This is a genomic window from Mongoliibacter ruber (genome assembly GCF_003003005.1).
GTDB lineage: Bacteria > Bacteroidota > Bacteroidia > Cytophagales > Cyclobacteriaceae > Mongoliibacter > Mongoliibacter ruber.
The window spans coordinates 674,188-731,858 of record NZ_PVTR01000001.1; the positions used below are offsets into that span (position 1 = coordinate 674,188).

Sequence of the window (57,671 nt, forward strand, 5' to 3'; positions counted from 1 at the left end):
ATTAAAGAAGAAATAAATAATTGATGAATATGGCATTGAAAAGGCCTAAAAAAGTCAGCTTTTTCTATTTTTGTTCAATTGAAAAATTAAGATGAGCACAGCAATCAAAGAAACACAATTTAAGTTTCCCGGACAGCAAGGTTTTTACAAAGGCAAAGTTAGGGATGTATATATTTTTGATAAGAAAATCGCGGTGGTGGCCAGTGATCGTATATCGGCATTTGACGTGGTGCTTCCAAGGGCCATCCCCCAAAAGGGGCAGGTATTGAATCAAATTGCAGCTAAATTCTTGCAAGCAACCTCTGATATAGTTCCCAATTGGGTAGAATCCATTCCCCATCCTCAGGTGACGATAGGTAAAAAATGTGAGCCTTTCAAGGTAGAAATGGTCATTCGAGGATACCTTGCAGGTCATGCAGCTAGGGAATACAAGGCCGGCAAAAGAATGGTTTGTGGTGTTTCGCTTCCTGAAGGTCTTAGGGAAAATGACAAACTCCCATCCCCTATCATCACACCTACCACTAAAGCTTCAGAAGGTCATGACGAAGATATTTCAAAAGAACAGATTCTAGCTCAGGGCATCGTAAGCAAGGAAGATTATGAAGTCCTGGAAAAATACACGCATGCCTTGTTTGAGAGAGGTACGACTATAGCCAAACAAATGGGCTTGTTATTGGTAGATACTAAGTATGAATTCGGGAAGTACGGTGATCAGATTTTATTGATTGATGAAATTCACACTCCCGACTCTTCGAGGTATTTCTATGCCGATGGCTATGATGGCTTGCAAGAAGCTGGCCTACCTCAAAAGCAGCTATCCAAAGAATTTGTCAGACAATGGCTGATCAAAAACGGCTTCCAAGGTAAAGAAGGACAGCAAGTACCTGAAATGCCGGATAGTTTTGTAGAAGAAGTCTCAGAAAGATATATTGAGTTATTTGAAAAAATCACAGGAGAAAAATTTATAAAGGCAGCTACTAAAGCTCTGGAAAAAGATATCGAAACAGCTATATTAGAACATATTTAAATTAAGAAAATAAAAAACATGAAATATACAGTAGACAAAAAAGAACAATACGTCGTATTCACTCCAATGGAAGAAAAGCTGGATTCAGCGCTTTCTCCAGTACTGAAATCAGAGCTCTTAACTGTTCAGGCTGAGGGTTACAATAACCTAGTACTTGATATGAGTCAGGTAAAATATGCAGACAGTAGCGGATTGAGCGCACTCTTGGTTGGCAATAGGGAATTCACTAGAGCTGGTGGTATTTTTGTAATATCAGGCCCCCAGGATCACGTAATGAAGCTGATCAAAATATCCATGCTGGACAAAGTTTTCAATATTGTAGACACCCTTGAAGAGGCAGCTGAAGCCATCTTTATACATGAAATAAAAAGTGGTGAAGAAGAGGAGGAAGATTAATCTTGGAATTTGAAGTCACCATTTTAGGAAGTAACTCAGCGATTCCTGCCCACGGCAGGAATCAAACTTCCCAATTGCTAAAAGTTGGAAACAGCTACCTTCTGCTTGATTGTGGAGAAGGTACACAGATACAGCTTAGGAAATTTAAGCTGCGCTTTTCCAAAATAGACTTTATTTTTATTTCACACCTCCACGGAGATCATTATCTCGGTCTGATGGGATTGATATCGAGTTTCCAATTGCACAAACGAACTCGTTTGCTGACCGTTTTTGGCCCTGTTGGACTAGATGAAATTTTAACTGTTCAACTCAAGCACTCTAACACCAAACTCAATTTTCCTTTGCGTTTTGTGGCTACAGACCCGGATTCTCCACAACTTATACTAGAAGAAAGCAACTTCAAAGTTTTCACTTTCCCACTCAAACACAGAATACCCTGCACAGGATTTCGGATTGAAGAAAAAATCAGATTTAGAAACCTTATTAAGGGAAAACTACAAGAACGTAAGATACCGGTTGAAGCCATCAACTGTTTGAGAAATGGTAAAGACTTCACCAATGAAGAAGGTAAAGTGATTTACTCCTTAGCCGAATATACATATCCTCCCAAAAATCCCCGTGCTTATTCCTATTGCTCTGACACCTGTTATGATTTGGAGATAATTCCATATATCAAACAATCCAGTTTACTCTACCACGAAGCTACATTTGGCAGTGAACAGGAGGAAAGGGCAAGAGAAACATTCCATACTACAGCTGCTCAAGCTGGCAAAATTGCCAAGGCTGCATCTGTAGGAAGGTTATTGATTGGCCACTATTCCACTAGGTACGTCGATCTATCCTCTCTTTTAAAAGAAGCAAAAGAGGAATTTCCCAAAACATATCTCAGTGAAGAAGGTATTACCTATTCGATTGATTAAATCCCATTTCAGATAATTGAACCATATATATGGAGCAGTCCTTAGACAGGAGAGAGTTTGAATCCAAAAAAACCAACCTCTTTATCATACTCAGTGGTATATTCTTGACCAATGCAATTCTTGCTGAAATTATTGGCGTTAAAATATTTTCGGGAGAGCTCACCCTTGGAATAGAACCCGCAGGCTGGACTATTTTTGGAGAATACATACTTGATTTTAACCTCACTGCGGGTGCTGTCATTTGGCCAATTGTATTTATCACCACTGATATCATAAATGAGTATTATGGTAAAAAAGGCGTGCGTAAAATAAGCTTTATCACAGCTTTTTTCATCGCTTACATTTTCTTTGTCATCGTAGGTGTGACCAGGCTTCCACCCGCGCCTTTCTGGCTTGAAGTCAATACCCCGGATGTCGACGGTAATGCATTTAATATTGATTATGCTTTTAATGTCATATTCAGGCAAGGTCTTGGAATCATACTTGGTTCCCTTGTAGCTTTCCTGCTTGGTCAGTTGATAGATGTATTTGTTTTTCAAAAATTAAGAAAAATTACTGGCCCCAAAATGATCTGGCTGAGAGCAACTGGTTCAACTTTGGTCTCTCAGTTTATTGATTCATTTGTGGTGTTAGGTATAGCATTTTATATTTTTGGCAACTGGTCATGGGCGCAGGTAGTATCTGTAGGAATAATCAATTACATCTATAAATTTGGTGTTGCGGTACTTTTGACTCCTTTGTTATATTTGGGTCACTACCTGATTGATAATTACTTAGGAAAAGATATAGCTGATCAAATGACCAAAGAAGCCTCTGAGGATACTTCTTTCTTATAAACTTCCAAGTACGTTTAGTTTGTCATTTTCAGGCATGCTGTTTATCTTTCTTGGATAAGTATACCTCCTATGTTTGAAAACCTTGATCAAAGCAAACTGAATTTCAATCAGGATTCCCTTTTATTGCTCAATATATCCTTAGCTATAATCATGTTTGGGGTGGCTCTGGATCTAAAAATCAAAGATTTCAAGTACATAGGCCAAAATCCAAAAGCTTTTTACCTGGGAATCACCTCCCAGTTTTTTTTATTACCATTCCTTACATTGATTCTCGTCAGCGTTGTTAAACCTCCCCCATCCGTAGCTTTAGGAATGTTTTTGGTAGCAGCATGCCCAGGCGGCAATGTTTCCAATTTTATGACTCACTTATCAAAAGGAAATACTGCGCTTTCTGTGTCTCTAACCGCTTTTTCTACAGCTTTCTCGATATTATTGACACCATTTAATTTTGCGCTGTGGTCAAGCTTGTATGAACCTACTTCTATCTTATTGAGGGATATCTCACTTAGCTACTATGATGTGTTTCAAACAGTAGCTCTGATCCTCGGTATTCCATTGCTTCTGGGCATGTATATCAACCATAGGCTTCCAAACTGGTCATCAAAAGCGACAAAAGTTCTGAAACCGGTCAGCATTCTAATATTTGCCGGTTTTGTAGTAATCGCATTTATTGGTAATTATGACCTTTTTCTTAAGTTTATCAGCCTTATTTTCCTTTGGGTATTTGGGCATAATATTGTAGCTCTATTGTCCGGATACTCTTTGGCTAAAATCGGTAAGCTTTCATTGGAAGATACCAAAACACTTACCATAGAAACAGGCATTCAAAATTCAGGACTGGCTTTGGTTTTGATCTTTACTTATTTTGAAGGCTTGGGCGGGATGGCTATAATTGCGGCTTGGTGGGGCATCTGGCATATCATATCAGGCATGAGTATCGCATTTGCTTGGAAAAATTTCACATCAAGGAAGCTCTCCCCTGCCATAAATCCATAAAGAATTCAAATGAAAGACCTTTTCAATGCTTTTTTACGCTTGACAGTCAAGCTATCACTTCACTTGTATTTCCAGAAGATAAGGGTGTTTGGTAAAGAGAATTTACCCAAAGGAAAAGCGGTTTTAATCGTATGCAACCATCAAAATGCACTTATAGACCCACTTCTTATTGCAACCCACACACAGCTAAAACCACATTTTTTGACTAGGGCATCTGCTTTCAAAAACCCTATCGCGGCCAAAATCTTGAATTACATCCGCATGATTCCGGTATATCGGATACGAGATGGGAAAGATAAGATGGAAAAGAACAAAGAAACTTTTCAAAAAAGTGTAGACATTCTCCACCAGAAAGGTAGCATACTGATATTTGGTGAAGGTGGTCATGATATGAAAAGAACCCTTCGCCCCCTGAAAAAAGGTTTCGCGAGAATTGCTTTTCAAACCTTAGAGCAAAACCCTGAACTTGAGCTTTTGATCTTACCTGTAGGTATCAATTATTCGGCGCATACACGGTCCGGTTCTGAGGTAAGTATCCATTTTGGAAAGCCATTTCCAGCTGGTGATTTTTACCCAAAATATGATAATTTGATGAATACAACCCTTGAAGCCATGGACCCTCTTGTAGCTCAAATTCCAGAGGAAAATTATGCAGAAGAGGTAGAAAAAATCATAGAAAATCGAGTCAATATTACAGACCCTATAGCGGTAAAAGCTGCTTTAGCCGGAAATTTAGAAGAGGCCGACCATTCTCAATTACTCACTGAGACAGGGGGGATTTCCGGTGGAATTTTGAAAATTCTCATTGCACCTTTTTTTCTGTTTTGGAAAAAAGTAAAAATCGGTATCAAAGACCCTACTTTTTATGCCACATTTAAATTTGTGATTTGCTATGGAGGCATGCCAATTTTATTGCTATTTTCAATTATATTTTTAATTAAAAATTATAACTATTCCATTATTATTTTGACTTACTGGTTATTGGTTTTTATCACCATTTTAGCCAACAGAAACAAACCTACATACTAACGAAATGAGACAATATAATATTCCTTTTATGATAATTTAATCGATATAATACCGTTTATTATTAACTTTTTAAGTAAAATATTTTTTTCAAATTAAATACTTACATCATTTTCATTTAATGTAATTATCTCTAAATTAAGCTTTTCATACTTATCGGATTTTTAGATAAGCTGTTTCTTTATCTTTTAAGTTTATAATTATGCCTAGTAATAATTTTAAATTTCCCATTGAGGATTTGCTGAGTTCAAGTGGTGTTCAACAGCTCTTGGATAAGATTGAAAACAATGCATCCTCTGCCCAAGAAACGTATCATCTTGTCATTGATAAGTTTCAACAAGCAAACGACAATCTTCCTTTTGAAATCCCAGTTGAAATCTCTGAAATCCAGGAAGCCGGAGAAGAGAAAATCAGGATTGTTATCCAACAAGGGCAAGAAGGTCTTGAATTCAAAATGGCAGAGATATTGGCAGCCATAGAAGACATTGAAATCAAAATCAGAAAAGCCCAAAATCAGGTGGAAGATTTTTTAATTTCCGCAGAAGCATTCCTCCACAACCTTAAAAGTGAACTCGAAGAAGAAGCAAAAAAAATCCCTTTCCGTATTGAAAAAACCGCTGAGGGTGAGTTCAACATCGTTCAGACCAATCCAATCAGCGAATCAATCGTTGGCATCTCATTTACCCTACAAAATGCCAGTCTTACCTTTTCTACATCATCTGTAAGTGCATTCAATGTAGAGGTAATTGCAGAGATTCCGCAACTCGATCAAACAATACAAGCCACATTAAATAAATCTGCGGACACTTATACTATCTCCAGCACTTCATTACCCACAGCCAAACTGATGGCATTTGATGTGGAAGTCAAAGTCTTCAACCTCATCATTCAAAATGGTAGCCCCATGGCGGGCACAGCATTTAGTGGTGATTTGAGCTTCCCTTTTTTAACAAGTGAGGCGGATACACTGGAGTGGGCTGTTGAATTCAATATTGACGAAAGCATTTTATTCAAGGCAAACAATCAGGAAGACAAACCTTTCCACACAGGACCTATCCGGTTTTTGTTTGAAAAATTCGAAATCTTAATTCCAAAATCAGCAGTAGAGAGCCATAATCTCTTGGATTGTCAGGCTTGGATGGAAATTGATGGTTTGACAGCAGGTCCAGCCAACCGTACCGCTGTATCACTGACTTATAATGGCAGTATTTACACCTTTCAACAATTAGGAGCTCCCTCCCCGATCCCGAGTCCTATAGGCGAATTGACTATACAGCAGGTATACCTAGAGATTCAAGCCAATGGCACCATTGATCGAACTGACGTCAATGGAAATTTAATGCTTAGAGGCAATACAGGTGGAAATGGCATATTCTGGGAATTTAACCAACTAGGCGAAAATTATGACCTGGTAATCCCCGATGATTCAGAACAAACCTCCAATCAGCAGTTTGATGAGCTTTTTCTAACCGTCCTCGAGTTCAAAATGGAAATCCGAGACGGTGTACTAACCGGAATCGGCGGAATTGGAAAAATGGTAGTTCCTGGAATGAATACCGAACTAGACATAGGGTTTCTTTATCAAAATACAGCAAACCCAAAGTACCTGAGCATTGGTCTTCAAGGAAATGTAGGTCAAAACGATTTCTTTGATTTCCAGATTTCATTAGACAAACTTTTTATAAGGATATACGAAGACAGACCTTTCGATGGGGAAATAAAAGGGATGCTATGGCTCCCGGTCTTCGATCAAGGGAATGGGGTCGAATTTGAGGGGGAAATTGAAGAAAACGACTTCTCCATTTCTATCACCTCAGGTGGCGAATGGCAATTTGGAGATTTTGAACTACAACCAACTTCCATGTCGCTGGTAGTAGCTTCGCAAAAAATACAAAACTTCTCAGGGACCGTTCAATTTAAGTTGCCCGATACTTTACAGACATCCACACTCAATGTAAGCTACCTAATTCATTCTTCAGGACCGGATGAAGGCAAGTACCAAATCAGGGCAGTAGGATCAAACATTCCTGCCATAGACAATGAGGGTTTCAAAATCAATTTTGACCAGATAGAAGTAGAAATCAACGAGGGGCCAAAACCACCCAATCCAGAGGCAAGTGTACAAATTCCAAATTTGAATATCACAGGCAGTATTGAAATTCCCGCTATTGAAATGCAGGGAGTCATACGGTATAATTTCATTTTAGAAGACAATGGAAAAACCTATAAGCTACAAAAATCCCCAGAAGCTGCCATAATCAGCTATGGGCCTTTCTCGCTTAATGTAGGTAGCTTTTTGTATGAAGTAAAAGATGGTGATTTTCATCAAAGCAATGGTACTGGTACAATTACCCTTCCCGGCTTAGAAAATCCTTTTGATTTTGCTTTCAATGTAGATGATGTTGGCGACAATCGGACATTTACCTTAGCCGCGGCCAACCTCAACCCTCAAGATTTCAATGGCTTTCAAATTTCTTTCACCCAAATCCGCTTTTTTAGAGATTTGGGTACAGCCGACACGGAGTTTAGTGCCAATGGAACACTGGCTTTGCCAATTTTTGAAAATGCACTCAACTTTGACTTGGAAGTAACTGCAGCGGACAATTCAGATTTCAAGCTGAAAGTGGACAGTGGTGAAGCTGACTTGCTGAAATTGGGTGGGTTTGAGTTATCAGATTTCAAGTTTGATCTTCAAGTAACCAACGAAGAAGTCGAGAACAGTACAGGTTCTGCTAAGCTGAAATGGCCTGAATTGGGTGATGGTAACAATACAATTGCGGTTATTTTTGATTACGAAAAAACGGGTGCGGGTAAGAAAATTGAATTCACACTGAACAATGACCTGGCCCAGGGACAGTTTGATTTTAGTGTCTTCCAACTCGCTTTAGATGAACTTTCTATTGAAATTCTAAATGATGATTTTGAAAAAGGAGAATTGAAGGGTAAAACAACATTACCTGTGTTTACGGGAAATGAAGTCAACTTCCATGCTGAAATTGACCATTCTGAAAAGAATTACAGCGTGGCCATCAATTCTACAACTGAAGAACTTTTCACATTTGAACCGATAGTACTCAAAAATATAAATCTTTCCTGCAATGTAGATAAGGGCGCAGGAGATGCGTATGTTATCAGTGCTGCAGGTGATGCGGAGTTTATGATTTTGGGTGCTGAAAGTGATGCTTTTTCAAGTATTGAAATTTCATATGAAGGAGCTGATGAAAAATTCAAGTTTGAATATACTGGTGATCAGACAGTTGACTTTAATTTCTTAAAACTCAAACTCCAAGAAGTTGGATTTGGCTTGAAAAAAGACAAGTTAGAAGAATTGAAAATCAAAGGAGGTTTGGTTTTTGAGCAATTGGATGAGCCAAATAACGAGCTTAAAATTGATTTTGCTTTTTCAGATACCCAATCAGCTGGAACTAGCTATATCATCCAACTCAATAATGGCACTGAGGATAAAACAAAGTTGAAACTTGGTGAACTCAGCCTTTTTTTCGAAAGCTTTTCATTGTCCATTCTAAATGGGAATGTCCAAAGTGCTTCAGGAGAAGTAGCTTTTTCTCACCCAGCAATAAAGAACATTGACCAAGATTCACCAGCTGAAATTTCACTTGGAGTCAGCTATGAAAGTGATGACGAGAGATACAGCTTTTCACTCAGCACTGAATCTGAAGGAGATGCAGGCAGCTTCAGAATAGGTGACTTTAGTTTAAAATTCGAAAAGTTAGCATTCAGCATTGAAAACAGAGAATTCAGTTTTCCATTTGAGTTTGAGGGTGAACTAGGCTTACCTGGACTTGTGGACAATTCGGAAAATCCAAAGCCAATTCTCGTCAAAATCGAAATCGAAAAAGAAGGAAAGTTTGTCTTATCCCTCAAAAACCCGGGAGATGCAGGAGAAATCAACCTGGGTAACATCAAAATTGTAATTAAGGAATTAACGGTTAAAAATCAGGCAACTTTTGAAATAGAACTGAAAGGGGAACTCTCCATAGAGGGTTTGGTGGGTATTGAAGGAAATCCACCAAAAATCGAAGTAACTATAGGAGTGAGCGATTCCGGTGATTTTTTAGTAAAAGCAGAAGCCAGCAATGCTGTCAAATTACTTGATATTCCATCTGTGGTAGGTATTTACCTCAAAATGCTTCAGCTAAAAAGGAAAGGCGAAAAATGGGACTTTGCTTTAGGTGGCATCATCAAAAACCACATCGTAATTCCAGGACTTGACACTGTCATTCCTAGCGAGTTGGATATCAAAAAACTTGAAGTAGGGAGTAAGTTTGACCTAAATATGGATGTTCGCTGGCCTTCAGGTCTCAGTGTCAGCATAGGCAGTGAAAGCCCCGAGTTAAGAATCCCTATTGATATCAATGGCAAATTGGGTGAAGGGGTTTCTATTGATGCCATCAACCTTGCACTTTCATTAAAGGATGGCGAAAATTCTTTAATGAGCATGAGCTTTTCTGGTGCCACTGTCATGCTCGGGCCACTTTCCGCCACCGTTGAGGGATTGGGCTTGGAAGTGGAGTTTCACACCAAAGATCCCAATCAAAACCACTATGAAGTCAAAGGAATAGACTTTGGAGTAGTTGACATCGAAATCCGCTTCATGCCACCAACAGGACTTGGCGTATCCTTAGACACTCCTGTCTTTACAGGAGGGGGTTATTTGTTTTTTGACAAACCAAAAGGACAGTATGCCGGTGCATTAGAATTATCTTTCAAAGGCATGTTCACCTTAACTGCGATAGGTGTTATCGACAGCAAGATGCCTGATGGAAAACCAGGAACATCGGTTATTGTGATCATATCTGTCCAATTCTCTCCCGGGATAGCCTTAGGATTTGGCTTCTTCCTCAGTGGACTAGGTGGCATTTTGGGTATTCATCGTACTATGCAGGAAAACAAGTTGCGAGATGGTGTGAGGGATGGAAGTATTGACAATATACTTTTCCCAACCAATATCATCCCCAACATCGCCAAAATCATCAATGACATTACCGGCTTTTTCCCAATTAAGAGAGACCAGTTTTTGATTGGTCCTATGGCCAGAATTTCGTGGGGTGTACCTACCCTTCTGAGAATTGACCTTGGGCTTATCGTTGAATTCGCCAATCCTGTACGCTTTGCCATCCTAGGAGCCATCAGACTCAACCTTCCCGATGAAAAGATACCTTTGGTAAGGATTCAGGTATTGTTCTTGGGCATCATAGATTTTGAGAAAAAAATGCTCTCTTTCGATGCCAGTTTGTTTGACAGCAAGATCTTGACCTTTGGACTTGAAGGAGATATGGCCTTGAGACTAAGTTGGGGACCACAAAAAGACTTTGTGCTTTCTGTAGGAGGTTTTCACCCTGCATATGTGGTACCTGCATACTTGAACATCCCAAGTATGAAGCGTCTTACCATAAATATACTTACAGGCAATCCAAGGCTTACCTTATCTGCATACATGGCAGTGACCACCAATACGGTTCAATTTGGTGCTCAAATCGACTTTTTATTCAAAGTATCCAAATTCAAAGTAGTTGGGGAATTGGGAATTGATGCCCTATTCCAGTTCTCGCCATTCAGGTTTATGGCCTCAGCAAGGGCAAGACTTGCAGTAATGGCGGGTAGCACTACCCTGTTGAGCATCAGTCTATCCTTCGAGTTGGAAGGACCAAGTCCATGGAAAGCAAAAGGGACAGCAAGCTTCAAAATCCTCTTCATTACTGTCAAGGTCAAATTCAATGTAGAATGGGGAGAAAAGAAAAATACCACCCTTCCCGATATTGCGGTATTGCCAGAACTCAGAAAGGCACTCAACGAAAAGCAAAACTGGAGAGCCATTCCTATGGCTGTAAAAGGTGGAGGAGTCAGGCTCAAGGATCCTCATGATGCCGATAGCCTGATACTGACTCCAAATGGTGTTATTGAAGTAAATCAAAAAATAGTTCCGTTGGATGTTACCATTGAAAAATTTGGTCACTTCAACCCTGAGGATTTTGACCATTTCAAATTAGTCAAGCCTAGGGTTGGCAGTGGAAATACTGATGCCAATACCAGTCCTTTAATGGATGATTTCGCTCCTTCAAATTTCATCAATGCCTCTGATCAGGACAAGTTGTTGATGCCTTCATTTGAACAGCAGCAATCCGGAATTATCATTTCCTCTAAAGCCAGCACCTCAGCGGGCCAACATAGAAACAAATTGGTAGAATACGAAGAGATTGTGGATGAGGTACACACTGGGGTGAAAAGAAGATTTGAACAGTCTGAATCTAAATTTCATGCCATGCATGGTGCGGTGTCTCAAACCTTACAGTCTGTAAGAAGCAAAGGAATCTTCAATCCCGCTAAAGTCATACTTGAAAAACCATCTTTCTCAGTAGTCAATAAAGGAGATCTTCAGGCAACTGTTTCCGGTGTAGGTTACATGCAGGCTGTTCAGCTGACCAAGGGGAAAAAGCAACAATTACAGATTTTGAAAAAAGACCTAATAAATATTTAAGCTATGGGAGATATTAAAAAACCAGCGGAGTTTTCTTTTTTACCTTGGTTGAGGTATGGTCTGGGTAATGAAATCACAGAAGAAGATAAATTAGGTGCCAACCCAGGAGCTGCTGCTGTGTTGGACAGGCCAGAAGTTTCAGTTTCTTTTGAAGTAGAAGCATCTAAAGGAGGAACAAAGGCTACTGCTAACCCCCAAAACACTATCTCCAAAACCGTAAAAATACAAGGTCCCGGAGATGTCTTAGGGATAGACCCTAAGATGGTGATCAGAACACACCCCAAAAAAGGAGTTACCAATTTTGAGATAGAAAATCTCGCTTATGTGGAATTTTATGAAGAGGACCTTCCATGGAGGTATACTCCTGCCAAGCCCCGTCAAAATAAACTAAGACCATGGATGTCTTTGATACTCCTCAAAAAGGACGAATTTGAAATTATATCTCACGGAAACTCACAAATCCCATATTTAAAAATCAATACCAATATCAATCTAGGAGATATTTTCGGAAACCAAAAAGACACTTGGGCCTTTGCACATGTGCAAATCTTCGAGAAATTAAGTAGCGATAATCCGTCCTCAGCACAATTGCAGGCTGAAATCCAAAAATCACCTGATTCAGCAATCTCCAGAATTATTTGTCCCAGAAGACTAGATGAAGACACAGAGTATCAAGCTTTCTTGGTACCTACATTTGAGACAGGAAGATTGGCTGGATTGCAACAAAGTACAGCGGAAATCCCTGCACAAAAAAGCTCTTGGAACAGCTCAGCATTCAACGCTGCACATCCTCGAGAGTATCCGTTCTATTTCAATTGGAGTTTCAAAACCGGTAGTGAAGGGACTTTTGAAAGCCTGGCGAAAAAACTTAAAGTAATAGGTACTGATGACATCCAGCCAGTTCAAGAGGCTGACATAAGTGATTTAGGTTATGACATTAAGGTAGATGACAAATTTTCCACCATTCAAATTGAAGGAGCACTGAAAACCCCCGGCTTCGAAATTGACGATTGGCCCAGCGGAGGCAATACCACAGAAAGAACCGCTTTATTGGACAAAGTTCAGAGAATTATCAACCTCAATGAAGACCTGAGAGATAATGAAAATAAGGAATTATTGGAAGAAGAGGAAAAAAGTTTCTTCTACACCAAGGACTTCGTCGAAGACCCCATCATCACTCCCCCCCTTTACGGAAAATGGCATGCCCTGAAAAACAAAGCTGAAAAATCCATGAAAGACTGGGTAGACGAAGTCAACCTTCATCCCAGTTATAGGGCTGTTGCTGGTCTTGGTACCAGGACTGTCATGAAACATCAAGAGTATTTTATGGAGCTCGCCTGGGAACAGATTGGGCAGATCAATGAAGCAAATCAAAAAATAATCGAGAATGAATTGATGCGAAACACCGCCAAGTTCATTCACAAAAAAAACTTTCAGAAGATGTCTGAAATGTCATTGCTTTCCATGTCAGCAAATGCCATGAAACAAGTGAAAGTAGAGTCATTTCCAGATTTTTCGGCGGCTCAAAGTGTTAAAAACTCCATAATTCCCAATAGTTTAAGTAGTGGGAACTTTATCAAAGTAGCCAACAATTTCACCCCTACTGCGGTAATGTCAAGCAAGAGAGTAGATGGTGCACACAAGGTCTTGAGCAACGAGACTTTGCAACGTTCCAATATGACTGCCACAGTAGCTGCCGTAAGTCCAATCACTGCCGCACCTGCTAGAAAAGAACCTTCTATTGCCATATCTTCCAGCCTTCTTATGGAAAGATTGGATGTTTTAGCAATAACACCTGTCAAAACAGAAATTGAAGAGATCGCAGAAAACATAGAAGCACAACTTGTTTCCAAAAAAGCCGGAGATCATACAGATGTTGTGAAAAACAAACTTTCCGAAGATTTTGGAAATGACCCGGACAAACGCAGCACCAAGATCATCAATGGAATCAGCAAAATCACAAAATTAGAAGAGAGCAATCAAGTCTCTTTCCTTTTGCAAATAGACCCGACAAGAAGTAAGAAAAATGCCCCTACGATAATAACCGAGGTTTTTGTAGATCAAAATGTATTTAAAAACAACATCAGCGACACATACAATGAAGCTGAATTTTCCAAAACCAGATTTATCTCTGAGGTAGTCACTTCTGGTGCAGCTGTCGTATTCTTCAGCAGGTTTTTGGTTTTAGAGGAGCAAAGCAATTTCAAGAACACCTTCCAAAATGTCTTTTTGAAAAATCCTCAGTTTGCTACAGTACTTAGACCTCCTTTAGAACCGCTGAATATCAATGATTTTAGTGGAAAACTGAGAAAAAGATTACTTCCACACGACAATTTCCTAAGAAAGCTAAGATCAGAAATCAAAGGAAAAAATATAAACCTTGAGAAACCCATCATGGCCTACCCTAGGTTTCCGATCCCCGTCTATAATTACCTTGAAGAGATTTCGCCGGACTATATCGTACCCAACATCAGCGATGTAGAAGTAAATTCCATGCTTTTGATGGAGGTCAATAGCAAATTCATCGAGTCTTACTTACTGGGTATGAACCATGAAATGTCAAGAGAATTGCTTTGGCGTGAATTCCCAACCGATATGCGCGGCAGCTACTTCAGGCATTTCTGGGAATATGACAACAATCCTTTCAATATCGTCGATGAAAACCTTCCTGCCGAAGAGTTTATGGATAAACTCAAAGACTTCCAGGACTCTCATGCTGATGTTAAAGAATTACATCAATGGAAAGCGCCTGGAGTCAATGGTAAATTAAATAAGCTTGGGGAAAACGGGCGAAGTGAAATGGGTATTGTTCTATTGGTAAAGGGAGAGCTCTTTAGAAAATATCCAAATACGCTTGTGTACGCCCAAAAAGGAACAAAAGTAGGGAACAAGATAAAGCTTAGTACATATGAGAAAGCAAATGCAGCCTGGCCTGTGATCAAAGGTCATATGGAGCCTGATATTTACTTTTTCGGCTTTAACCTGGATATAGAGGAAATCAAAAAAGATAGCGGATATTTCTTCGTTTTCCAGGAAATCCCAGGGCAGATTAGTTTCGGACTTGATGCTTTCTCCCCTTCCATGTCTGAAAACAAACTGAGTTCATGGAATGATTTGAACTGGCGTCATATGGGACCATCACCTAAGCATGTGAAAATTGACAATAACAAATTAGAGCTTTTAGCGCCAAAAGCAGAGGATCCTTTTTGGAATAATAGCAGCACAAGCAAACCGAATGATTCCAATGCGGCCGATATCGCTTCCATTTTATACCAATCTCCGATTCTTTTTGCCAAACATGTCAGCCACCTTTTAACCTCCTAAAACCATGAATGCTAAAAAACATATACTTTCCAATCAGGTAGACTTAGGCTTTCATGACATCAAAGCCTCCTTAGCCAAGAGAAGTGATGCTTTTCCGGTTATGCTACTGCCCATTAGGTTGGAAACAAGATTTGTGAAAGATACAAAATCCACCGCTGTCCGTGTAGACCAAAACCATGAGTTGCTTTTGGATTACTTCCATCAGATCAGACAAATAATCCATTGGGTAGAGCTATATAAAGTCAATCATGCCTCAAGCACCCAAGCACAACTTCAAAATCAAATAAATACCATTTCACGATCCTTGGAGCGCTTACCGACAATGATCTCTGAAATGAAAAGTTTGGAAAAGGCTGACAAATTGATGTTGACAAAGGCTACGAAAGAGCTTACCAAAGCTTTTTCTGATGCAAAGTTCCCTAGCACTTCAAAAAACCAACTGGACAGTTTGTTCAAAAAACTTGACGAAGCCCTTTCCAAAATAGCAGCTAAGAAAACCACTGCAAAACATGCTTCTGACCTCTACAATAAGGTTCACAAGCTGGCTGAATTGATGCAAGCTATCTATGTAGACCAAAGCATCACAAGTTTGGAATTAGACAAGGTCTTGGAGGAAATTGACCACATTTTAGTCGCCATTCCAACAATGATCAACAAGGGTGAAATAGAAACCAACCCTGATAAAGTCAAAAAGATTGCCTCAGAGATAAGCCATATCAAGAGGATGCACAAACACAGTCCCATCACCTTGCAATCTTACAGAACCGGTTATCCTGGCAGACAGAATCTGGCAACAAAAGAAGATGAACTTCGAAAATCGATCTCTACACTAAAGTCAAAAATTGATAAAGAATACGCCCCATACATGAATCTTCTGATTTCCCTACGTACCCAAAGGGCTATGGAAGTTATTTATCAAATGGAGGTTGGATATTTTAATTTAAAAACTGACAACAGTAGCAAATATGCTGATATCAAAGCATGGAATAAGACTCAAACTACAGTCAATAAGCATGTAAAGTCTATTCTTGACGACCTCAACCATCCTCTAGAGGGAACCGAACAAGAAATCAAGAGGCTAAAAGTGGTGTATCAAAGGTTTTCAAATGAAATCATTTCGTTTAACAAAACTGGGGAGCAACTGCTAAAAGAAGCAAATAAACCCGCACCGGCTCCTCCGCAAGAAAAACCAAAAGAACGGGAAAAACCTGTAATTACTATTCCTGAAAGGAGACCTCCGACAATTCGTACCCCGACTATTCCAGTTCCTCAACCTAGACCTTTACCTACAGGCCCACTCCCTCGGCCACTAGGGACCGTACCGACTACACGTGCTTCCGTGTTGAGTGCAACCCAACCCGCCGTTCGTTTAGCGGCAACAACAAAGGTAACACCCGCTATTAAAACAGAAACAGTAGCTCGTGCAGTGCCCAACCCTGTAGTTATCAATGAGAGAATTCGCATTCCGGAGGTCATGGTACTGAGAGAAAAAGTCAGCTTAGGTACCAACAATCAATTTATAAACGAATTTCTTGCTTTAAAAAGTCAATTGGACATTCTATCAAGCTTGGGCATAAGCAGCAAGTCAATCCGAGATGGCGCAAAAAACGCATACACAAATGAACAGGAAATTCGACAATTGACTTCAAGTCTCAATACTAGAATCAATCAAAAATCAGAGGTTGTCGACTGGATGCTAGGCAAGGTCCAAAACCTTGAAAAGTCCATTCGTGTTCGTGCTGGAAATACAGGAATTCTTCCTCAAAAAACATTAGATGCTATTCGGGGTTCTTTCCAAACCTTAGTAAGCCGATACAAGCAAGGTGTAGCCAATCTCAGCGAAAACAAAGAAAATGTGGCTGTTGAAGAAACATTGACGCTTCTGCAGTCCATAGATTTAAGTATCCAGAACCAATACACTGATCAAAAAAACAACAGGACTACTTTCTCGAAAGACTATATCAATCAGATCCGCTATTTGGTGGAATCAGAAGTTACCTATGAACTTTGGATTCGGTTTTTCCCTGATGATATCGCCGTAGATGACCACGACGAGAGACTAACAGAGGATGAAATTGAACAGGGGAAAAACTATTTCAGAAATGCATACCTGGATACAGATGACACTGACAAATCAAGATTGGCAGCTTGGAGAGCCTTGGCCGCCAGTGTGGGAGTAAGAAGGGCTGCCTACATCATTCAAGCCATTCAGCCCAGTAACTTAACTGTTTCCGACTCTATCATTAACCCTTTGGCTAAATTGATCGAAATTTTCCAAAAGGAGTTTGCACCATTCGCTTCACACTACAAGTTTTTCTTTTCTGTTCCACTTTCTACAATCTCAGAACTTTCCAATTGGGTCAAAAGAACAAGTTCTTCATTGAATAGCTTGACACCCTGTCTGGAAACAAAACCCTCTTTGCTGGCATGTATCGATATTCTTCAAAGACTTGAAAAAAACCTGCTTGAGACAAGGCCTGAATGGAGATCCATGAAACCGGAAGTGCTATCCATTATCAGGGTATTGATAGGATCAGTCCAAAAAAGCCTAAGTGTTTTTTTACAATATAAAACTGCCAATGCTTCCAAGTTAGAAAGACCATTTTCAAGGGAATTCAACTTTAAAAACGTAGAGAAAAAAAGCCAGTCTTGGGATAGAGCGGGCATTTGCACTACCATGCCTGACAGGATGATAGTGGGTTTGAAAAATGGCGATGTATACGAATACATCAAAGTTGGAAACAAAATCCCGGAGAGTATTCAGTTGAGTCTGGATCCTTCGGATGAAAGCGATGAGAATTTTTCCCATGACAGCCATGGAAACCTTCGTGTACCAAAAAAGTTGGCATGGATGTTTGATTTTGAGGAAGCCATCAAAATCGGTATGGGTATGAAAATCAGCATCAGTGAAGAATTTTACGATACCGGTTTTGATCGGGTAATAGCAACAGGAGTCAGAGATGAAAGCCCTAGTGAGGGACAGAAAAGAATCAATGAGCTCTTTGAAAGTCACCATTTCACTGATGGAGGACTGGAACTTTTGGAAGTAGATACTCCCACCAACAATGCTGAAGATGAAAAATCTCCTTATTCAGAATTGGACGACGACGTGGACTACGCTTTTGATGCTTTGGTGAAAGAAAAGAACAGCAGCGAAATAGAAAAGTCTTACACCAGCAACAACGAACTGGAAATTGCCGATGGTCAGTACTTCAAAGATGCCCTAGGCTTACACAAGGAGTTCGCCGTTCACATCCCAAGGGCTATGAAAAGGGATATTTCCGAAGGTAAGGCCATGAATCGGGCCTTATACAATGCCACCATCAAGTATTTTATGAAGACTATGGCAAGCAGCTGGTTCAATCACAATGATGAAATCCGGACGCTTGAGTTTTTACAAAATCACCTTTCCGCTGTAGGGGCTATTCCAAGCTTCAGGATAGGTCCACAACCCTATGGAGTTTTGCCTATTACTGTCTATGACAACTTTATAACAGGGGAAAAAGCCAGCAGCAAAAGCTCTTTTGAAAGCTATTTGCGTTCACTTTCAAAACTGGCCAATGTCATCCGTGGAGATTTTGAAAAAGTATTGTTCCAACCCGAGGAAAAAAAAGAATTAAAAGTAAGAGACATCAATGACCGCAAATATGATGATGATCCTCAAAAATATTTTTTAGAAATTCTTGGCTTAGAGCCGAACACAAAGGACTACATATACAGACATGGCACCAATTTAATGGGAAGGATCAAAGAACCGCCCATCAAAGACGGCAATGAAGATTCTGTCATCACAGTGAACTGGGATAGGATAAACGGCAAATATTCGCCCAATTCTCTAAATAATTTAATCAATGACTTTCTCGATAAGGTGGGCCATACCTCTGTCCATGCCCAGCTGGCGAGCATCAGAGGATCCAGGGTATACAAAGCAAGGTACAATTTTGCCAATCATGTGCTGGGACCAAAGGTTCAGGATCCTGAACTTGGCCAAGATCATTTGGCGACTATAGTAGGTGCCCAAGAGGGTTACAATTATATCTCATGGCTCAAAGACAACCGCAATAATATTACCCATATAAATGTGGGAGATTTGCCAAAAGTGGCAATTGGATCTGAAGAGAAAGCGCAGACAACGTTACTTTTAGCGATGATCAGAGGTGGTTTGGTCTATGATAAAAGCCCTGGGGTAGTCAAGGCGTTAAATATCCTCGAAACCCTCCCCATCAATAAGTTGGAAAGACTTCTTGCAGATCACCTGGACTTATGTAGTCATAGGATCGATGCCTGGCTGGAAGGACTCAGTGCTTGGAGGTTGAGGCAAATGAGAGCTACACAAAAAACAGGAACTTACGTTGGCGCATATGGGATTTTGGAAAACTTAAGGCCACAGAAGGAAACCCATAAATCAGAAAATGTTCCCGACGGCCTAAGACCGAAAGAAGGATATCCGGTATATAAAATTGAGGATAATCAGGGATTCATTCATGCCCCTAGCTTGCAACATGCTACCACAGCTGCAGTTTTAAGGGCTGGATTCAATGCCATGCAGGAAAGAGAAGGGAGTGATAAAAATATCCTTTCGATCAATTTAAGTAGTTCCCGGGTCAGAAAAGCACTTTTCCTACTGCAAGGGGTAAGTCAGGGCCAATCAGCGGGAGCCTTGCTAGGTTATCAGTTTGAGCGTGCATTGCATGAAAAATATGAATTTCATGACGGGAATGAAACCCCTGCAGACTCTACCGAGGAGGAGAAGCCAAGAGACCACCTGGAAATGGACAGATACATATACAGGCTACGAAGGAAATTCCCTACGTATGGAGATAGGCCTGTAGGTTCAGAAATAAGTACAGAAACCAACGAAAGTATACGGGCAAACAATGTGGTAGATGGTGAGGCTTTATTAAAATACTTTGAAGATCATGTAAAAGTGGATCCCGACAAGACCTTCACCGAAGTAATGGCAAGTGGAGATTGGAAGACATTGAAAATAGAACATATTCCTAGCGGTCTAAAAGATAGCTTACCTGACATCAATGTTGATGATTCTGAACAAGCCCTTAGAAATAAGCAAAAAATGCTGGCCATCATCAAAGAAATAGATGAAATGGCGGACACATTTGATGCTTTAGGTGATTTGATAACCTCCGAAAGTGTTTACCAACTGGTCAGAGGCAATCATCAAAGGGCTGCCGGTGTCATGAACAGCTTTGCAGAAGGACAAATCCCAAGAGATCCTGAAATCATCAAAAGCCTGAGAAATGGCAACCTGGTTATCAATCGAGGCCTTTTTCTAATCCCAGAGCAAGGAAATGCTGCCCTGTGGGGTTTGCCTGCAAGTCCAAAATCAGCAGCAGAACCAAGACTAAACTCCTATTTCGCCAACCAAATAGGAGCCCCAAACAAAATTCAGTTTGCTGTAATTCATCAAGGAACCACACATTACCTGGATATTTTGAATATTGGGCTTCAACCTATAGACCTTGTGTTTTTGTTGGGAAGAGATGCAGACTCTAAATGGGAAGAGATGGAGTTCCGGGTGATCAAATCTCTGGAAAATGCAGGATTCTCCATTGAAGGAGACTTCCACTTCATGTTGACAGAACATTTGGAGGAAGATGCACATGATGTATTTGCAATGATTCCATTTTTTGAGGCCTTGTTTGATTTGTTTAATTCCTGCAGGGCAGCTGATGCAAGAGATCTTAGAAGGGCAGAGCACCCTGATAATTTTGACGTTGAAGGCGCAGGGCTTGATATTATGCAATTCACAAATAGAATCGATGAAATTATCATTGCATTTAAAACTTTGAGAGATGAATTAGATGCATTTGATCTTCAAAAAACAGAATACTCTGCCAGTGAAGTAGATACCGGCTATGAACTCTTCAAAAAGTTGGCTTCTTTCGGCTTTGCCAATTACTTCCCAAATCCACTTCAAACTAAGGCTGTGTTTTTAAGTGAGCAATTAGGTAAATTATTGGAAGCCAAATCCCGAATAGAAATCAAAGCCATAGAGATCAATAAGCTGAATGGTGAAATCGGGAGAGAAACAGAACAGGCAAAGATCTTAAACCTTGCCAACGAAATTGTATCCGCGGTTTTCGGGAATGGGATGAAAATACTTCCAAAGGTATTTATTCCTGATCAAGCCTTTTGGCAAAGCAGCATGCAGGCAGACCCTGATGAGAATTTGTTGGAGTATGCAGGTCTTGAAGGCTTGGAGAAATGGCAACATGATTCTGGCTTGGTGAGGAAAAATATAGCCAAACTGGAAAATCTACGAATGCTACAGGAAGTGCTGTCAAAACCCGAAACATCCATTCTTCCTGCACAAGTTCCCCTTTCAGGACAAGAAACACCCTCACCGCACTGGATGGGAACAGAATATCCTGAAGCTTACAAGCCTGAAGGTGATTACCTCTGTTTCATGCTTTATGGCGGGGAAAATTTAATCGGAAAATCCAGCCTGACTGGATTGGTGGTAGATGAATGGGCTGAACTTATTCCTGAAAAAATACAGACTACAGGTGTCGCTGTTCATTACAACCAACCAGACGCCAGAGCACCACAAAGTATATTGATGGCCGTACCCCCTGAGTTGAAAGGCAGTTTGGATATTGAACAAATCTTACTCACGGTAGAGGAAGCCTTGAATTTGGCCAAACTCCGGACATTTGAGCCAGATGATTTAGACCACAGTTCATTTTCTCAGGTCTTGCCGGCAAGTAGTGCACTTGCTTATGGTCATGCAGAGTTTTTGCGTGCGACTGAAGATGACCAGATTCCAGAACAACAGTCTCTTGGCTGGTATATAGACTACTCCATCACCAACAACCAATAAAACCCTAGACTCATGAGTGCAATTTTATTCAATCCATGCGAACCGTTTCAGGCTTACAATAGGCTTGAAGGAAGAACAAGAGAAGAATCCCTGAGCTCAGCTTTGAGTGCAAAGATTCATGACCCACTCTGGATGCTCGCAAGACAATGGCAGTTTGGGGAGTTTAAAGGTGAGGATACAGGCAGCGCAATAGAAGCCAAAATAGCGGTGAAGACCCAAAAACTCAACTACTTCAAAACCAACCATCCGAAGGGACAGTGGGGCAAGGTAAATGACAAATTACCCATGGAAGTGACCGTAGAAAAACTTCACCAAAAATTGGGCATCCGGTCTTCCTATTATTTGGGTAAAAAACTGTTTCGGCAAATTGACCTTGATCTGACAGGTGAGCCTGGATATGCAAAAGGTGTCTATGTGAGCTCTTTTATCCAAAAATTCTGCTTCCAGCCCCCCGTGTTAAATTCAGAAGACAGGGAAGATGGAGAAGTATTGGCAAAAAATGCACAAATAATGGCTAGAACCCAAGCCTACCAATACCTCAAGACCCTTGAAAATAAAGCTATGGATGCAGCGCGGATTTTAAAAGCCAGTTCACAAAATCCGGATTTTTTGAATGCTTTTGCCAACACAAATCCCGGTGGCTTTATCCAAGCCTCTCATTTGACAAAAATAAAAGATGCCATCACAAAATGGAAGGCCAAAATAATAGAGGAATTTAACCTTCCCGAGTTGGATGAAGATCAATCTTGGATTCCGGAAAAAATGGAATATGCTTTTGAAACAGCATCTATCAAAATCCAGGAAGAAGACCAAAGGACACTTCAGGCAGAATCCTATTTTCAAGGCCACTTGGATTGGTATTCATTTGACCAAATTGAGTCAAACAAGGCTATGATTTTACCTGATATCCCCTCTGATAACACCAAGAGACATGTATTGACTTTGATTCCATCCGAAGCGAGTATTGCCGGAATGCCAGTCTCCCGATGGTGGGAGATGGAAGACGGCAAAGTTGATCTCGGTAATATGAATGCCTCAGATACTGATTTGGCAAAAATTTCCATCACCCAATATGCCATGAACTACAGTAATGATTGGCTTGCCATACCTTTCGATATAGAAGCCGGTTCCCTTTGCGAGGTGGAAGGCATTGTGGTCAAAGATGTATTTGGATTCAGAACCCATGTGGAGGCTGCCCACAAGCAAGATGGGGGCAATTATTTAGGCTGGGGCATGTTTGGACAATCCATACTCAATGAGGAAAAAGAATACTTGGGAATGGACCAAAAAGTATTTATTCCTGACGCACTTGCCAAGACCATAGAAAGTGAACCTGTAGAGAAAATCAAAATGATTAGAGACGAAATGGCTAATACCGTATGGGGTATAGAAGCCATCATTCCTGATATGATGGGATCCGGTACAAGCGGCGCAGACACTGCCAATAAAGTAGAACAAATCTTAGAAAATTTCCTTACCCAGGAAGAAGAAATAATGGAAATCGCATCCGATGACCCCTCCTATCTTTCACAAAGTGATCAGAACCTACAGGTAAGGCAATACAAGCCACCATTGAAATATATCCTTGCCAATAAAGTCTCAGAAAATTGGATTCCATTTATCCCCATTCACAAACCCGGACAAGCCATCAACAGGGAAATTATATTCCAAAGGGCTTCCATGCCAAGGACAGTGGCAGGGATTACACCCCATGCAGTCAGGCCACAGTCGGACTTTTTGAGAGTAGGAATAGATGAGGACAACCAACAGTTGGATCCTTATTTTATACATGAAGAAGAAGTCCCTCGGGCAGGTGTAACCCTGATCGGTCAATACCAACTGACACGCTGGTATTCGGGCAAGAGGCTAGTGTGGTATGGAGCCAGAAAAATTACCGGAAAAGGTGAAGGAAGTAGTGGGCTAAGATTTGATTTATTGACCGATAATAAGTAAATTAACTTTTGTATTAAAATCAAAGATATTAAAGAAGCTAAACGTGAAGAACGATAGTGAATCTGCGAGGTGAAGAAGAACTTTCAACAGGAGTTTGTACCGTAGGTAGCTGAGCATGGCTCAGATAGAAAGAAGTTCAATCATGCAGTAGGCGGGACGAAGGAACGACCCGCCACATTTTTTTATAAGGGGTATGCTTTTTTGAGTTGTACCAGTATTTCCTTAGGAGACTTTCCTGAAATCTTCATCTGATAATTGCTTACGGATTCGCCATACACATTACTCTCATCATAATACCCCAACAGCCTTTCAATAAAAGACCTATAATTAAATTTATTCAAATCTTCCATGGCACTATTTAGCTCCTGGTCTGATAACCTATCTTTGAGCTGCATAAGCTGCTTTTTCAAAAATTCATCATCCTTCCCACAGTAAGTTTTTACTAATCTGTCAATCCTAGCCTTTAAAGGCAGCTCTAGAAATACTTTTGGAGCTTCTTCCATTTGCCTGAACAGCTGAATAGGTATGTACAAAGTCCCTATATATCTTCCTTTCATTTCGGTAAATACAGGACCTCTTTTTCGAAGAATTTGGTGAATTTCATTCTCAAACTGCTCCTGAGGAATATTGGATTCACCGTCAATAGTACCAAAAACAGACCCCTTATGGCCAGCGATTTTCTCTATATTCAATACGCTTACTCCTTCATTTTCTAAGTTTTCCAAAACTTCTGTCTTACCAGAACCTGTAAGCCCTGTAAGTACAATCAAGTTGTATTTTTCATTCCAGGATTGATTTACAGCTTTCCTATAGGCATTATAACCTCCTTTTAATACCTTTCCCTCCAAGAATTCCGGCCCAAACCAGTTTTTAAAAAAACGGCTTTCCATCTCTCCTTTTTGACAGTAATAGGAAAAAGCCTGAAATCCAACCAAGTCAACAAGTTTTGCCCCTAAGGCTTTGGACCTTTTAAAGTAAAAGCCCTCCCTTTCTTCTACAGTCATCTTTTGTACTTGGGCAATTTCTCCTATTTCAAACATTGGAAAATTGATCGCACCTGGAATATGCCCTTTTTCAAAAAGTGAAGTCTTTCTTAAATCCAAAATCATAGGTGGCTGCCTCATAAAAGTTTTATTTCCAAGTCATACATGAGCGTTGTTCCCTAAAATTAAGAGATAAATTTTATCTTTGCCATACGAGCAATCGTGATGAATACTAAACCCAAAAATAATTTTGACATGGAAAATGATTTTCTCCCTATAAACGGGACAGACTTTGTAGAGCTTTACGTCGGTAATGCCAAACAATCCGCACTCTATTATCAGTATGCCTTCGGTTATGAATTGATCGCTTATGCAGGTCCGGAGACAGGTATCAAAGACAGGGCTTCTTATGTACTCAAGCAAGATAAAATAAGACTTGTACTGACCACGCCACTTTTACAGGACCATCCCATCGCTGACCATATCAAAAAGCATGGAGACGGTGTGAAAGTCCTGGCATTATGGGTGGATGATGCCGAAAAATCCTGGAAAGAAACCACCTCAAGAGGAGCTGTTTCTTATCAAGAGCCTACTACCCTTTCAGATGAATTTGGTGAGTTGAAAACCGCCTCCATTAGAACCTACGGAGAAACCATTCATACTTTCGTAGAGCGAAAAAATTACAAGGGTGTATTTATGCCTGGCTTTAAGCCTAGAAAAAGTGAATACAAATCTACTCCAATCGGGCTCAAATATATTGACCACTGTGTGGGCAATGTAGGTTGGGGTGAGATGAACAAATGGGTGGAATTTTATGAAAAAGTAATGGGATTCAACCTCCTGATTACTTTTGATGACAAGGATATTTCCACGGACTACACCGCATTGATGTCAAAGGTAGTTTCAAATGGAAATGGTTACATCAAATTCCCCATCAATGAACCCGCTGAAGGAAAGAAGAAATCTCAAATTGAAGAATACATTGACTTTTACAATGGTGCGGGTGTGCAGCACATGGCCATAGCCACGGATGACATCATCCATACAGTTACTGAATTGAGAAAAAGAGGTGTTGAATTTCTTCAAGTACCGAATACCTACTATGATGATTTATTGGATAGGGTTGGGAAAATAGACGAAGATCTACAGCCACTCAAGGACCTGAACATATTGGTAGATAGGGATGATGAAGGTTATCTTCTTCAAATCTTTACCAAACCTGTACAGGACAGACCTACCTTGTTTTTCGAAATCATTCAGCGAAAAGGAGCTAAATCTTTTGGTAAAGGAAATTTCAAAGCCTTGTTTGAAGCAATTGAAAGGGAACAGGAATTGAGAGGAAATCTCTAATAGTTGCATTCAACATTAGGTATTCACGGCTTGATGCAAGTAAAGCATAACACTGAATTCAATAATTGAGTCTGGCCTAATATCATCAATATCGAACTTGCAGCAAACTAGTATTCACAAGTCATAGAAGCTTAAAGAGGCTTAGTCAATTTGGAATGTGGTAGAATTGCTTGTTCATGTTTAAAATCAAAAAAAACGTAAGTCATTTTTCAAGGCTTGCGTTTTTTTCGTCTTAAAGGCCATAATCTTCCCGATTTTTAATGGGTTTAATTGGCTAAATATTTAAATTAGAACCTTATTCCTAATTTTTAAAATATGACAACAATAGATCCAATTATTCAAGCAAAGGCTGAAAGCTGGTTGAACAGCAACATTGACTTGAAAAGTAAAGAAGAAATAAGGGCATTACTATTAGCCGAAGATAAAACCGAATTAATCGAATCCTTCTACAAAGACCTCGAATTCGGTACCGGAGGCTTGAGAGGTTTGATGGGTGTCGGATCCAATCGGATGAATGTCTATACGATAGCCATGGCGACCCAAGGCTTGGCCAATTATTTATTAAAATGTTTTCCAGGTGAAGACATTTCAGTAGCCATCACCCATGACTGTCGAATCAACAACACCCTCTTCGCTGACACTACAGCGAATGTATTTACAGCAAACGGGATTAAAGTAAAGTATTTCAGAGAATTAAGGCCTACCCCAATGCTTTCTTTTGCCATCAGGCATTTTGGTTGCAAAAGCGGAGTAATGGTGACCGCTTCACACAACCCCAAAGAATACAATGGCTACAAAGCCTATTGGGATGATGGTGGTCAAGTAGTGGCACCGCATGACAAAAACATCATAGATGAAGTACAGAAAATTAAATCTGTAGATGATGTCAACTGGAATAAAAATGACGACTTAATCGAATACATAGAGGAAGACTTTGACCTGATTTACTTGAACCTGGTGAAGAAATTAAGCCTTTCTCCCAATGAAATCATGTTGCAAAAAGATATGCCAATTGTTTTTTCACCAATTCACGGTGCTTCAAACAAGATGGTACCTGCAGCATTGAAAGTTTTTGGTTTTGAAAATATACATGTTGTCAAAGAGCAGGCAGAACCTGACGGCAATTTCCCTACAGTAATTTACCCAAATCCAGAAGAGGCCGAAGCGCTCAATATGTCCTTGGAACTTGGGAAAAAAGTCGGAGCCGAACTGGTGTTGGCTTGTGATCCAGATGGAGACCGATATGCAGCTTGTGTTCCTGACGGAAAAGGAGGATTCGAGTTATTGAATGGGAATCAGACAGGTGCCTTGCTGACATACTATCTACTCAACAAATGGCTAGAGTACGGCAGACTAACCGGTGAGGAATTTATGGTCAATACCATTGTGACTACTGAATTGATAGATGAAATTTGCAAAGGCTTTGGAGTGCCTTGCTACTCTGTTTTGACTGGATTTAAAAACATCGCCAATGTCATTCTCAACTTAGAAGGCAAAAAGAAATTTATTGGAGGTGGCGAGGAAAGCTACGGATACCTTATAGATGATTTTGTCAGAGACAAAGATGGAGTATCTGCTTGCGCGGTATTTGCTGAGCTTGTAGCCTATTACAGAACCAAAGGAAAAAGCATTCAGGATGTACTTGCAGAAATTTATATGCAGTATGGATTTTACAAGGAATCCTTGATTTCAGTGACTAAAAAAGGCAAAGACGGGGCAGAACAGATCCAAGCTTTGATGGCAGGATTCAGAGCGAATAGACCTACCGAAATGAATGGTATAAAAGTCGTCAAGGTAGTCGACGTCAAAGAAAGCAAAGTTTATGACCTGACCGAAGGCAGCGAGACTGTTTTAGAGATGGACAAATCAAATGTGATTCAATTCTACCTGGAAGACGGAAGTAAAATTTCTGCAAGACCTTCAGGAACAGAACCTAAAATCAAATACTACTTCTCGGTCAATGAAGCACTTCCTAACAGAGATGCTTACGATCAAGTATCAGAGAATCTCGACAAGAGAATCCTTGGCCTCAAAACCTTCTTTGCTTAAAAAGTCAGGGTTTTAGAATCAAGAAAATCGGAAAGGCATGTACAGTGGAGCACTGTACATGCCTTTTGTTTTTTAAACTTGGCAAACCGAGATAAATTCCATTTTTCCTTTAATTTTGCGCGGTATTGCGAAACAAATTACCATTTATCCTACGTCTTTACGACGTGAACAAACCATTATGAAGATGAGACTCTTAAGTAAAATTTTGCTGTTTACTGTTTTTGTTGCTGTTTTCACCTCTTGCGACAAAGAGCCTGATAGACCTGATTATTATTATCGATTTAAGGTCAATGGTGTTCAGAAAGAATTCAAAGCAAATACTGATTCGGGCATTCTCTTCTTAGAAGACCCAAATGCAGCAAACAGATACATGCTTTTCAATATGACTACAGGTCGGGACAACGAGAAAAACGCGCTTTTTATCAGTCTTCGAACTTTGGAGTCTATTACCATCGGAACACGTTACGAAATGCAGCTTGGCATTACCGTAAACAATACTGTAGTTCCGAGAATCACTGTACTTTATTTCGATGAAAATGGAGATCGGTTTATTGCAGACTTACTGCAAACGGACAACCCTGGAGCAAGGGATGATGCTTGGGTCATTTTTGATGAATTGATCCAAGAAGGAAGCTATGGACGATTTGAAGCCACCATATATTCTGTAGATGATGATGGAGAATTATCAGAAAGACAAGATATGTTCATCACTGACGGAGAGTTTTTTATTCCTAACTTCATTTCACTTAGATAACAAAAAATCCAGCTAGCGCTGGATTTTTTGTTTGGAAATACCATAAGTTTCCAAAAAAAGAAAATCAGAATACCTGCTTAAGATCTTCCTATATGTACCAATGCATCCCCCGCATTGACCACAGGATTATTGTTTAACCCAATGATATGCCCATTGTATGTAGCCTTGACAGGGACTTTTACCTGCCCAAAAGGGTCTGAAATTTTGGCAAGCATTTGACCTTTTTTGACTTCATCACCTAGTGTCACTGTGGAATTAAATATTCCCGAAACTTTCGCCCTTGACCAAGAGCTTTCTTTTAGCATGATCGTCTTTTTAGGCAATGCGGATTCTTCCAGCATACCAAGGTGGACCAACATCCTTTTAGTACCTGCTATGGCTTCTTCAACGGCATAGTCATCTAGCCGCATTGATTCACCACCTTCATATACCAAAATTGTTTTCTTGCGCTTAAACGCTTCCTTTCGGAAAGACTTATCAATATGTGGAGAATTCAAAATAAAATGAGTCCCAAAAGCATTAGCCAACTCCATCCCCTTTTTATCTTTATAATCCACCCTGATTTGAGGGTAGTTTGAAAGCATTCTTCCACCTGTATGGATATCCAAGCCATAATCAATCAAAGGAATAATCTCATTACTTAGAATAAATGCGATTTGGGAAGCCAATGATCCTTTTTTACTTCCCGGAAAGCTTCTGTTCAAATCTCTGCCATCCGGGAAAGTCCTGCTGCTGCTCAAAAAACCATAGACATTCACCAAAGGCATCAAAATCAGCGTTCCTTTAATTGGATTCAAATCTTCCTCGTCCAACATTTTCCTGACTGCAATTATACCGTTGATTTCATCACCATGAACCCCTCCGGAAATCAAAACTACAGGACCGTCTTCTTTGGCTCTTTTGATAAATACGGGTAAGTCAATCAATGTATGTGTTGGCAGCCTTGCAATGGCAATATCAATATTTAAAGATTGTCCCGGACGGACTTTGATTCCATTGATTACAAATTCTTTCATATTGGCTTACTCTACTGGAATTATCAATTTTAAATGTTGAAAGCTTTCAAAGATAACAAGTGGAATTGATTGAATAGTCTTTTCACAACTTCTTTAATATCAATTTACCTTTCAATTTGGCCGATTTCTTGTTTAATTCGCAATACATTTTCAGGCCATGCACTTACAAAAAGACGTTTCTCTCCTCCCCTATAATACTTTTGGGATTGACAAAAAAGCCAAATACTTTTCAATCGCCAACAACATTCATGATGTCATTGAGGCAATACAATTCTCCAAAAAAAACAATATCCCTCTTGTGGTACTTGGTGGCGGCAGCAATATATTGCTCACCAAAGATTTGGAAGCCTTATTGTTGAAAATTGACATACAGGGAATCTCTTTGATCAAAGAGACAAGTGAAAGTGTTTGGATAGAAGTGGGCGCAGGTGTCAATTGGCATAGTTTAGTTTTGTATTGCATTGAAAAAGAATGGGCTGGAGTGGAAAACTTATCTTTAATTCCAGGTACTGTCGGAGCATCGCCGATGCAAAATATCGGTGCATATGGTATCGAGATCAAAGAGGTTTTTGAAAACCTGACAGCCATTAATAGAGACACCTTATCTATTGAAAAATTTGATTGGGCACAATGTGAGTTTGGCTACAGGGAAAGTGTATTCAAGAACAAACTCAAGAATAAATACATCATTTCAAGTGTGTGTTTTAAACTGAACAAAAACCCTGTTTTCAATACGAATTATGGAGCCATTCAGGACACTTTACAATCAATGCAGGTTGAAGAGTTAAGCATCAAAGCGATTTCTGATGCAGTAATCAAGATCAGGCAGTCAAAACTCCCTGATCCCAAACAGATTGGAAATGCCGGAAGTTTTTTCAAAAATCCAACAGTAGAAACAGCCAAATTTGAAGCCTTGAAAAAAGAATATCCCTTGATCCCAGGCTATCCTCTTCAAGATGGTGTAAAAATCCCTGCGGCTTGGCTGATAGAACAGGCTGGATGGAAAGGTAAGAGGTTTGGTAACATCGGAGTCCATCAAAACCAACCATTGGTTTTGGTCAATTATGGAGACGGAGATGGTGCTGAAATCAAAATACTCAGTGAAAAGATACAGGCTTCAGTCGAAGAAAAATTTGGAATTTTGCTTTCACCGGAAGTCAATTTCCTCTAAATCAAAGGGTCTTCAAATTGTACTTCTTTTTCATATTTACTGACTTCAACTCCGAATTTTTTCAAAAACTCCAAACCTTCATCGTGTGGCAAACCCTTATATTCTGCATAAGAATACATATAAACCACTTTGAGAATACCCATAGAGAATATTATCCTGGCACAAGCCAAACAAGGTGCTAGGGTGACATATAAGGTTGATCCTTCTACAGAAGTATTGTTCTTTACGGCATAAAGAATAGCATTCTGTTCGGCATGTAAAGCCAAAGTACAGCTACCTTTGCTATCTCTTGCGCAACCATCTTGAGGAAATTCTTCATCACAATTATGTGTCCCTGCTGGAGGTCCATTATACCCTATCGAAATGATTCTTGTCTCCTTGGTAAGGACTGCGCCTACATGCTTCTTGATACAATGGGACCTCTTGGCTAGATTTACAGCCAATTCCATAAAAATATCGTCAAAATTCGGTTTACTCATAAATATGTAAGACACTTGCCTTTTCTATAAATTACTCTAGATCTCAAAAGTAAGTAAACCCAAAAACTAATAGCAGTTTTATATTATTTTTTTATGCTTTCCATTTTGCGCTGTATATAGCTAAATTGCATGCCTAATCTTTCATGAAATCGAGCCTGCCTAAAGCAGACAGTCAATTCGCAAAGTGGGATGCCATGCGAAGATTCCATAGCCTGCCCCGACTAATCGGGGTGACTGCTAAAAAACAACATATAAACACATGAAAAAACTTTAGACATGGAAAAAGAAAATATTCCAGATAGTGAACTCATTGTCAGAGATTATCTTGCACGACAAAGAACCAACCTTGCCAATGACAGGACGCTACTTTCATACATCCGCACTTCTCTCTATTTTTTGGTAAGTGGCACTGCCTTAATGGAAGTCAATGCCTTAGATCATGTAAGTGACTTAGGTTATCTGGCTTTTGCACTGTCCTTGGGAATGTTGCTCTTGGGATTTGCCAGTTACTTTAGAGTGAAAAGAAAACTTAAGAAACATTACTACCAAAAAATGTAATTTTCTTACTCAAAATCTCTGAATCAGGTTTTTTTACTATAATTTTTCCACAATAAATCACGAGCCTCAGTGCAGCAAGAAACATACGTCATAGCTATATTCGCTATCTTGATTTTGGGTTTACTTGGCATCGATTTGTTTATTTTCAACAAGGAAGATCATAAAGTAAGCAACAAAGAAGCCCTCAACTGGTCTATCCTTTGGATTGGTGTGGGTTTGCTTTTTGGCGCATATATTTATTTGGATTTTGGAATAGAAAAGGCCTCACAGTATTACTCTGCCTTTTTGATCGAAAAAGCCTTGAGTGTAGACAACCTTTTTGTGTTTATCCTTGTCTTCAGGTACTTTAAAGTACCTGAAAAATACCAACATAAGGTCCTATTCTATGGAATTTTGGGCGCAATCATCCTAAGAGGGATTTTTATATTTTCAGGTGTTGCAATTATCAACCGTACCTATCTTCCTGAATTTGAATTCATGGGAAGGATTTTTCATGTCAATATTATTTTAACGCTTTTTGGTTTATTCCTGATTATAGCTGGATACAAATCTTTCCGTGACAGAGGTCAGGAAGATGAAAATAAAGACTTTTCCAAATCATTGGGGACACAACTCATTCATAGATTGTTCCGAGTCGATCCAAAATATCACGATGGGAAATTCTTCGTGAAAATTAATGGGAAAAAATTTGCGACGCAGTTGCTCGTTGTAGTAACAGTAATAGAGTTTACAGATTTACTTTTTGCTGTGGATTCAATTCCTGCAATTTTCGCCATTTCGCAAGATCCAATTATCCTCTACACATCAAATATTTTCGCCATTCTGGGATTAAGAGCTCTATATTTTTTATTGGCCAATAGCTTTGAAATGTTTCATTATCTACAACACGGATTATCATTTATTCTAGCATTTATAGGGCTAAAAATGATCATGGCTTCCACTTTCCATCTACCCTCTCAGGTCTCTCTGGGGGTTGTATTTTTAATTTTGACTTTAAGCATTTTAGTTTCGATCAGGAAGTATAATCAAGAAAAATCAAGATTTTAAAAAATAAAACTGTCCTCAATCATGCCACTAATCAATTAAACGAGTTTTTTTTATCAAAGGGATATTAATAGATACCAGCCATCGGGGAGGCGGATTGGATATTTATCGATATTGGTTCGAAATCGCCGGTTAATTCTGTTATTTAGATTCTACTGGTATGAAAGCGAATAGATATATTAAAAAATTGGCCTGTGAAAAAAGATGCGACACATTAAATTTGGCTTTGTCAACATATAAAACCCAAGAAAAAATAAAAGAATCCTTTTATTGCCAAAGCTAAAGTTTATTTTAGCATAAGATCAAATAGAAATATACTTTGAGACTTGCCGCAGTAGATATTGGCTCCAATGCCATCCGCTTACAAATCACACAGGTTACTTTTTATGAAGGTAACATCAACTTCAAAAAACTTGAATATCTACGATTTCCGCTCAGACTTGGAATGGATGTATTTCAGGAACAAAAGATTTCTGATAAAAACAGAAGTAAATTTGTCAAACTGATGCGTGCATTCAAGCTTTTGATTGACTTATATGAAGTAGATGATTATATGGTATGCGCTACTTCAGCTATGAGAGAATCAATCAATGGCAAAGAAATAGTCGAAGAGGTCAAGGAAGAAATCGGACTCAAAATCAATATTATTGATGGCAATCACGAAGCTGAGCTGATTAATATGGCACTTGGTGCGCACATAGACCAAAAGGCCTACTTGCACATTGACGTAGGAGGAGGAAGCACGGAATTGAACATTTACAAAAACTTGGAGAAGTTGGCCTCCAAGTCATTTAAAATTGGGTCTGTCAGGGCTCTCGAAGACAAAGTACCACTTTCTGTATGGAAAAGTATGAGCAATTTCATCACCGAAAATGTCGATATAAAGGATAAAATCACTTGTATTGGCACTGGGGGAAACATCAATAAAATTTTTGAGCTGGCTGCACCAAGAAAGGGGAAAACCTTTATCAGTATTGAAAAAATCAGAGAAATTCAAGGCTACTTGGAGTCCCTCACCTTCGAAGAGAGGATTTTTAAAGTAAACCTCAATCATGACAGGGCTGATGTCATCATTCCGGCAGCTAAAATTTACCTGGCAGCAATGGATGCAGCTAATTCCAAGAAAATGCTCATCCCAGACGTAGGTCTTAAAGACGGTTTGATGCAGGTGCTCTACAAGAGGAATAAAAACAAAAACCCACCAAAGCAATAAGCCATTGACTCCACAAGTCAATGGCTTATTGCATTTTTTATTTCAGTGAATATTTAAACACTTAACTTATTTAATGGGCTCAAATGAAACGAGTAACCGGTTTCAAAAAAGTTTAACTTTCATCACATCTTCAATTTTCACATTGAAAAACTCTCTGTGTACATTGAATTCATACTCACCATCTTGTGGTACTTTCCTGACATAAGATCCATCCTCCAGCATCTTGTATGCATTCACATTATCCTTGAGATTAAAGGCCAAAATATTCATCAGTTGTTTCTCCAGCAATGGATCCTGAACCCTAAAAAGAGATTCCAGCCTTTTATCAAAACTCCTGACCATCATATCTGCAGAGCCTGCATAAGTTCTGGTTTCTCCATTGTTGTGAAAATGGTATATCCTGGAATGTTCCAGAAAATCTCCCACAATTGAAAAAACCTCAATATTTTCACTTAGACCCATTCTTCCCGGTCTCAAACAACATATTCCCCTTATGATAAGTTTGACAGGAACTCCCGATTGAGAGGCTCGATACAGGGCATAAATGATCTCTGAATCTTCTAAAGAATTAACTTTGATCACAATGCCTGAAGGCAATCCATTCCTGGCATTTTCTGCTTCTTGCTCAACAAACGCTATCAGTTGATTCCTCATATCCCGCGGTGCGGTAATGAGGTTTTGATAAGTCGTAGGCATGGAGTGACCCGTAATTACATTGAAAAACTCTGAAACATCATTCGCCAGAACTTCATTGGTAGTGAGCAAACCTATATCTGTGTATAGCCTGGCTGTATCCTCATTGTAATTACCAGAACCAAGATGCACAAAGCGCGTAACTTTATTTTCATCCTTCCTGACAATCAACATCAGCTTGGTATGTGTTTTCACGTTACTGATACCATATATCACAAAGCAACCGGCTTTTTGAAGTTTTTTTGCTTCCCTGATATTATTCTCCTCGTCAAACCTAGCTTTTACTTCAAATAATACGGAGACGTGTTTACCGTTTTCTGCAGCTCTCAAGAGGGCTTTTGTAATTCGGGAATCCTTGGCCAATCTATAAATAGTCATTTTGATGGCCATCACATTGGGGTCATCGGCTGCTTTTTCGATTAGGTCAAAAATAGGATCAATATTATTGTAGGGATGGTGTAGAAGAATATCCCTTCCTTTCAAAACCTGAAATACATCATCCGTTCCTTCTTGTGGGTAGGAAATAGGTGGCACTGGATTTGGAACCATGGGTAACCTATCCTTAAAACGCTTATTGCCTACAACCTGCCATAGGCCGTTAAAATCCAACATGCTGGCCTTCTCTACTTTAAAAATGCTGTCATCTTGAATATTCCAGCGCTCTTTCAACAAGCTAATCATCCATTTACTGTAGCCCTCTTCGATTTCTATCCGCACTACCCTACCTGTTTTCCGCTCATTCAATTTCCGTTTCACTTCCTCTAGGAAGTTCGCATCCATATCTTCACTTTCTTCCAGCGTAAAGTCACCATTTCTGGTAATTCTAAAAAGGTTGACTGATTCTATGTTGACGTTTCTGAAAAGGGAAATGAGGTTTTCCCTTATCACTTCCTCAATTGGAACATAGACTACTAGGTCTTCTCTTTCAATTTCAAAAAACCTCGGGATATTGGCTGGTATCTGCACAAATGATAACTTCCTGTTTTCTTTTTTGTCACCAGGAGCCAAAGTCACCACTCCAAATACCAGAAGTTTATTCATCAAAATCGGAAATGTCCTATACCCATCAAAAACCATTGGGGTAAGCATAGGATAGACAGCTTTATTGAAGTAAGACTTGATATAGTCACGCTCATCTGCCTCAAGATTTTTTACATTGCTTAATATAAACCCACTTCCCTGCATTTCAGGCAGTAAGGTTTTGACAAAGTGCTCTTGTTGTCTTTTATGAAATGCCTGACATTCCATAAAAAGCTTGACTTTGAAGGGATCTTCACGGAGGCCAGAGTAATCCACCCTTTCTTTATCGTAATCAAGGTAGTTGTACAAGGATCCAACTCGAATCATAAAAAACTCATCGAAATTGGACGCTGTAATGGCTAGGAACTTTAATTTATCCAAAATAGATCTACTTTCTTTTTTGGATTGATCAAACACCCTTTCATTGAATTTCACCCAACTTAGGTCACGGCTGACCAGGTCAGAACTTTCAATTATGCTTTCAAATTTATCTAAGGCAGTTATTTTCATTTTTGGAATTCGGTGTAATACAAAACTAACATTCTATAAATAGTATTCGAATGCAGAGGGTTTAAAAATTTATCAAGAAAAGAAAAAAAGGGGCAAAAGCCCCTTTAAATTTTAATTTTAAACCCTATCAGGTATCAATTTTTGCGTATTTCGCATTTTTCTCAATAAAGTCTCTCCTTGGAGGAACCTCATCTCCCATCAACATGGAGAATAAGTGATCAGCTTCTGCAGCTGATTCAATAGTCACTTGCTTCAAAGTACGGGTGTTAGGATCCATGGTGGTGGTCCAAAGCTGCTCAGGGTTCATTTCCCCAAGACCTTTGTATCGTTGAAGATTGATACTGTCTTCCTTGCCTTCACCAACCATTTCCTTGGTCAATCTTTTTCTATCTTCTTCATGGTAAGCATAGCGCTCGTCCTTGCCTTTTTTCAACAAATAAAGCGGAGGTTGAGCAATATAGACATAGCCATTTTCAATCAATGACCTCAAATACCTAAAGAAAAGCGTGAGTATCAAGGTCCTGATGTGAGAACCATCAATATCAGCATCAGTCATGATGATGATTTTATGATACCTCAATGATGTAAGATCCAGTTCTCTGTCACCGTTGACAGTACCAAATTTGACCCCCAATGCTGTCAAGATATTTTTGATTTCATCGTTGTCATAAATCTTATGTTCATGGGCTTTTTCCACATTCAGGATTTTTCCTTTCAATGGCAAAATAGCCTGAAAATCTCTATCCCTACCCTGCTTCGCAGATCCACCTGCGGAGTCACCTTCGACCAGGTACAATTCACAGACTGTTGGATCAGAGTTGGCGCAATCCGCCAATTTGCCTGGCAATCCTCCTCCTCCAAGTACATTCTTCCTTTGGACCATCTCACGGGCCTTCCTGGCGGCATGTCTTGCCTGAGCTGCCAAAATAACTTTACCGACAATTATTTTTGCTTCCTTGGGATGCTCCTCCAACCATGATTGAAGTGTCTCAGAAACAGCTGCATTGACAGCACCCAAAACATCTGAATTACCCAGTTTGGTTTTGGTCTGACCTTCAAATTGTGGTTCTGCCACTTTCACCGAAATGACAGCAGTAAGACCTTCTCTAAAATCATCACCTGCTATGTCAAATTTGATTTTATCCAACATACCAGACTTATCGGCATAACTCTTCAAAGTTCTTGTCAATGCCATCCTGAAGCCTGAAACGTGTGTACCTCCTTCGTAAGTATTGATGGTATTGACGTAGGAAACCACATTCTCAGAGTAAGAAGAATTATAGTTCATTGCCACCTGTACAGGGACGTTGTTTCTTTCTCCTTCTATATAAATGGGTTCGTCGATGATCTTTTCTCTGGTTTCATCCAAATATTGTACGAACTCTACAAGTCCACCTTCAGAGTAAAATTCATCTGACCTTGGTTCACCGTCTTCAACCTCTCTTAAATCTGTAAGGTAAATCCTTATACCTGCATTAAGGAAAGACATTTCCCTCAACCTGTTGGCTATGGTTTCATATTTATATTCAGTTATCTGAAAAATACTAGAATCCGGTGTAAACTGAATAGTAGTACCTCTTTTATCAGTAGTGCCAATCTCCCTTACAGGGTATTGAGGAACTCCGATTTTGTATTCCTGTTCATACAACTTGCCTTGTCTGTGTACCGTTGCTTTAAGGTCGGTAGAAAGTGCATTCACGCAGGAAACACCCACGCCATGAAGCCCACCGGAAACCTTGTAGGTATCTTTATCGAATTTTCCTCCCGCATGCAATACCGTCATTACAACTTCCAGAGCCGACTTTTTTTCCTTAAGGTGCATATCAGTAGGAATACCCCTTCCATTATCCTCCACAGAGACTGAATTGTTCTCATGAATGGTAACCCTGATAGTATCACAATGTCCGGCCAATGCTTCATCAATCGAATTATCCACAACCTCCCATATCAAATGGTGAAGCCCTTTCACACCAACATCACCGATGTACATGGCTGGTCTTTTCCGAACTGCCTCCAAGCCCTCAAGAACCTGAATATTACCTGCTGAATAATCCTTTTGATTCTCTTCTTTATTCTCGCTCATAGTTTATCTAAAACGCCTTTTTTATTTTCAAAAAAAGAAATTAAATGTTGCTCTTATTAACCCGTAATAATACACAAAAAAAACGAGAGTGCCCACCTTATTCCGAGGTTAAACGATACTTAGAAACTCTGGTAAAATAGCACTTGGACATCATTTGAAAACGTAAAATATAATTTTACAGAAAGCTATTTCGTCAAAATATCCTGCATTTTTCATGAATGACAAAATATTACCATTTAGCCCTCTATTTTAACGACTCGAACACATTTGTTTAATTTTTACCCCTCTTGGTTAAACAAATAAATTTCTGAATGATTGTATTGCAGAATTACATTCAAAATTAAATTTTGATTACACCCTTATCCAAAACAATTAATTATGAAAACCTTACTTGCCGCAGAATTGGTGGGTCTTGACTTGATTGTCAACAGTGACCCAGTTGCCATCACCTTTTTCATAGGGTACATGGCGATGTTTGCATCAGCAGTTTTCTTCTTTGTAGAAAGAAGTTCTGTAGATGGGAAATGGAAAACATCTCTTTTAGTTTCTGGACTGATCACGGGTATCGCCGCAGTTCATTATTACTACATGAGAGATTTTTACATGATTACAGGTACAAGTCCAACAGCATTCAGGTATGTTGACTGGACGCTGACCGTTCCTTTGATGTGCGTAGAATTCTACCTACTCACTAAACCTTTCGGAGCTAAAACCGGAACATTGTGGAAACTGATACTTGCTTCTCTTGTGATGTTGATCACAGGTTACATAGGAGAAACATCAGGCATAGACAATAACATTTTCTGGGGTATAGCTTCAACCTTAGGTTATCTCTACATCGTTTATGAAGTGTTTGCAGGTGATGTTGCGAGATTGTCTAAAGATTCCAATAGCCCGGAATTAAAAAGAGCTATGTTCTTATTGAAGATTTTCATCACGTTAGGTTGGTCAATTTATCCAATTGGATACATGGTACTTCCTGGCAATCTATTGTCTGGTCTATTTGAAGTTTCAAGCATTGACTTGTTCTACAACTTGGCAGATGCTATTAACAAAATAGGCTTCGGCTTAGTTATTTATTCAGTTGCAATTGCAGAAACGAATAAATTGAGAAAAATTAAAACAGCTGCCTAATAACCCAGTATGGCTATCCTAGATTAGGATAGCCATATTTTAAACTCTGCCGATGAAAGCCTATGATTATATTGTTTGCGGTTTTGGATGTGCTGGGATCTCCCTTATCCGTCACATAATCAAAGGGCCACTACTGGACAAAAAAATCCTAGTGGTAGATATAGATTCCAAATCCAAAAACGATAGAACTTGGTGTTATTGGTCTCAGGAACCTGCAGCTTTTCACCCCAAAACATCCCCTTTACAATATTGGGATAAAATTAAAATCATAAAGGATGAAAATACCATCCTTAAACAGTTGGAAGACCTAAAATACTTCCATATCAAGTCTTCTGATTTTTATAAAGAAGCATTTGAAATCATACAAAAACATCCCAACATTACCTTCATCCAAGATGAAGTTGAAGAAATTACTTCTGTAAATGACACCAGTGCAATTGTCAAATTAAAAGAGCATGGTGACATTTCTTGCCAAAAAGCATTCACTTCCATACCAAACTCAAAAAAGCCAGGCGAAGATATAATCAAACAAATCTTTGTTGGGTGGGAATTGAATTTCGATTCTGAGGTCTTCGATCCAAGTTCTGCAACCTTTATGCATTTTGATACTATATCGAATCAAGCGACTGATTTCTTTTATATACTTCCTTTCTCTAAAAACTCTGCTCTGATAGAGTTTACTACTTATACAAAAGGAGGAATGGAAGAAGAGGAAATGGAAAATCATATCCTTAAATACCTCCAGAAGTATTATCCAAATGAAACTTATGAAATAAAAGAGAAGGAAAAAGGATGTATTCCAATGTCCACATTGCCCTTAGCTCCTGAAGATAATTATGATTCTGTTGTCTATCTCGGTACTTTGGGAGGTTGTACAAAAGCATCTACTGGATTTACTTTTTACAACATTCAAAAACATTGTGCTGAAATAGTACAAAACTTGGAGATGAAAATACCTGTCAGGTCAAGTTTTGGGAAAGAAAAACAAAGATTCAATTTTTACGATAATATTCTTCTCAATATCGTGAGTAAATGGCCAAATGAACTTCCTGGTATATTTTACACTATGTTTTCAAATAATAAAGCTCCAATAATATTGAAATTCTTAAACGAAGAGACTTCATTTTTGGAGGAAATAAGCATTTTGATGCGCCTTAAATTTAATATTTTCATCAAATCACTGTTGAAATATGAGAGGCATTGAATTATATGGCAAATTAGTAGGGCTTTCAATAGCAATCCTATACTTTCTTTTTTTTGAAGGAAATACAACATTTGAATACATATTCTTTGCTTTGGTATTGGTAACTATTGGTATTCCTCATGGAGCTATTGACCATTTATTATTAAGTCCAAATATCAACACAAAAGGCTTGTTCAAATTCTTGGCAAAGTATATTTCAATCATTTTAATCTACTTGGTACTTTGGATTTATTTGCCATTGTTGGCATTGGCGGCTTTTCTTTTAATGTCTGCCTATCATTTTGGACAAAGTCACTTTATCAATTTCCAAATTAACAAATTGAAAACGGCCACTTATATTCTACTTGGAACTTATTATTTGAGCGTTATTCTGTGGGGAGATTTTGCTTACACAAAAAACCTACTCGAAAGCATGCTCAATATCCAAAACATGGAAGGGTATGGGCTACCGATCATCATTGGATCATTTCTTTTTGCCATTTTACTGATTGCCTATAATCAGCCTTCAAAAGCCTATTATTTTATAATTGAAGCCGTGGTAATGGGAGTCATACTCTATCAACTTCCACTATTACTTAGTTTCATTATTTATTTTGGCTTCTGGCACGCATTGCCAAGTATGAATGAGGAGTATAGAGTTCTTAAAAAGTTTCTGGGAAAGAATCAATTCTACAGTTTCATCAAAAAACTGATGCCCTTCACTGCAATCAGTCTCGGAGGAATATGGATGCTCTTGGCTATATTTTACACTTGGATGTCACCAAATGAGCTGGTGCTGTTCTTTTTTATACTGATTTCATTGATTTCAGCACCCCATATCTGGTTCATGCATATGTTTTTGGAGAAGAAAGATTCCTAAAACTGTTTTGTGCTCAGCATAACCAAGTTGCACGCAACAGCCACCTCAATATCTTTTGCTTTTGCCAATTCGAAAAATTCAGGATTTTCTGTCCCTGGATTAAAAACAATTCTTTTGGGATTTAAAGACAAGATGTAAGTGTACCATTCGGGCTGATTGTGAGGTCCTAAATACATGGTAACTGTATGCACATCAGGAATTTCAGGTTTTGATCTCAAATCCAATATCTCCTCACCAAACACTACCCCTTTCTTGATTCCGACAGGAACAAAGGGCATTTTTCTTTCTGCCAGCATGCTTGCCACTACATAAGCATAGCGTGATGGGTTTGGTGAAGCACCTATGATCACTGTTTTTTTCATCTCTTTATAATTGTCTTTAAACGGGAAATTGGAATCTTCCCATGGTTTCCCCTGTAGCGGGAAATCCCACTGTATGTCTTATGCCTCATGCCTGTCTGAAGAAGACAAGCTCAATTTCATGGCGAATTATCTAATCCCAAACACCTTATCTCTCTCAAAAGTGTCTATATGTCTTTGCTTCTTACTTTCGTGAATATCCGCTAGCGTAATCAAAATCCCTGTTTCTTCTACAGCCCCAAACTCATCATTAAGTGCTGTTCCAAAGGTTTTCATTGTAGGTGAAAGATTCATATAAGTATTGATCAAAGGCGGAATATTCTCACCAAAAGCCCTGATTCTAGAATTTAGCGTTTTATAGCCTTCTTTATAATCCAAACCTTCGAAAAGTGACTTTAATTTACTTGTATCGGAATGATAAGTAAGTAACAAGTTGTCATGTGGCCTCACCAAATTATCCTTATCCGGAAAGTAATGATGCATGAAATATAAAAGCATATCCCTCCCATCTCTATTGTAATGGGGGTACATGGTTACTTTTCCAAAAAGGTATTTGACATCTGGATTGAGCTTTACTACTGCACCCAAACCGTCCCATAGATTGTCAAGGGAAAAAAGCCCCTTTCTGTTGTCTATACTTGGCTGGTATTTTGGCTGCACAAATGACCTGCCCAACTCAATGGTATAGGGCAAATAATCTTTTTTGAAGGTATCCGAAAACTTAAATAAATGAGCGGTTGATAAATTAAGATGACCACTTTCGTCTTCCTCTGCACTTCTGCAATGGATCAACCTGTATCCGGCTACAATTTCCTCTTCTTCCGGGTTCCAAGTGATCAATTGTTGGTAGCAATTATCATCTGTATCATTGGTATCCAAGTCAAGTGAAAGACCTGTTCCTCCTCCAGCTGCTCTGAATGTCAATTCTCTCAATCTCCCAATCTCTCTGACTACATTTGGAGCCAAGTGATAATCCACCAAATAAATCTCATTGTTACCATTGTTGGTATAACGCAAAAACCTCTCCTGAGAAAGTTCTTTTTTCAACAACTCTTTATCTATTCCGGGAATAATTGCTTGCATAATTTAGGGGTTAGGCCATTTGGTAAACAATCTCTTTCACTTCTTCAGCCCATTCTGTTTCTTTTTTCGATTTATCAAAATACTGGTAAGATATTGGTTTTCCTATATGAATGACTACTTTTTTACCTCTTTGAGAAAACATTTCATCAGCCAGGTAAAGCATCTCAATATTAGCTTTGATTCCCAGTTGTTTACGAAGTCTCGCCAAGTTGTAGAAAAAATTGGAGTTTTTACCTTCAGTATAGACGGGTACTATATCTTTTTTGTACCGTTTTGCTTTGGAAATAAAACTTTTTTTCCATTCCAAGTCCTTGATGCCTTCGGGTTGTTTTCTAGAAACCAATCCAGCTGGATAGACCAATACTGCATGATCTCCCGCATAGGTATTCTCAATCAGTTTGCTTACTTCGCGACTATTTGTACCAAGCTTATTGACCGGTACGAACATGGGCTCAAAGTTCTTGATATTGGTAAGTATGTCATTGACCAGAAACCTGATATCTTGTCTGTACTTACCCAAAGCATACATAAATGCGATTCCATCCATTCCTCCCAAAGGATGGTTGGAAGCAAATATCACAGGCCTGTCAAGAGGGATATTTTCAGCCCCGGTCAATGTAACCTCCACTCCAAATTCATCTATCAAAGCATTCACAAAATCCATTCCTTGCAAATGGCCTATATTGGCCATTACCTGATTGATGTCTCCTTCGTGAACGATGCGCTTGATATAATTGACAACAAAACCCGGCATCCACTTGTACATACCAGGACTTTTGTCTTTCAAGACATTTTCAATATTAATAAATGGTTTATTGGGGGTTTGGGGCTTTTCCACTTATGCGTAATTTACTCTTTGAGTTTCGTCCAAGCGTCTGATATCCAATATCAAACTGTAACGCTTATCAAGCTTGAGTTTCTATCTTATTGAGTTTTTTGAAATATTATAGCTTCAAAAATACAAAAAATTACGCAACTGAGGCGAAAAAATATAAAGCGCAAAATTTAATATCACTTATATTTTCAAACCTTGATAGTCTATACTTCTTTGTAATTTACAGATGTAAAAGAAACTTAATCTGATAGAAGGAGTTCCTTAAATAGAATAAACAATCTTATATGATACTTGCAATTACAGGTCCCACTTCCGGTATAGGTGCTGTCACCTTTCGTAAACTTACCCCACATTTTGAAAAAGTTTTGCTATTGGCCAGAAATCCCGATAAAGCCAAAGAAATGATTTCAGGTTTACCCATGGAACAGCAAGCGAAGGCTGAATATGTGCATGTCGACTTGGCATCCATGGACTCAATTATACAGAGCATCAAAACTATCCAAAGCAAAGTGAGTCATATTGATGTGTTGATCAATAATGCAGGGGGTATTTTTCACGAAAAATCGGTCACAGAAGATGGCTTTGAGCTCACCCTCTCGGCAAATCATCTTGGACACTTTCTACTCACCAATAAGCTGATGCCTTGGTTGCTTAAGTCTCCAAATCCGAAAGTCATCAATGTCAGTTCAGAAGCTCATAAAGCTGCAAAAGTCAATTTTGATGACTTGAGCTATCATAAAAGTAAATACAGTGCTTTTACTGCCTACGCAAATGTAAAACTCTTTAATATCTTGTTTTCAAAGTCTTTGGCAGAAAAATATGAAGCTCAGGGCTTACAGGCTTTTTCACTGCATCCAGGAGTTGTCAAAACAAACTTTGCAAGTGAAGCCGGCGGTATTTTCAAGCTCCTGTGGATATTTGCAAAGCCTTTCATGATCACAGCAGAACAAGGTGCACAGACGAGTATTTTCTTGGGTAAAAATGAAATCTCCGCTGCCCAAAATGGCTCCTATTTCAAAAACTCAAAACCCGCCAAGACCTCCTCATCTGCCAATTCCAAAAGTATGCGTGAAAAGCTTTGGTATAATAGTGAAAGACTGCTTGAGAAATGGCTCTGATGCTTAAAAGATTCAGAAATCAATCGAAAATAAAAGCGAGAACTTTTTTCATGCCAGCTGATTGATCGGTTTTGATCTTGTTATCTTTTATGTAAGACTTGACCTGACTATACTTGGATCCCGATATATCTTTTAAGCTGCTGTTATTCCCTTTAAATTCTTCGGACGATAAACCGCTTACTTTGTAAAATCTTGTGTCTGGCCTATATGTTTCATATTGTGGCCCGGTATATCCATCTTTCAAAGTAGTAGGCTTTATGAGATTCTTTTTATGAAGCGCCACATATTTTTCTTTCCCATCTTCATATAGAATCTCAACGATTCTTTCTTTCCCTTCCAAATAGACCATTTTGAAGAGTTTTGGGTTTTCTTCAAAAGTCTCCAACCATTCCCAATTTTTGACCAATAATGGATCATCTTCCATTTCACCGATCTGAATGTAAACTTCGTTTTCTTCAGGGAGTATATTGACTGGTATTTCATCGTAAATTTTCCCGCCTTTCAGGGCAATCTTTGCCTTTGGAGCTTCTTCATAGAGAAAGGGAGTCCCTTTGACTCCATCGCTTTTCGGATTAAACCTAAAGGCTCTTCCCATATCAATGTCATTCTGCTTTAAAGTAGAAATCGACTGCCCTATCAGATCACCTGAAATAAATACTACAAACAACATCCCCACTAGATTTCTCAATACCGCACCTCTCATGATTTCTCTTTTTTTGATTTCGTCTATAATTACAATATAAATCCGCTAAAAATAAATGAAAAGCCTCTTGGATAATATTTTTACTTTTGTGTCATGAAGGAAACAATTTTATCATTGACACCCCAACATTGGAAAGATTACGAGCTGATAGATACCGGGGCATTCGAAAAACTGGAAAGATTTGGCCCATATATCTTGAGCAGACCGGAACCACAAGCCATCTGGGATAAAAGCATGAAGGATGAGGAATGGACTGAAATGGCGCACGCACACTTTTCCAAAGAAAAAAACAATCCTGAAAAAGGACATTGGAACGAATTGAAAAAAATTCCCCACAATTGGCATGTGCTCTATAAAAGCCCGGAAAACTTACAGATGAAGCTGAATCTAGCCATGACTTCATTTAAGCATATCGGTCTTTTTCCAGAACAAGCTGTCAATTGGGATTACATTGCTGATACACTTGGGAAAATACCTGTCAAAAACCCTAAAGTCCTTAACCTTTTTGCATACACAGGTGCAGCTTCGGTAGCCGCCAAAGCATGTGGGGCCGATGTCACTCATCTGGATTCAGTCAAACAAGTCGTCACTTGGTCAAAACATAACATGGAATCATCTGGACTTGACGGAATCCGCTGGATAGTGGATGATGCAATGAAATTCATCAAAAGGGAAGTCAGAAGAGGCAACAAATACCATGGCATCATCTTAGACCCACCTGCTTATGGAAGGGGTCCTGACGGTGAAAAATGGATTCTGGAGGAACAAATCAATGAAATGTTGAAAATCTGTGCGGAACTTTTAGAAGACAAACATCATTTCTTAATCCTGAACATGTACTCTCTCAGCTTCAGCTCTATCATAGCTGCCAACTTGGTCAATTCCAATTTCAAAGAGGTCAACAATGCAGAGCATGGAGAGCTTTATCTCGTTGACCGGTTTGAGAAGAAACTTCCTTTAGGAATTTTCTTTAGGTTTAGGAAAATCTAATTTGTAGGTCAGCTTCACTACAAATTGGAATACAGAAATAAGGTTTGACTCTTAGTTAGGTGCATGAATCATAAGAATTTAGCACCCAACAGAAAGCACTTAAGAATACCAAAGGATCAATTCGGTTGGCATTAATGGAAATCCAGTATTAATCCAATATTGATATCATTCCTTAATTCCAGATAAAATATATCCCCAAACAGCATTTCACCCATAATTTCATGAATAACAGGCAACTATTTCTCAACCACTTGGCACAGACTACTGACTTTCCTTTGTTGATAGAAATAGAAAAAGCTGAAGGAGTCTATATGTATGGCCCTGATGGCAAGACTTATTTGGATTTGATATCAGGTATTGGTGTAAGTAATGTGGGGCACAGGCACCCAAAAGTACTTCAAGCCATACACGAACAACTGGATAAGTACCTGCATCTGATGGTATATGGAGAATATGTTCAAAGTCCACAAACACTGTTGGCGCAGGCCTTGTGCGACACACTTCCGGAGCACTTGAACAATGTCTACTTGGTCAATTCAGGCAGTGAGGCCGTTGAAGGAGCTTTAAAACTCGCAAAGCGCTTTACCAATAGACGCGAAATCATCAGCTGTGTCGATGCCTACCACGGTTCTTCTCATGGAGCCCTATCAGTGGGTGGCAATGAGATTTTCAAAAGAGCCTATAGACCTCTTTTGCCAGGGATGAAAAATGTAGTCTATGGGAGTTTTTATCAGTTGGAAGAAATCACAGAACAAACCGCTGCCGTCATCATTGAAACAATTCAAGGAGAAGCGGGGATTAAAGTAGCCTGTCAGGAATACTTCAAAGCCCTGAGGAAAAAATGTAACGAAACCGGCACTCTTTTAATCCTAGACGAAATCCAAGCGGGATTTGGGCGTACCGGGAAATTTTGGGCATTTGAGCATTTTGGCATCGCCCCAGACATCTTAGTATGCGCAAAAGGTATGGGAGGTGGTATGCCAATAGGGGCATTTATCGCCAACAAAGAGGTAATGGCTGCATTCAAGAACAATCCCCTTCTAGGCCATATCACTACTTTTGGTGGCCATCCTGTATCATCTGCGGCCTCATTGGCCACAATTAAGATTATCCATGAAGAAGGTTTGATGGATACGGTAGAAAGCAAAGCCCAATTGTTTAGAAAGCTCCTGGTTCATCCAAAGATAAAAAACATCCGAAATAAAGGTTTGATGATGGCAGTGGAGTTTGAATCATTTGAGGTACTGAAACCTATCATAGATAGGGCTATAGAAAGCGGCGTCATTACTGACTGGTTTTTATTTTGCGACGATGCGATGAGAATTGCTCCTCCTTTGGTAATAACAGAAGAAGAAATCAGAAAAGCTTGTCAAACCATATTGAAAGCCATTGAGGAGAGCTAATCATAACTGGGGCTTTGGTGGAAATTGATATCTCCAAATCCTCCCAGTTTGGCGGCTGTATCTGCCATTTGATCTTCGATAAATCTAGGTCTTGGGGAAGGAGATACATTTGCCGCACTTTCAAATTGTTGTAAAAAACTTCTGTCAGTACTTAGGTAATTTTCCGTCAGATGGTCAGATGTATTGGCTATTGACCCTATCAGTTGTTTTCCCAGAATCACTACCAACACATTTACCACAGTAAAAATAACAGTGGAATTGTGAGGGAAATCTGAAAATTTGATTTTCTTCGATACATTCAATTTCATCAATTGGGCATGAACGATATATGCCCTGTCCGTTTGCCCTAGGATACCTCCAAATGTTCGGGGAATGCTGGAATTCTCTTTTTTCAGGTAGTTGGTGATGGCTACTAGTGTATTTCTCAACTCTTCATCAGCTCCAGGCATCAGAGCAAGCTCCTCAAGTTTCACCAGGTTTTCTGCCGCAGAAGAATAAAACTTAACCAATTTATCATAAGCAGGCTTGGCAATAAAGTCCATGAAACCTAGGTATTTTTTCACCGATCCATATGAAGAAGCTGTTTGAGAGTGAATGGTATCCTCAAATTTGCCTATTTCCCTCCTTACTTCTCGAAGAACATTACATTCAGGCATTATTCCTTTCGGTTCTGCTGCTTGCCCATTATCTGTGAAATGTGGGTGTAAAACTGCAGCTTCTTGTGGTATTTTTCTTCGAATAGCCATAACCAATTGATTTTTAAAAATTTACACTGATTTAAATTACTGTAATCTGAGAAAAAATCAAAAAATATTTCTAGAAAACTACTCATAATCAAACAAAAAAAATACATTAATGGATATTATCGAAATTTTAAGTTTATGTTTTTTTGTAAATACTTACATAAAATTCTTTAAATCTAGCTGAAGCAAACCGTAAATTCTCTTAAATTGATAGACGAAATCCAAAATCTTAAATATGAAAAAACTAATTTTCTTTCTGGTTATCCTATTTTTTCTTTTTTTCACAGGTTATCAGGTTGTTAAATATCAATTCGGCCCAAAATACTCAGGAGAAATTACACTGACGGGCTTAAATTCAGAAACGGAAGTTTATTTTGATGATTATGGAATACCGCATATCTACGCTGGATCAGCTGAAGATGCCTACCAGACTTTAGGATATGTTCATGCCCAAGACAGACTTTTCCAAATGGAAATGATGCGCAGGGTAGGTACAGGGACACTTGCCGAATTGTTGGGTGAAGACCTGCTGGATGTAGATAAATTTTTTCGGACCTTAGGAATTCCAAAACATGCCCAGTGGAGTGCAGATGAATGGGAGAAAACAGGTCCTTCTGAGATTAAAATTGCCGTCAATGCTTACATTGCAGGAGTCAATACTTTTATAAAAGAAGGCAAGTTACCTTTAGAATACACGCTTCTTGGAAACACACCAAGACCTTATACCATTGAAGACATGCATGGTATTATTGGCTATATGTCATTTACCTTCGCAATGGCCATGAAAACAGATCCTTTGGTCACTAAAGTAGCCAGAGACTTAGGTCCAGATTATTTAAATGTGCTTTCTGTACACACTTTGCCCGAGCACCATGTGATCCCCAACCAAAATAAAAAGAGCGGTAAGGAAGATGGTAAGAATTTAGATAAATCTTCCTTACAAAAGCTTTTGAACAATTTGCCCGTTCCATTGATTGAAGGAAGCAATTCATGGGTAATTGGGCCAAACAGAACAGCCTCCGGAGAAGTATTATTCCTTAATGATACCCATATAGGATTTGCCCAGCCATCAGTATGGTATGAGGCCCATTTAGAATATCCCGATTTCAGTTATTATGGCAATCACCTGGCAGGAATACCATTTGGCCTTGTAGGGCACACCCGTCAGCACAGTATGGGGTTGACGATGTTTGAAAATGATGACCAAGATTTTTTCGAAGAAAAACTAAACCCGGACAACCCCAATGAAACTGTATATGGTAAAGAGTTTAGGCCTATTATATCAAGAATTGAAGAAATTCCTGTCAAAGGACAAGATCCTGTAAGTTTTGAAATCAAGGAATCAGTTCATGGTCCAATCATGAATGAAGTCTTACCCGAAATCGGTAAGGTCACTTCCAACCCAGTAGCTTCATGGTGGGTGTATGTTCTGGAACCGACCAAAGCATTGGAAGCTACTTGGAGAATGTCCAGGAGCAAAGACATTAAAGAATTTGAAGAAGGAGCCAAGCTGATTCATGCCCCTGGTCTAAATGTTATGTATGGAGACAAAGCAGGAAATATAGCTTGGTGGGCAACAGCAAAGTTGCCCATAAGGCCAGAGCATGTTAATTCTAAAATATTTCTGGATGGAAGTAACCCTGAAGATGAACCACAAGGATGGATGCCATTTGAAGAAAACCCCATGAGCATCAATCCACCGGAGGGTTTTGTCGCTACGGCCAACAATCAGCCTGATACGTTGATCAACGGAACCTTTTTCCCAGGCTATTATTATCCGGGAGATCGGTGGAATAGAATTGCACAAACCATCATTTCCAGAACAGATTGGGATCAGAATAATATTAAGGATCTACAACTTGAAGTTGTCAATGAAACCCATTCTTCCTTAGCCACAATTATGGCTGACAATGTGTTTTTAAAGGATTTTGAAAATCACAAAGAAATAATGGCTCTTCTTGCTACTTGGAAAGGAAATCATGACCTAGATAGCAGAGCACCTACCATATATTACAAATGGCTCTACCATACGCTTCACGCTATGATGGCAGATGAATTGGGAGAAGAATGGTTTGACAATTTCCTAGAGACCTTTTTATACATCAGAAGTGTATCCAAACTGATAAAGACTGAAAATTCTCCTTGGTGGAATAATATCAACACTCCTGAGATTGAAAGTAGGTCAAAAATACTTACAGATGCATTTAATAAAACTATGGCTGAGCTCAGTGAGCAGCTTGGTGATGACAAGAAAAAATGGGTATGGGAAAAAGCTGTTGTACTAGAACACCCACATCCACTTGGAGCTAAGCAACCACTCGATAAAATCTTCAATGTCAAAGCACCTGCAGTTCCTGCAAATGAAGAATCCGTGAACAAATTGGCTTTCAAACTTAATCCTGATGGCATTTATCACGTCAAATCGGGTCCAGCAATGCGCATTATTCTTGACTTTGCCAATGTAGAAGCATCGGAATCAATATTACCTACGGGACAAAGTGGCAATTTATTCTCTCCATGGTATTCAGATCAAGCGGAGATGTTTGCTAAAGGTCAATATAGGCCACAATTGATGAATGAAAACCAGATCAAAAGCAACTCCAAAAAGAAAATAGTCTTTAAAAAGGATTAGGTCTTTTAGAAACACTGAAATTTATTAAAAAACAGCTTCGAAGACCTCTGGAATTCAAGGAGTGTGTAAAAATCGTTATGACTTCTAGACTTTATAACATCAATTATTTCGGTGATTATAGAATTTTATGATTATCCGCAATCATGCCATTCATCAATTAAACAAAGGTTTCTTTGAGCAAACTGAAACTCATTGATATTTGTGGATATTGAACCAAAGTTACCACTAATACCACAATTTGAGTTTAGGGGTATCAAGCCGATAATCATACAGAATTTTTAAAAAATTCTAAATATAAATTCCAAAAAGAAACCTTAAGGATGATTTCAAGCTTATTATTTTGAAAACAAACAAAAAGATGTCCGATAAAAAATACCCCATAGAAAAACAAGAAGAAGACTGGAGACAAGAGTTGGATCCTGATAGTTACCATGTTTTAAGAGAAAAGGGGACAGAAAGGCCATTTACTGGTAAGTACTATCTCAACAAGGATACAGGGATTTATGAATGTAAGGCCTGTAACAATGAAATTTTCCATTCCTCCAGCAAATACGACAGTGGTTGCGGCTGGCCGTCATTCACCAAACCGGTTCATCCAGATGCTATTGAAGTCAAAATGGACTACTCACATTTCATGATTCGAGAAGAAATACTCTGTGCCAAGTGTGGCAGCCATCTAGGGCATCGCTTCCCTGACGGTCCTAAAGATCAGGGAGGTATCCGTTATTGTATCAATTCGGTGAGTTTGGATTTTAAGGAGAAATAAAGTTTAGCGGGTGATTTCACCTATGAAAATTGTGTAATTGGACTTTTGAGTTAATGGTTAATTGTGGACTTGCTGCCATAGGAAGGATTGATTAACTGTTGGCTGGTCCATATCGGCGTCTTAGCATGAAATAAATTGCCATCAACCACAAAATAGTTTTAACTCTAGGCATTCTTTTTTAATTTTCCTTCATTCAAGCACCAAAGAAAACTTTTAAAACATATGTCTTATCTAAAAAACATCACCTCTCCTACCCTTTTGTTGAATGAGCAAATTTGCCGTAAAAACATTGAATCCATGGCTGCAAAAGCTCACAGACAGGGAAAAGAGCTCGTACCGCATTTCAAAACTGCACAATCTCATAAGGTAGGCGAATGGACAAAAGAATATGGCATCAGACAGATCACAGTTTCTTCCATAAAAATGGCCGAATATTTTTGCAATAATGGGTGGGAAAATATACACATCGCATTCCCTTTTAATCCATTGGAAGTACATAAGTTGAATGCCTTGGCAGCTTCTCAAAGCATTTCTGTGCAATTAATCAACGAAGCTGTCACCGAAACGCTTGCCACAAACCTAAGCTCCACAGTCGGCTTTTTTATAGAAATCGATGCAGGATACGGACGTACTGGGGTAGAGGTGAGTGATTTTGGTTTGATAGAATCAATTCTAAGAATTGCCAATAAATCAGATAAACTCCAGTTCAAAGGCTTTTATATTCATCCCGGCCATACTTATTACACCGAAGACAAACATAAAATCTACGATGAGAGCATCTCAGCTCTTAGCATGCTCAAAACCAAATACAGTACCGAATATCCTAACCTTAAAACCAGAGTTGGCGATACTCCAGGTTGTGCCGCAGTCGATGATTTTGGCGATGTAGATCAGATTGGACCTGGAAATTTTGTGTTCTATGACATGATGCAAGTCAATCTGGGTTCCTGTAAAATAGATGAAGTGGCAGTGGCATTAGCAGTTCCTGTGGTAGACATCAAAAAAGACAAAAAAGAAATCCTTATCCATGGCGGAGGAGTTCACCTCGCCAAAGATGTTTTACTGGAGCCTGATGGTAGTAAAAATTTCGGAGAAATCGTTTTTCTTGATGAAAATGGTTGGGTCATTCCTTTACAGAGATCCTATGTCAAAAGCATATCCCAAGAGCATGGTTTGATCAAGGCTTCTGATGAGTTATTGTCAAAAGTAAAAGTGGGTGACCTTTTGGGAATTCTTCCCATACACAGCTGTATGACTGCCGATTGTATGAAAAGATACATGTCCTTGGATGGTAATTGGGTGGATCACACAGAAAGTGGAACATCCAACCTTTATGACAAAATTTGACCTACACCTTGTAAAACCTTCATGCTTCAAATAGCCTTCATATAGTCTTCCAAACTTTTGGAAAGGGAAAAATGGTCCAATGCAAATTCCCGGATCATCTCAGGGTCTTGTTTGGGTATATTGCTCAACCAAGCCTGAAGGTTTTCTTCTTCCCCTTTTTCCCAAAAAAAGGCAAAAGGTTGATCTTTCAATATTTGATCTGTATCCCCTATTCCTGATGATACAATTACAGGCAGACCCATCATAAGGTATTCTCCTGTTTTTATTGGAGCCAATCCAGATATACTAGGGGCTGGTTTTCTCAAGCTCAAACCCAAATCCGCCGCACTTAGATAAGCCGGAATTTCTTTGAAAGGCACCTGCTTTTGAATAACAGCCTCTTTAAAACTATCAGGGTATGAAGTCAAATCAAGTTTTCTGCTCCGTGATAACACCAAAAGTTTACTCTCTTGCTCTTTTTCCCAAAAGGAATAAAAAAGCTGTAACATATCCTCCACTCTATATTGAGGCCCAATTGTGCCGGTATAAACCCATAAAAGTTTGTTTTCTTTGATAGCTAGTTCTTTCCTCAGTAAAACCCGTACATGACTGTCCCTCCAAAAAATCTGACTATCTCTTCCATTACATACCACATGGATTTTATCTTTCTGAGAGCCAATAAGCCTTTCGGAATGAGCAGTTTTTGCCATTTGAGACCTTACTAAAATCCTATCGGCTCTTTCTAGCATCTTACCTTCCTCGCCATACAATAAACGATAGGATAAACTACTCTTTTTCATTCCAACAAAATCTACCCGCTCCTGCAAAGGAAATCCGTCAGCATCAAATACAACTTTGACTCCGTTTTTTCTCAACCAATCCCATAACCGATTGACCATGGTGGCTGGCATCGTACTCCTTGGCATAAGAATTTCAATGTGGTGTTCCTCCACATAGTTTTTAATCCAAAAGACTCCTTTATATACAGCTTCCAATGCTCCCAAACTTTCAAAAGGTTTCCTTTTGACAGGATGGTGAATGTATTCAATTCCTAATTCCTTAGCCAAGCTTTTGATTCGCTTGACTTCGGATGCTGAAGCCCAAGAAAACTGCATGACATGGGCCTCTATGAACTGTCTTTGTTGAAGCCCATGAAGGATGGGGAAAAATAGTGACTCAAGGTAATTGGACTCAGTGGAGTCCCAAGAAATAAACAATAGCTTTTTCATCCGCTTTGTGGTTGCCTGTTTTTCTCGTAAGCCTCCCACATAGAAAGGGACTGCATCCCCACACTATCTTGGAGTTCCTTGAAGAACATAAGAATTTCCTCCAGCACCGCTAAATTTTGTTCTGGCATAGTTCCAAAATTATGTGGATGCCACCAAAGGTGATAAGCCATTTTTTCCCTTGCCGCTTCTTCCATCTCCTTTTTGATTCTATCAACTCTCATTCGATTGAAAATTGAGTTCTTTTGAAAAGGACGTAACAGCCTGGAGGCTGGCAATTGCAAAAAACCTTTTTTGAATTTGATGTCAAGGTCGTAGTATGATTTTTTACCTAATGGGATCAAGGTATCTCCTGTTCGAAAAATCTTTTTGAAAAGATTGGCTTTTTCTGGACTGCTCCAAAACCAATCAGGTGGATTTGTTCTGAATACCTGAAACCCCAATTCCATGGCTGTTGCCAAAGATGAAGGGTTGTATTGGTTGCGGGGAAAGACCAAGCTCTTAAGCTCCTTCCCAAACTTTTCTTTGATTATCCTTTGAGCGCTCGTTAAATCCGCCTTGAATGCTGCTTGGGTAGCTCCTTTTTCCCCTGTATAAAAATGAGAAAAAGTATGCGATCCCAATTCCTGATGCGGAGCTTGCATTATTAAGTTTACCAATTCCGGTGCAAAAAGCGCAGATGGGTCATGATTTTTTTCATTGGCAAACCAATGGAATGCAGAGTATACCTGCTTATTGTAATTGGGTAATACATCAGGTTGATATGATTGCCATTCCTCTACATTTTCTGCCATTAGACTTCCTACAGTGGCCCAAGTAGCATGAATGCCATATTTCTGAAAAAGATCAAGTATTCTTGGAATGGCTTTTCGGGTTTGATAATAATAATCCCCAACCCCTTGGATAGGATACTTATCGTACCTGCCCCAATGAAGCTCAAAGTCAAGAGAAATAATCAGGTACCCCACAAATTCCTTATTTGGTGAAATGCTTTGCAAGTATAAGTTTTAGTACTGAAAAAACTGTATTTATTGCCCATAAATATAGGAAAATCATCGCTACAGATTTATACCTAAGGATAATCCCGAAATTGTTTAATACTTGACTACCCAAAATACTCAAAAGAATCAGAAAAAGCATTCCGTAAACCAAAATGTATTTATTATCCCAGAATTTTTCCTTTAAGCTCAATACGACCGCTGTAACAAATAATAAACACCCAAGAATATTCTCAACTCCTGCCATAAAAAGCCAAATCCCATCCCCTTCCCATGGAAAAGGACGGAAGTAAAAGGTAAATAAAGCAAGTGAAAAAGAGTATTTCTCCATTGGGATGTAAGAATTAGCTTGATAGCCGCCGAGAAATTGCATCTGAAAATCGAGATAGGTCTGTAAGCTATTCCAGCTCAGGTCAGGAAGGTGCGCCGCAAGAAGAGTCTGCCGCAGGGCAAGGACTAAAATTCCTAAAAGTATGGTAATCGCCCCATACGTGTACTTTCGAGCGTAAGGGCTATGCATCAACCCCCAAAAACATAAAATGAAAATTAAAAACGAAGCATAAATGGGACGTATCAAAAACATCCCAACAATACTCAGGCACATGATAGCCAAACTTTTCTTATCAAAACTCATATGCACAAAAAAGAGAACCAGACATATCCAAATCAGGCTTTCTTTACCTACCCCTGCTGTCCAAAAATGCATATTAGGTAACAAAAAGATGGTCTTCAATGCCAATATAGGGATGTCAGGAAATTGCTTGACTACATAGCTATATAGTTTTAGCCAAGCAAACGCTGTCAACATACCATAAATTAAATTTCCTGCCCAAAAAGGCAATTGGAAAATTTTGGAAGGTATGTAATTGAGCCATTGGATAAAAAAAGTACTTAACCCAAAGTATTCAATCCAAGTTTCGGCACCTTGAGAACTATCCGCCTGTAATGTCCAATACCCCAAAGCGTCTCCCCCATAGTTGACGATATATCCAAAAAAAATCAAGGTAAAAACCAAGTGGTAAGCAAAAAGGGCGTGACGGAAGCTCAAATTCATTGAAATTAAACATTCGTTGAATAAATGAAATTAAACTTAAAACATTTTTGGAACAATGCCTCTTCCTGAACTGTCTATCACCTCATCGAGCTCATAGTCTTTCCCTTTTCCCCACCGTAATAATTCTTCAGTTGTGTATATTTCTGTGGTGTCCAGATCTTTGACTCTAAAATTCTCACCACTAAGCCTTGCCAAAATTTCAAGCCTTCGGACTTCACCATTGTTTTGAAAATCATACACCCTACCTACCCTCAGGTTGTCCAATGCTATTGCCATCTGTTAGTTTAATTTTTCTATTCGTTTAATCGGTCCAGGACAGAATTGCTGATGACAGGCCAAGCAGTTTGAGACCAAAGCTTTATAACCATCCAACAGCGCCTCACCTTCTGCGTTTTCAAGTAGTTCCAATTGTTCTAAGTAGGCTTTACCCATGTGTTCATAGGTCTGATTCTGAACCTCTGGTTTGGTTGGCTCGGCGGTGAGTAGTGATTTGTGTT

Annotated in this window: 42 protein-coding genes (2 of these 42 only partly in view); 27 read left to right on the top strand and 15 right to left on the bottom strand. The window is 39.2% G+C overall.

Features of this window, described 5'->3' with window-relative positions; translation table 11 throughout:
* From CLW00_RS03010 to CLW00_RS03060, 11 genes are all read left to right on the top strand, one after another.
* Positions 1-24, top strand: partial view of a toxin-antitoxin system YwqK family antitoxin gene (locus tag CLW00_RS03010; RefSeq protein WP_106132130.1) — the final stretch only. The gene continues 1,086 nt to the left of window position 1, outside the view; 24 of the gene's 1,110 nt are visible here — the last part of the coding sequence; the start codon falls outside the window, past its left edge; its stop codon occupies positions 22-24.
* Positions 25-91: 67 nt separating this feature from the next.
* On the top strand, positions 92-1,027 hold the full coding sequence (locus CLW00_RS03015; RefSeq protein WP_106132131.1) for a phosphoribosylaminoimidazolesuccinocarboxamide synthase: 936 nt from the start codon (positions 92-94) through the stop codon (positions 1,025-1,027).
* Positions 1,028-1,045: 18 nt separating this feature from the next.
* On the top strand, positions 1,046-1,423 hold the full coding sequence (locus CLW00_RS03020; RefSeq protein WP_106132132.1) for an STAS domain-containing protein: 378 nt from the start codon (positions 1,046-1,048) through the stop codon (positions 1,421-1,423).
* Between the two features lie 2 nt (positions 1,424-1,425).
* Complete coding sequence (locus tag CLW00_RS03025; RefSeq protein ID WP_106132133.1) at positions 1,426-2,343, top strand: ribonuclease Z; 918 nt, start codon at positions 1,426-1,428, stop codon at positions 2,341-2,343.
* Positions 2,344-2,372: 29 nt separating this feature from the next.
* On the top strand, positions 2,373-3,179 hold the full coding sequence (locus CLW00_RS03030) for a queuosine precursor transporter (RefSeq protein ID WP_106132134.1): 807 nt from the start codon (positions 2,373-2,375) through the stop codon (positions 3,177-3,179).
* A 69-nt stretch (positions 3,180-3,248) separates the two neighbouring features.
* The gene (locus CLW00_RS03035; protein ID WP_106132135.1) at positions 3,249-4,175 is read left to right on the top strand and encodes a bile acid:sodium symporter family protein; all 927 of its coding nucleotides are present in this window, start codon (positions 3,249-3,251) and stop codon (positions 4,173-4,175) included.
* A 9-nt stretch (positions 4,176-4,184) separates the two neighbouring features.
* A complete protein-coding gene (locus tag CLW00_RS03040; RefSeq protein WP_106132136.1) occupies positions 4,185-5,204 on the top strand; it encodes a lysophospholipid acyltransferase family protein in 1,020 nt (339 codons plus the stop codon).
* Positions 5,205-5,403: 199 nt separating this feature from the next.
* Positions 5,404-11,700, top strand: a complete 6,297-nt coding sequence (locus CLW00_RS03045) for a DUF6603 domain-containing protein (protein WP_106132137.1) — start codon at positions 5,404-5,406, stop codon at positions 11,698-11,700.
* Positions 11,701-11,703: 3 nt separating this feature from the next.
* Complete coding sequence (locus tag CLW00_RS03050; RefSeq protein WP_106132138.1) at positions 11,704-15,024, top strand: hypothetical protein; 3,321 nt, start codon at positions 11,704-11,706, stop codon at positions 15,022-15,024.
* Between the two features lie 4 nt (positions 15,025-15,028).
* A complete protein-coding gene (locus CLW00_RS03055) occupies positions 15,029-21,865 on the top strand; it encodes a hypothetical protein (RefSeq protein ID WP_106132139.1) in 6,837 nt (2,278 codons plus the stop codon).
* 12 nt (positions 21,866-21,877) lie between these two features.
* Complete coding sequence (locus CLW00_RS03060) at positions 21,878-23,818, top strand: hypothetical protein (protein WP_146131360.1); 1,941 nt, start codon at positions 21,878-21,880, stop codon at positions 23,816-23,818.
* Between the two features lie 182 nt (positions 23,819-24,000).
* Here CLW00_RS03060 and CLW00_RS03065 read toward each other — a convergent pair whose 3' ends face one another.
* On the bottom strand, positions 24,001-24,942 hold the full coding sequence (locus tag CLW00_RS03065) for an AAA family ATPase (protein ID WP_106132141.1): 942 nt from the start codon (positions 24,940-24,942) through the stop codon (positions 24,001-24,003).
* A 114-nt stretch (positions 24,943-25,056) separates the two neighbouring features.
* Here CLW00_RS03065 and hppD point away from each other — a divergent pair, with 114 nt between their 5' ends.
* The 3 genes from hppD to CLW00_RS03080 all read left to right on the top strand — a co-directional run bounded on the left by hppD (position 25,057) and on the right by CLW00_RS03080 (position 28,954).
* The gene (gene hppD, locus CLW00_RS03070) at positions 25,057-26,151 is read left to right on the top strand and encodes a 4-hydroxyphenylpyruvate dioxygenase (protein WP_106132235.1); all 1,095 of its coding nucleotides are present in this window, start codon (positions 25,057-25,059) and stop codon (positions 26,149-26,151) included.
* A gap of 315 nt (positions 26,152-26,466) precedes the next feature.
* The gene (locus tag CLW00_RS03075; protein ID WP_106132142.1) at positions 26,467-28,200 is read left to right on the top strand and encodes a phospho-sugar mutase; all 1,734 of its coding nucleotides are present in this window, start codon (positions 26,467-26,469) and stop codon (positions 28,198-28,200) included.
* Between the two features lie 184 nt (positions 28,201-28,384).
* Positions 28,385-28,954 carry a hypothetical protein gene (locus tag CLW00_RS03080; RefSeq protein ID WP_245917151.1) on the top strand — a complete coding sequence of 190 codons (570 nt, stop codon included), beginning with the start codon at positions 28,385-28,387 and terminating at the stop codon, positions 28,952-28,954.
* Positions 28,955-29,031: 77 nt separating this feature from the next.
* On the opposite strand, the gene CLW00_RS03085 is transcribed toward CLW00_RS03080, so the two are convergent.
* The gene (locus CLW00_RS03085; RefSeq protein ID WP_106132144.1) at positions 29,032-29,970 is read right to left on the bottom strand and encodes a succinylglutamate desuccinylase/aspartoacylase family protein; all 939 of its coding nucleotides are present in this window, start codon (positions 29,968-29,970) and stop codon (positions 29,032-29,034) included.
* A gap of 157 nt (positions 29,971-30,127) precedes the next feature.
* On the opposite strand from CLW00_RS03085, the gene murB reads away from it, so the two are divergent.
* Positions 30,128-31,141, top strand: coding sequence for a UDP-N-acetylmuramate dehydrogenase (gene murB, locus CLW00_RS03090; protein WP_106132145.1), 1,014 nt, complete (start codon positions 30,128-30,130; stop codon positions 31,139-31,141).
* Here murB and CLW00_RS03095 read toward each other — a convergent pair.
* Positions 31,138-31,620, bottom strand: coding sequence for a deoxycytidylate deaminase (locus tag CLW00_RS03095; RefSeq protein WP_106132146.1), 483 nt, complete (start codon positions 31,618-31,620; stop codon positions 31,138-31,140). The two genes, murB and CLW00_RS03095, sit on opposite strands and share 4 nt — an antisense overlap.
* Positions 31,621-31,896: 276 nt before the next feature.
* Between CLW00_RS03095 and CLW00_RS03100 the strand changes: the two genes are divergently transcribed.
* The 3 genes from CLW00_RS03100 (at position 31,897) to CLW00_RS03110 (ending at position 34,435) form a co-directional block, all read left to right on the top strand.
* Complete coding sequence (locus tag CLW00_RS03100) at positions 31,897-32,178, top strand: DUF202 domain-containing protein (protein ID WP_106132147.1); 282 nt, start codon at positions 31,897-31,899, stop codon at positions 32,176-32,178.
* Positions 32,179-32,247: 69 nt separating this feature from the next.
* A complete protein-coding gene (locus CLW00_RS03105; RefSeq protein WP_106132148.1) occupies positions 32,248-33,225 on the top strand; it encodes a TerC/Alx family metal homeostasis membrane protein in 978 nt (325 codons plus the stop codon).
* A gap of 316 nt (positions 33,226-33,541) precedes the next feature.
* Positions 33,542-34,435 (top strand): Ppx/GppA phosphatase family protein, encoded by an 894-nt coding sequence (locus CLW00_RS03110; RefSeq protein WP_106132149.1) that lies wholly within the window; start codon positions 33,542-33,544, stop codon positions 34,433-34,435.
* 102 nt (positions 34,436-34,537) lie between these two features.
* Here the strand turns inward: CLW00_RS03110 and ppk1 are convergent, their stop codons facing one another.
* Complete coding sequence (ppk1, locus tag CLW00_RS03115; RefSeq protein ID WP_106132150.1) at positions 34,538-36,658, bottom strand: polyphosphate kinase 1; 2,121 nt, start codon at positions 36,656-36,658, stop codon at positions 34,538-34,540.
* Positions 36,659-36,785: 127 nt separating this feature from the next.
* A complete protein-coding gene (gene gyrB / locus CLW00_RS03120; protein WP_106132151.1) occupies positions 36,786-38,741 on the bottom strand; it encodes a DNA topoisomerase (ATP-hydrolyzing) subunit B in 1,956 nt (651 codons plus the stop codon).
* Positions 38,742-39,119: 378 nt separating this feature from the next.
* Between gyrB and CLW00_RS03125 the strand changes: the two genes are divergently transcribed.
* From CLW00_RS03125 to CLW00_RS03135, 3 genes are read left to right on the top strand one after another with little or no spacing between them, the layout of a single operon-like run.
* Positions 39,120-39,875 carry a bacteriorhodopsin gene (locus tag CLW00_RS03125; protein WP_106132152.1) on the top strand — a complete coding sequence of 252 codons (756 nt, stop codon included), beginning with the start codon at positions 39,120-39,122 and terminating at the stop codon, positions 39,873-39,875.
* Between the two features lie 52 nt (positions 39,876-39,927).
* The gene (locus tag CLW00_RS03130) at positions 39,928-41,079 is read left to right on the top strand and encodes a lycopene cyclase family protein (protein WP_106132153.1); all 1,152 of its coding nucleotides are present in this window, start codon (positions 39,928-39,930) and stop codon (positions 41,077-41,079) included.
* Positions 41,066-41,938: a Brp/Blh family beta-carotene 15,15'-dioxygenase gene (locus CLW00_RS03135; protein WP_106132154.1), complete on the top strand. Its 873-nt coding sequence runs from the start codon at positions 41,066-41,068 to the stop codon at positions 41,936-41,938. The genes CLW00_RS03130 and CLW00_RS03135 overlap by 14 nt, the downstream gene beginning before the upstream one ends.
* On the opposite strand, the gene CLW00_RS03140 is transcribed toward CLW00_RS03135, so the two are convergent.
* From CLW00_RS03140 to glsA, 3 genes are all read right to left on the bottom strand, one after another.
* A complete protein-coding gene (locus tag CLW00_RS03140; protein ID WP_106132155.1) occupies positions 41,935-42,300 on the bottom strand; it encodes a CoA-binding protein in 366 nt (121 codons plus the stop codon). The genes CLW00_RS03135 and CLW00_RS03140 overlap by 4 nt on opposite strands.
* 126 nt (positions 42,301-42,426) lie before the next feature.
* The gene (glsB, locus tag CLW00_RS03145; protein WP_106132156.1) at positions 42,427-43,380 is read right to left on the bottom strand and encodes a glycine N(alpha)-acyltransferase GlsB; all 954 of its coding nucleotides are present in this window, start codon (positions 43,378-43,380) and stop codon (positions 42,427-42,429) included.
* A 10-nt stretch (positions 43,381-43,390) separates the two neighbouring features.
* Positions 43,391-44,218, bottom strand: coding sequence for a lyso-glycine lipid O-acyltransferase GlsA (glsA, locus tag CLW00_RS03150; protein WP_281257408.1), 828 nt, complete (start codon positions 44,216-44,218; stop codon positions 43,391-43,393).
* Positions 44,219-44,499: 281 nt separating this feature from the next.
* Between glsA and CLW00_RS03155 the strand changes: the two genes are divergently transcribed.
* Entirely contained in the window at positions 44,500-45,333 is an 834-nt protein-coding gene (locus tag CLW00_RS03155; protein WP_106132157.1) for an SDR family NAD(P)-dependent oxidoreductase, read from the top strand.
* Positions 45,334-45,352: 19 nt separating this feature from the next.
* On the opposite strand, the gene CLW00_RS03160 is transcribed toward CLW00_RS03155, so the two are convergent.
* Positions 45,353-46,036: a hypothetical protein gene (locus tag CLW00_RS03160; RefSeq protein ID WP_106132158.1), complete on the bottom strand. Its 684-nt coding sequence runs from the start codon at positions 46,034-46,036 to the stop codon at positions 45,353-45,355.
* A gap of 93 nt (positions 46,037-46,129) precedes the next feature.
* Between CLW00_RS03160 and CLW00_RS03165 the strand changes: the two genes are divergently transcribed.
* Positions 46,130-47,026, top strand: coding sequence for a class I SAM-dependent methyltransferase (locus tag CLW00_RS03165; RefSeq protein ID WP_106132159.1), 897 nt, complete (start codon positions 46,130-46,132; stop codon positions 47,024-47,026).
* Between the two features lie 221 nt (positions 47,027-47,247).
* Positions 47,248-48,429, top strand: a complete 1,182-nt coding sequence (locus CLW00_RS03170) for an aspartate aminotransferase family protein (RefSeq protein WP_106132160.1) — start codon at positions 47,248-47,250, stop codon at positions 48,427-48,429.
* Here CLW00_RS03170 and CLW00_RS03175 read toward each other — a convergent pair.
* Positions 48,426-49,175, bottom strand: a complete 750-nt coding sequence (locus tag CLW00_RS03175) for a hypothetical protein (RefSeq protein WP_106132161.1) — start codon at positions 49,173-49,175, stop codon at positions 48,426-48,428. The genes CLW00_RS03170 and CLW00_RS03175 overlap by 4 nt on opposite strands.
* A gap of 232 nt (positions 49,176-49,407) precedes the next feature.
* Between CLW00_RS03175 and CLW00_RS03180 the strand changes: the two genes are divergently transcribed.
* The 3 genes from CLW00_RS03180 (at position 49,408) to CLW00_RS03190 (ending at position 53,917) form a co-directional block, all read left to right on the top strand.
* Positions 49,408-51,804, top strand: a complete 2,397-nt coding sequence (locus tag CLW00_RS03180; protein WP_106132162.1) for a penicillin acylase family protein — start codon at positions 49,408-49,410, stop codon at positions 51,802-51,804.
* Between the two features lie 358 nt (positions 51,805-52,162).
* Positions 52,163-52,570 (top strand): peptide-methionine (R)-S-oxide reductase MsrB, encoded by a 408-nt coding sequence (gene msrB, locus CLW00_RS03185; protein WP_106132163.1) that lies wholly within the window; start codon positions 52,163-52,165, stop codon positions 52,568-52,570.
* A gap of 222 nt (positions 52,571-52,792) precedes the next feature.
* Positions 52,793-53,917 (top strand): alanine racemase, encoded by a 1,125-nt coding sequence (locus CLW00_RS03190; RefSeq protein ID WP_106132164.1) that lies wholly within the window; start codon positions 52,793-52,795, stop codon positions 53,915-53,917.
* 26 nt (positions 53,918-53,943) lie between these two features.
* Here CLW00_RS03190 and CLW00_RS03195 read toward each other — a convergent pair whose 3' ends face one another.
* The 5 genes in view from CLW00_RS03195 to CLW00_RS03215 are tightly spaced (at most 36 nt apart) and all read right to left on the bottom strand, a layout consistent with a single transcriptional unit that may run on beyond the window.
* Positions 53,944-55,125 carry a glycosyltransferase family protein gene (locus CLW00_RS03195; protein ID WP_106132165.1) on the bottom strand — a complete coding sequence of 394 codons (1,182 nt, stop codon included), beginning with the start codon at positions 55,123-55,125 and terminating at the stop codon, positions 53,944-53,946.
* Positions 55,122-56,120 (bottom strand): polysaccharide deacetylase family protein, encoded by a 999-nt coding sequence (locus CLW00_RS03200; protein WP_245917152.1) that lies wholly within the window; start codon positions 56,118-56,120, stop codon positions 55,122-55,124. Before CLW00_RS03200 ends, CLW00_RS03195 begins: the two co-directional genes overlap by 4 nt.
* Positions 56,098-57,174 carry a hypothetical protein gene (locus CLW00_RS03205; protein ID WP_106132166.1) on the bottom strand — a complete coding sequence of 359 codons (1,077 nt, stop codon included), beginning with the start codon at positions 57,172-57,174 and terminating at the stop codon, positions 56,098-56,100. Before CLW00_RS03205 ends, CLW00_RS03200 begins: the two co-directional genes overlap by 23 nt.
* A 36-nt stretch (positions 57,175-57,210) precedes the next feature.
* The gene (locus CLW00_RS03210; protein ID WP_106132167.1) at positions 57,211-57,450 is read right to left on the bottom strand and encodes a hypothetical protein; all 240 of its coding nucleotides are present in this window, start codon (positions 57,448-57,450) and stop codon (positions 57,211-57,213) included.
* Positions 57,451-57,453: 3 nt separating this feature from the next.
* Positions 57,454-57,671: the 3' portion of a hypothetical protein gene (locus CLW00_RS03215; protein ID WP_106132168.1), read on the bottom strand. It continues 205 nt past the right edge of the window; 218 of the gene's 423 nt are visible here — the last part of the coding sequence; its start codon lies off the right edge, out of view — the gene reads right to left on this strand; it ends in the stop codon at positions 57,454-57,456.

Excerpts from the sequence above, each read along its gene's own strand:
- CLW00_RS03015 (WP_106132131.1), top strand. The coding sequence starts at position 92 with ATGAGCACAGCAATCAAAGAAACACAATTTAAGTTTCCCGGACAGCAA.
- CLW00_RS03020 (WP_106132132.1), top strand. The coding sequence starts at position 1,046 with ATGAAATATACAGTAGACAAAAAAGAACAATACGTCGTATTCACTCCA.
- CLW00_RS03030 (WP_106132134.1), top strand. The coding sequence starts at position 2,373 with ATGGAGCAGTCCTTAGACAGGAGAGAGTTTGAATCCAAAAAAACCAAC.
- CLW00_RS03035 (WP_106132135.1), top strand. The coding sequence starts at position 3,249 with ATGTTTGAAAACCTTGATCAAAGCAAACTGAATTTCAATCAGGATTCC.
- CLW00_RS03040 (WP_106132136.1), top strand. The coding sequence starts at position 4,185 with ATGAAAGACCTTTTCAATGCTTTTTTACGCTTGACAGTCAAGCTATCA.
- CLW00_RS03045 (WP_106132137.1), top strand. The coding sequence starts at position 5,404 with ATGCCTAGTAATAATTTTAAATTTCCCATTGAGGATTTGCTGAGTTCA.
- CLW00_RS03050 (WP_106132138.1), top strand. The coding sequence starts at position 11,704 with ATGGGAGATATTAAAAAACCAGCGGAGTTTTCTTTTTTACCTTGGTTG.
- CLW00_RS03055 (WP_106132139.1), top strand. The coding sequence starts at position 15,029 with ATGAATGCTAAAAAACATATACTTTCCAATCAGGTAGACTTAGGCTTT.
- CLW00_RS03060 (WP_146131360.1), top strand. The coding sequence starts at position 21,878 with ATGAGTGCAATTTTATTCAATCCATGCGAACCGTTTCAGGCTTACAAT.
- CLW00_RS03065 (WP_106132141.1), bottom strand. The coding sequence starts at position 24,942 with ATGAGGCAGCCACCTATGATTTTGGATTTAAGAAAGACTTCACTTTTT.
- hppD (WP_106132235.1), top strand. The coding sequence starts at position 25,057 with ATGGAAAATGATTTTCTCCCTATAAACGGGACAGACTTTGTAGAGCTT.
- CLW00_RS03075 (WP_106132142.1), top strand. The coding sequence starts at position 26,467 with ATGACAACAATAGATCCAATTATTCAAGCAAAGGCTGAAAGCTGGTTG.
- CLW00_RS03080 (WP_245917151.1), top strand. The coding sequence starts at position 28,385 with ATGAGACTCTTAAGTAAAATTTTGCTGTTTACTGTTTTTGTTGCTGTT.
- CLW00_RS03085 (WP_106132144.1), bottom strand. The coding sequence starts at position 29,970 with ATGAAAGAATTTGTAATCAATGGAATCAAAGTCCGTCCGGGACAATCT.
- murB (WP_106132145.1), top strand. The coding sequence starts at position 30,128 with ATGCACTTACAAAAAGACGTTTCTCTCCTCCCCTATAATACTTTTGGG.
- CLW00_RS03095 (WP_106132146.1), bottom strand. The coding sequence starts at position 31,620 with ATGAGTAAACCGAATTTTGACGATATTTTTATGGAATTGGCTGTAAAT.
- CLW00_RS03100 (WP_106132147.1), top strand. The coding sequence starts at position 31,897 with ATGGAAAAAGAAAATATTCCAGATAGTGAACTCATTGTCAGAGATTAT.
- ppk1 (WP_106132150.1), bottom strand. The coding sequence starts at position 36,658 with ATGAAAATAACTGCCTTAGATAAATTTGAAAGCATAATTGAAAGTTCT.
- gyrB (WP_106132151.1), bottom strand. The coding sequence starts at position 38,741 with ATGAGCGAGAATAAAGAAGAGAATCAAAAGGATTATTCAGCAGGTAAT.
- CLW00_RS03125 (WP_106132152.1), top strand. The coding sequence starts at position 39,120 with ATGAAAACCTTACTTGCCGCAGAATTGGTGGGTCTTGACTTGATTGTC.
- CLW00_RS03130 (WP_106132153.1), top strand. The coding sequence starts at position 39,928 with ATGAAAGCCTATGATTATATTGTTTGCGGTTTTGGATGTGCTGGGATC.
- CLW00_RS03135 (WP_106132154.1), top strand. The coding sequence starts at position 41,066 with ATGAGAGGCATTGAATTATATGGCAAATTAGTAGGGCTTTCAATAGCA.
- CLW00_RS03140 (WP_106132155.1), bottom strand. The coding sequence starts at position 42,300 with ATGAAAAAAACAGTGATCATAGGTGCTTCACCAAACCCATCACGCTAT.
- glsB (WP_106132156.1), bottom strand. The coding sequence starts at position 43,380 with ATGCAAGCAATTATTCCCGGAATAGATAAAGAGTTGTTGAAAAAAGAA.
- CLW00_RS03155 (WP_106132157.1), top strand. The coding sequence starts at position 44,500 with ATGATACTTGCAATTACAGGTCCCACTTCCGGTATAGGTGCTGTCACC.
- CLW00_RS03160 (WP_106132158.1), bottom strand. The coding sequence starts at position 46,036 with ATGAGAGGTGCGGTATTGAGAAATCTAGTGGGGATGTTGTTTGTAGTA.
- CLW00_RS03165 (WP_106132159.1), top strand. The coding sequence starts at position 46,130 with ATGAAGGAAACAATTTTATCATTGACACCCCAACATTGGAAAGATTAC.
- CLW00_RS03170 (WP_106132160.1), top strand. The coding sequence starts at position 47,248 with ATGAATAACAGGCAACTATTTCTCAACCACTTGGCACAGACTACTGAC.
- CLW00_RS03175 (WP_106132161.1), bottom strand. The coding sequence starts at position 49,175 with ATGGCTATTCGAAGAAAAATACCACAAGAAGCTGCAGTTTTACACCCA.
- CLW00_RS03180 (WP_106132162.1), top strand. The coding sequence starts at position 49,408 with ATGAAAAAACTAATTTTCTTTCTGGTTATCCTATTTTTTCTTTTTTTC.
- msrB (WP_106132163.1), top strand. The coding sequence starts at position 52,163 with ATGTCCGATAAAAAATACCCCATAGAAAAACAAGAAGAAGACTGGAGA.
- CLW00_RS03190 (WP_106132164.1), top strand. The coding sequence starts at position 52,793 with ATGTCTTATCTAAAAAACATCACCTCTCCTACCCTTTTGTTGAATGAG.
- CLW00_RS03195 (WP_106132165.1), bottom strand. The coding sequence starts at position 55,125 with ATGAAAAAGCTATTGTTTATTTCTTGGGACTCCACTGAGTCCAATTAC.
- CLW00_RS03205 (WP_106132166.1), bottom strand. The coding sequence starts at position 57,174 with ATGAATTTGAGCTTCCGTCACGCCCTTTTTGCTTACCACTTGGTTTTT.
- CLW00_RS03210 (WP_106132167.1), bottom strand. The coding sequence starts at position 57,450 with ATGGCAATAGCATTGGACAACCTGAGGGTAGGTAGGGTGTATGATTTT.